Here is a 57671-nt window from a genome sequence, read left to right on the forward strand (position 1 = left end):
AGCCGGCGTCACCTGCGCCACCGCAACGCCGACGGAGATCATCATCAAAGGGATCGACCGTCAGCAAGTGGGCCAAGTGGCTGCTGAAGTTCGCGCTTACCGCTCCCCAGAGCCTTATAAAGGCAAGGGTGTTCGCTATGCGGACGAAGTGGTTAAGATCAAAGAAACCAAGAAGAAGTAACTAGGGGCTGACGATGGACAAGAAAGAATCACGTCTGCGCCGCGGACGCCAAACCCGGATCAAGATCGCGCAACAGAAAGTGAACCGCCTGTCGGTACACCGCACTAACCTGCATATCTACGCGAACCTGATCTCGCCGGATGCCAAAGTACTGGTATCGGCCTCCACGGCAGAAGTCGAAGTGCGCAACGAACTGGCTGGCAAATCGGGCAAGGGTGGCAACGCCGCCGCCGCCGCGATCGTCGGCAAGCGCGTCGCAGAGAAAGCACTGAAAGCAGGGATTACCGAAGTCGCGTTCGACCGCTCCGGTTTCCGTTACCACGGCCGTGTGAAGGCGCTGGCAGAAGCCGCGCGCGAAGCCGGTCTGAAGTTCTAAGGAACGATCATGGCAAAAATGCAAGCAAAAATGGCAAGCGACAAGCCGGATGACGGCATGCGCGAAAAAATGATCGCGATCAACCGCGTGACCAAAGTGGTCAAGGGTGGTCGTATCATGGGTTTCGCCGCGCTGACCGTGGTTGGTGACGGCGATGGCCGCATCGGCATGGGCAAGGGCAAGTCGAAAGAGGTACCGGTCGGTGTGCAAAAGGCAATGGAAGAAGCCCGTCGCAACCTGATCAAGGTCAACCTGAAAAACGGCACGCTGCAGCACACCGTCACCGGCCGTCACGGCGCATCGAAAGTGATGATGTCGCCTGCGAAACCGGGTACCGGCGTCATCGCCGGCGGCGCCATGCGCGCGATCTTCGAAGTAATGGGCGTGACCGACGTCGTGGCGAAATCCACCGGCTCGAGCAACCCGTACAACCTGGTCCGTGCAACGCTGGATGGTCTGGCAAAAATGAGTACTCCTGCTGAAATTGCTGCGAAACGCGGCAAGTCGGTAGAAGAAATCCTGGGCTAAGGTGAACGTTATGACAACCAAAACCGTCAAAGTACAATTGGTCAAGGGCTTGATCGGCACGCGTGAAGACCACCGTGCCACCGTCCGCGGTCTGGGCCTGCGTCGTGTCAACTCGGTCTCCGAGCTGCAAGACACCCCATCCGTGCGCGGCATGATCAACAAAGTATCGTACCTCGTTAAAGTAGTTGCGTAAGCCCCCGGGCTTACACACGGAGAAATCATGGAACTGAATACCATTCAACCAGCCGATGGCGCCAAGCACTACAAGCGTCGCGTCGGCCGCGGTATCGGCTCCGGTCTGGGTAAAACCTCGGGCCGTGGTCACAAGGGTCAAAAATCGCGTTCGGGCGGCTTCCACAAAGTCGGTTTCGAAGGCGGTCAGATGCCTCTGCAACGCCGTCTGCCTAAGCGCGGTTTCAAGTCGCTCAACGCCACCTTCAAAGCTGAAGTGCGCCTGTCCGACCTGAACAACCTGCCGGTCGGCGACGTCGACATCCTGGTGCTCAAGCAAGCCGGCGTATTGGCTGTGCTGGCCCGCGACGTGCGCGTCATTCTGTCCGGCGAGATCACCAAAGCGGTGAACCTCAAAGGCCTGAAAGTGACCGCTGGCGCGAAAGCGGCCATCGAAGCAGCCGGCGGCTCGGTAGCCTGAGTTGACCGCTAACAGCTTGATCGGAGCGAAAATTGGCGACTAATCCACAATTGGCTAAAAGTGCGGCAGCCGGGTTCCCTTGGAACCGGCTCTGGTTCTTGCTTGGTGCATTGGTGGTTTATCGTATCGGCGCTCACATCCCGGTTCCCGGGATCGATCCGGTACAATTGGCCGCGCTGTTCAAGTCGCAAGAGGGCGGCATCCTGGGCATGTTGAACATGTTCAGCGGTGGCGCTCTGGCGCGCTTCACAGTCTTTGCGCTGGGTATCACGCCTTACATCTCGGCCTCGATCATCATGCAACTGGTGTCGATCGTGTCGCCGCAGATGGAAGCGCTGAAGAAAGAGGGCGAATCGGGCCGTCGCAAGATCACCCAGTACACCCGGTATTTCACGGTCGTGCTGGCGCTGTTCCAAGCGTTGTCGATCGCCGTGGCGCTGGAGTCGCAGCCCGGTCTGGTGCTCGATCCCGGCTACGCGTTCCGCTTCGTGACCGTGGTCACCCTGCTGACCGGCACCATGTTCGTCATGTGGCTCGGCGAGCAGATCACCGAACGCGGCCTGGGCAACGGCATCTCGATCATCATCTTCGCGGGTATCGCGGCAGGTCTGCCGAGCGCGCTGGGCGGTTTGGGTGCCTCGGTGAGCAACGGTTCGATCGGCGCGTTCTCGGCGATCATCATCATGATCCTGGTGGTGGCGGTGACGTTCTTCGTGGTGTTTGTCGAGCGTGGCCAGCGCAAGATTCTGGTGAACTACGCCAAACGCCAGGTGGGCAACAAGATTTACGGTGGACAAACGTCGCACCTGCCATTGAAGTTGAACATGGCCGGCGTGATCCCACCGATTTTCGCTTCGTCGATTATCTTGTTCCCGGCAACGATCGTGGGCTGGTTCACGCAGGGCGCCGACACGGCCAACCCTGTCGTCCGGTTCCTGAAAGATTTGGCAGCATCGATGGGGCCAGGCGAGCCCATCCACGCACTGTTGTATGCCATTGCGATCGTGTTTTTCTGTTTCTTCTATACGGCGCTGGTCTTCAACAGCAAGGAAACAGCGGATAACTTGAAGAAGAGCGGGGCCTTTGTGCCAGGGATACGTCCCGGTGAGCAGACTGCCCGTTACATCGACAAGATCCTGACACGTTTGACACTGGCTGGCGCCATCTACATCACTTTGGTGTGTTTGTTGCCGGAATTCATGGTAGCCGAGTGGAAGGTACCGTTTTATTTTGGTGGTACTTCTCTGTTGATTATTGTGGTTGTGACCATGGATTTCATGGCCCAAGTACAAAACTACGTGATGTCGCAGCAATATGAATCGCTGCTGCGCAAAGCAAATTTCAAAGGCGGAATTCCGACGCGATAAGCGCGGTAAACATACCGAATGGCAAAAGACGACGTCATACAGATGCAGGGCGAGATTCTTGAGAATCTCCCTAATGCAACATTTCGAGTAAAGCTGGAAAACGGACACGTGGTGCTCGGGCATATTTCGGGTAAAATGCGGATGAACTATATCCGCATTCTTCCTGGCGACAAGGTGACGGTCGAACTGACACCTTACGATCTGAGCCGAGCACGCATCGTGTTCCGGACCAAGTAACTAACCAAAGAGAGAGCAAAATGAAAGTTAACGCCTCAGTCAAGCGGATCTGCCGCAACTGCAAGATCATCAAGCGCAAGGGCGTCGTTCGCGTAATCTGCGTCGAACCGCGTCACAAGCAGCGTCAAGGTTAATAACCGTTATTTATCGAGGAATAACGAATGGCACGTATTGCAGGGGTTAATATCCCAAATCATCAGCACACCGTTATCGGCCTGACGGCCATCTACGGTGTAGGCCGCCCACGCGCAAAGTTCATCTGCGCCGCGACGGGTATTGCGACCGATAAAAAGGTCAAGGATCTGGACGACAGCGAGCTGGAAAAGCTGCGCGATGAAGTAGCTAAATTCATCGTCGAAGGCGACCTGCGCCGCGAACTGTCCATGAACATCAAGCGTTTGATGGATCTGGGTTGCTACCGCGGCATGCGTCACCGTAAGGGCCTGCCGGTCCGCGGTCAGCGCACCCGCACCAATGCACGTACCCGCAAGGGCCCGCGCAAAGCCGCTCAATCGCTCAAGAAATAATCTAGGGAAATCACATGGCTAAGCAACAAAGCAGCGCAGCAGCAGCGCGCGTACGCAAGAAGGTCAAGAAGAACGTCGCCGAAGGTATCGCGCACGTTCACGCTTCCTTCAACAACACCATCATCACCATCACCGACCGCCAGGGCAACGCTCTGTCGTGGGCGACCTCCGGTGGTGCTGGCTTCAAGGGTTCGCGTAAATCGACCCCGTTCGCAGCGCAGGTTGCGGCTGAAGCGGCTGGTAAAGTCGCTGTTGAATGCGGCGTCAAGAACCTGGAAGTGCGTATCAAGGGCCCAGGTCCTGGTCGCGAATCCGCAGTGCGCGCACTGAACAACCTGGGCATCAAGATCACCGAGATCCAGGACGTTACCCCAGTACCGCACAACGGCTGCCGTCCTCCAAAACGTCGTCGTATCTAATAACGCGGTCGGCGGCGAAGTTCGCTTCGCCTCCTTCCCGTTGTCAGAAATCGCTGGAGCAGAAGGCCGGAAACGGTTATACTGCCCGGCTGTTGTCGCCTGTCGAACACATTCGGCGGGTTATTCGTATTTAAGCCACCGTCTGGCCCACCCTGAGGATCAGACTAGCGCCTAACCGCAATCCGGGAATTCCCGTCTGTGGCTGGGGCGTTATTATTTATAAAAAGGAAGCATCGTGGCACGTTATATCGGACCTAAAGCAAAACTCTCCCGCCGTGAAGGTACTGACCTGTTCCTGAAGAGCGCACGCCGCTCGCTCGACAGCAAGTGCAAACTGGACGTCAAACCAGGCCAGCACGGCGTCAAGTCGGGTGCCCGCACCTCGGACTACGGCAACCAATTGCGCGAAAAGCAAAAAGTCAAGCGTATGTACGGCGTGCTGGAACGCCAGTTCCGTCGCTACTTCGCCGAAGCGGACCGTCGCAAGGGTAACACCGGCGAAACCCTGCTGAAGCTGCTGGAAACCCGCCTGGACAACGTTGCATACCGCATGGGCTTCGGCTCGACCCGCGCCGAAGCGCGTCAGCTGGTATCGCACAAAGCGTTCACCGTGAACGGCCAAGTGGTCAACATCGCTTCGTACTCGGTCAAGGTCGGCGACGTCGTTGCCGTGCGCGAAAAGTCGAAGAAGCAAGTGCGTATCGTTGAAGCGCTGTCGCTGGCCGAACAAGTCGGCATGCCAAGCTGGGTGTCGGTCGATGCCAAGAAAATGGAAGGCACCTTCAAGTCCCTGCCAGAGCGTAACGAGATCGCCAACGACGTCAACGAATCGCTGATCGTCGAACTGTACTCGCGTTAATCGTAGTTCGTAGCAAAAAATGATGCCCACTCGATCGAGTGGGCGTTTTTACTAATGCCATCAGCCTTATCGGCCTAACGCGCCGAGGGTATTGAAAAGGACATTTCATGCAAAACAGTTTGTTGAAGCCACGTATTATCGATGTAGAGGCGCTCGGCGCCGGCCACGCTAAAGTAGTGATGGAGCCGTTCGAACGCGGCTATGGCCATACATTGGGTAATGCGCTGCGTCGCGTGCTGCTGTCGTCGATGGTCGGCTACGCGCCTACCGAAGTGACGATCGCCGGCGTCGTGCACGAATACTCGTCGCTCGACGGCGTGCAGGAAGACGTCGTCGACCTGCTGCTGAACCTCAAGGGCGTGGTCTTCAAAGTCCACAACCGTGACTCCGTCACCCTGACCCTGAAAAAGGAAGGCGAAGGCGCCATCCTGGCCTCGGACATCGATCTGCCACACGACGTGGAACTGATCAATCCGGACCACGTGATCGCCCACCTGACCGCCGGCGGCAAACTGGACATGCAGATCAAGGTTGAAAAAGGCCGTGGCTATGTGCCGGGCAACGTTCGCCGCCTGTCCGAAGACACCAACAAAACCATCGGCCGCATCATTCTGGATGCGTCGTTCTCGCCGGTGCGCCGCGTTTCCTACTTCGTCGAGTCCGCTCGCGTGGAACAGCGTACCGACCTGGACAAGCTGATCATCAACATCGAAACCAACGGCGTCATCTCGCCGGAAGAAGCGATCCGCCAGTCGGCGCGCGTGCTGGTCGACCAGTTGAACGTGTTCGCCGCCCTGGAAGGCACCGAAGCCGCCGCCGAAGCGCCATCGCGCGCGCCGCTGGTCGATCCGATCCTGCTGCGTCCAGTGGACGACCTGGAACTGACCGTGCGTTCGGCCAACTGCCTGAAAGCGGAAAACATCTACTACATCGGCGACCTGATCCAGCGTTCGGAAAACGAACTGCTCAAGACGCCGAACCTGGGCCGCAAGTCCCTGAACGAAATCAAGGAAGTCCTGGCTTCCCGCGGCCTGACCCTGGGCATGAAGCTGGAAAACTGGCCGCCTGCTGGTCTGGAGAAGTAACAACTTGGGTGACGGTGCTGGACATTGCGCAGCGATGTTCTGCTCCGTTACCAACTGACTAGATTGGGCGACGGTGCCGGACATCGCGTAGCGATGTTCTGCCCCGTTACCAACTGTTGAGCATTTTGCTGTACCCGCCCGCTACATGTTGTAGCGGGCGTATATCCCTAGAACCGGTCCGCGCCCGCCGTCACACGTGAGCGATCGAAGAACTCGGATTTAAACACCTGAAAGGAAGTACCATGCGTCACCGTCACGGCCTCCGTAAACTGAATCGTACCTCGTCCCACCGTCTGGCAATGCTGCGCAACATGACCGTTTCCCTGCTGCGTCATGAAGCCATCAAAACCACGCTGCCAAAAGCGAAAGAACTGCGTCGCGTGATCGAGCCGATCCTGACCCTGGGCAAGACCGATACCCTGGCAAACAAGCGTCTGGCATTCTCCCGTCTGCGCGATCGTGAAATGGTTCTGAAGCTGTTCGCAGAACTGGGCCCACGCTACGCAAACCGCAACGGCGGCTACCTGCGCATCCTGAAAATGGGTTTCCGTGTTGGCGACAACGCTCCAATGGCTTACGTCGAGCTGATGGACCGTCCAGAAGTCACCGACATCGACGCCGCTCCAACCGCTGAAGAGTAATCTTCGCTGTTGTTGTCGTTGTCTAGAAAAAGCCAGGCTTAGCCTGGCTTTTTTATTGGGCGACGGTTGATCGACTTTATTCCAGGCGCTTGTCGCCGGCCGCCTTGAACTCCGAGCCGGCGTTCCACGTCGGCGTCACGCCCCGCGCGATGTCCAGCCCCACCTGGAACAGCAGCTGGATATCCTGCACGCCGCCGCGGAAATCCCAATCGTCGCGGAAGTCGTCGGTCACCTGGTGGTAATCGTTCGAGAAGTAATAATCGACCTTCTCGCGCGCGTAGTTTTCCGGCTTGTCCAGATAGCGGCTGCGCGCCTTGGTGTACAGCACCGGCACGCCGGCGCGGGCGAACTCCAGCTGGTCGGCGCGGTAGAAGCTGCCCAGCTCGGGGCGCGAATCGCCGTCCATCACGCGGCCCTGGGTCTTGGCGTACTTGGCCAGCAAGGCGTCGATGCTCGAATGTCCCGACGTCACGTTCTCGATCTGTGCGGTCTTGCCCCAGGCGTTGATGCCGTCGATGTTGATGTTGGCGACCGTCTTCTTCAACGGATACAGCGGATGGGCGGCGTAGTACTTCGCGCCCAGCAGGCCGCGCTCCTCGGCGGTGGTCGCCAGGAACAGGATCGAGCGCTTCGGCGCCTGCGCCGGCGGCAGCGCCTTGTAGGCCTTGGCGATCTCCATCAGCGCGGCCACGCCGGAGGCGTTGTCGAGCGCGCCGTGATAGATCTGCCTGGTCCGTTCGCCGGGCAGGCGCGCGTCGATGCCCAGATGGTCCCAGTGGGCGCTGTAGATGACGAATTCATCCTTCAGCTTCGGATCGCTGCCCGGGATCATCGCCACCACGTTGTTGGAGTTGACGGTGCGCGCCGTGTTGTCGATCTTGAAGCTGGCCGTGCCCTTCAGGCTGACCGGACGGAAGCCCTTGGTCAGCGCCTGCCGTTTGAGCGTGTCGAAATCGTAGCCGGCGGCCGCCATCATCGCCTTCGCCTTGTCGAGCTGGATCCAGCCCGGCACCGCCGGCGCGTCCGGATCGGGGCCGTCGCGCAGCAGGCTGAAGTTCTCGCTGTTGCCGCCGCTGCGCACCACGTCCCACGGGTAGGCCGCCGGCTTGGTCTCGTGGATGATGATCGCCGCCGCCGCGCCCAGCTTGGCGGCGATTTCATACTTGTAGGTCCAGCGGCCGTAATAGGTCATCGCCTTGCCCTTGAACATGGCCGGGTCCAGTTCGGCCGGATTCTTCGGGTCGGGCACGGCCGGATCGTTGATCAGCATCAGGATCGTCTTGCCGCGCACGTCGACGCCCTTGTAGTCGTCCCAGCCGTATTCCGGCGCCTGCACGCCGTAGCCGACGAATACGATCTCGGACCGGTCGACGGCCACCCTGGCCGGCTGGCTGGTCGAATGGGCGACATAGTCTTCCGGGAAATCGAGCGCCACGGTCTTGCCGCCGATCGTGTAGCTGAACGACGGCGTCGGCGTCATGCCGCGCATCGGCACCGGCTGCACCCAGCCGCCGTTCGGATTGCCCGGTTTCAGCCCCAGCTTCCTGAATTCCTGCTCCAGATACGCCACCGTTTTCGCCTCGCCGGGCGAGCCCGGGGCGCGGCCCTCGAATTCGTCGGACGCCAACGTCTTGATGTGGGTCAGCAAATCATCGGCGGACACGGCGGCCAGCGCCTCGGCCGGCGCTTGCGCCAGGGTCGGGACGGCGGCCAGCGCCAAAGCGGAAAACAGCAAGGGGCGTAGCGTAGGCATCGGAGTGGGCTCCAGGTGGGCAAAGATTGAGTTTCGCACAAAACGGCGCCGCCGGTGAATTCGCCGCGCCCGGCCGCCTGCCACCCGGCCGGGCGCGGGCGGGAAAGCACGGCTCGGTGTACTATCGCGTTTGCTCCAACGACCATCACCGCTGATAGAAGGTTTTCATGTTTCGTTTCGCCCGTCTTTTTGCCACGCTGTTGTCCCTGATCGCCGTGCTGTCGACCGGCCACGCCCGCGCCCAGGACTTCCTCGATCCCGCAGCGGCGTTCAAGTTCTCCGCGCGCATGGTCGACGGCCACACCATCGCGGTCAACTTCCAGATCGCCGACGGCTACTACATGTACCGCGAACCGTTCAAGTTCAGCGCCGTCGGCGCCAGGCTCGGCACGCCACTGATCCCGGCCGGCAAAGTCCACTACGACGCCACCTTCGAAAAGGATGTCGAAACCTACCGCCAGAACGTCACGATCACGATACCGGTCGACGTCGACGGGCCGTTCACCTTGCTCGTCAGCGGCCAGGGTTGCTCCGAAAAAGGCCTGTGCTACTCGCCGCAGGATTACAAGGCGCAGCTGACCGGCAGCGGCTCGGTGCCGCTGCCGGCGGCGCCGGGCGCGAAGGGCGCGGCCACGGCCGCCGTCGCCACGACCGCGGCGACCGCAACGACGACGCCGGCGGCGGCCATCCCGGCCGCGGTCGGCGAAGGCAAGCCGGCCGCCGTCAGCCCCGGCGTCAACATCTACACCATCCCCAAGCCGACCGCCGAGGACATCGTGCCGCCGGCGCCGCCGGCGGCGGCCGTCGCGGCGGCGCCGGTCGGCGAATCGGGCCGGCTGGAAGCGGCGCTCAAGACCGGCAGCCTGCTGGTGATCCTGCCGCTGTTCGCCTTGCTCGGCCTGGGCCTGTCGTTCACGCCGTGCGTGCTGCCGATGGTGCCCATTCTGTCGTCGATCATCGTCGGCGAGGGCGACCGCGGCAACCGCAGCCGCGGCCTGCTGCTGTCTGTCACCTACGCGCTGGGCATGGCCATCGTCTACACCGCGCTCGGCGTGGCCGCCGGCCTGGCGGGCGAGGGCTTGTCCGCCGCGCTGCAAAACCCGTGGGTGCTGGGCACGTTCGCCGTGCTGATGGCGATTTTGTCGCTGTCGATGTTCGGCTACTACGACCTGCAAGTGCCGGCCGCGCTGCAATCGAAATTAAGCGGCGTCTCCAACCGCCAATCGTCGGGCAAGCTGGCCGGCGTATTCATCATGGGCGCGATCTCGGCGCTGATCGTCGGCCCGTGCGTGGCCGCGCCGCTGGCCGCCGCGCTGGTCTACATCAGCCAGACGCGCGACGTCGTCATCGGCGGCGCCGCGCTGTTCGCGATGGCGGTCGGCATGAGCGTGCCGCTGATTTTGGTCGGCGTCTCGGCCGGCGCCCTGCTGCCCAAGGCCGGCAAGTGGATGGATTCGGTCAAGCGCTTCTTCGGCGTGCTGATGCTGGCGATGGCGTGGTGGCTGGTATCGCCGGTGCTGCCGGCGGCGGTGCAGATGATGGGCTGGGCCGCGCTGCTGGTCGGCTACGGCATGTACCTGCTGCTCAATTCCGGCGCCTGGGTCGGCAAGACGTTGGGCGTGGTGGTTGCGGTGCTGGGGCTGACGCAACTGGTCGGCGTGGTCAGCGGCGGACGCGATCCGCTGGCGCCGCTGGCGCACCTGACCGGCACCCGGCATACGCCGCTGGCATTCCAGCGCATCAAGACCGTGGCGCAGCTGGACGCGGTGCTGGCGCAAACCGGCGGCAAGACCGCCATGCTGGATTTCTATGCGGATTGGTGCGTATCGTGCAAGGAGATGGAGAAGCTCACCTTCGTCGACGCCAAGGTGCGCGACAAGCTCGCCACCACCGTGCTGCTGCAGGTGGACGTGACGGCCAACGACGCCGACGACAAGGCGATGCTGAAGCGCTTCGGCTTGTTCGGACCGCCGGGCATCATCCTGTTCGACGGCAAGGGCCACGAAATACCGGGCTCGCGCGTGATCGGATACCAGAACGCCAGCCAGTTCCACACTTCCCTGTCCCGCGCGTTTCCATAACCCCGGTAACCCCGGGGTCAAGTCTGTCATTCGGACACAATCTCGGCCGTAACCCCGGGGTCAAGTCTGTCATTCGGACACAATCTCGGCCGTGAAACACCGGCGACTGTTCGGGCCGTGTCCGAATGACAGACTTGACCCCCGTGGGTGTTTGCGTCAGCCGTGGTGGCGCCAGCCGCCGTGCTGGCCGTGGCCGCCGCGCTTGCCGCCCATGCCGCGCTCGTCGAACACCTTCTTCTGCTCCGGCGTCAGCTGGCCGTAGAACGCCGTCAGCGCCGCCAGGTGCGTTTCCATCTTCGCTTCGCGCTGCTTGGTCATCTCGATCATCTTGCTTAAACGCTCAGGCGCCGTCAGCTTGGCGAACTCGCCGCGCTGCGGACGCGGCCCGTCCGGCATCGACGGCTTGATCGCCGCCTGGTAGCTGGCCCACGCCGATTCCTGCTGCGTCGTCAGCTTCAGCTGGTCGTGCAGCCTGGCCTGGCGCTTGGCGTACATCTCCGACATCTTGGCGCGGCGCTGCTCCATATTCGCGCTCTTGTCCGGGCCGGCGGCGGGCGCCGTGTCCTGGGCGTGCGCGGCGGCCATGCCCAGCACCGTAAAACCGATCAGTATGCTTTTGCGAAGTACGTTCATGGTCATTTCCTTTATCGATGAGTAGTTCAGTGATTCACGGTATCGCGGCGTTTTGTTGTCGCGCTTGAACCCATCTTCGCAGCCGAAGATTGCCGTGACGTTTCCCGTGCCATGGTGTTTGTATCCAGATGTTTCGCGTTGTTATCCGGTGCGCAGGCCGCCGCCGGGCCACCGCTTGTCCTTGTCCGCCATATACAAGACGATACAATTGGTGATTGGTCAGGCGCGTCCGAACTAAGGATAATTAAGGCATGGAACCCACATCTACTATTCTGATCGTCGACGACGATCGCGACATCCGTACCCTGCTGGCCGACTACCTGGAATCGAACAGCTACCGCGCGCTGTGCGCCGCCGACGGCGTGGCGATGTGGAAGATGCTCGACGAAGCCAAACCCGACCTGGTCGTGCTCGACCTCAACCTGCCCGGCGACGACGGCCTGACCCTGTGCCGCAAACTGCGCGCGCAGTCGACCCTGCCGGTGATCATGCTGACCGCGCGCGGCGAGCCGCTCGACCGCATCCTCGGCCTCGAGATGGGCGCCGACGACTACCTGCCCAAGCCGTTCGAACCGCGCGAGCTGCTGGCGCGCATCCGCAGCGTCCTGCGCCGCAGCAACGCCATGCCCAGCGGCGGCGGCGCCGACAAGGCGCAGCAGATGCGCTTTTCCAATTGGACCTTGGACCTGACCGCGCGCCACCTGCTCAATCCGGACGGCATCGTCATCATGCTGTCGGGCGCCGAGTTCCGCCTGCTCAAGGTGTTCCTCGAACATCCAAACCGCGTGCTCAACCGCGACCAGCTGCTGAACCTGACGCAGGGCCGCGACGCCGACCCGTTCGACCGCTCGATCGACATCCAGATCAGCCGCCTGCGGCAAAAGCTGGGCGAGGACGCGCGCGTGCCGCAAATCATCAAGACCGTGCGCAACGGCGGCTACGTGCTGGCCGGCCAGGTCACCGTGGAGCCGCACCCTTGAAAGCCTTCTTCGGCTCGATGACCGGCCGGGTCTTCACCGTCCTGCTGCTCGGCATCATCGCCTCGGCGGCGCTGACCCAGTGGCTGGCCGTCGGCGAGCGCACCCGCGCGTTCGAGCGCTACCGCGACTTCCACGCGATGGAGCGCGCCGAACAGTTGATCTCGACCGCCGAGGCGCTCAGCGAGCCGTCGCGCGCGACCTACCTGCGCATGGCCACGCGCGGCACCATCCTGCTGCAGCGCCCCGACCAACCGCTGGCCGACACCACCGGCCCGACCGAATTTTCGACCCGCTTGCAGCAGCGCCTCGGCCAGGGCATCCAGCTGATGCCGCTGAAGGAGCGTCCGGCGGCCTGCTACCAGCCGCGCCAGAGCTACATCTTCGCGCCGTCGCAGTGGGGCGGCGCCTGCGAGGCGATGCGGGTGCGCCTGCGCGACGGCGAACTGCTCAAGCTGTCGATCCTGCCGCCGCCGGAGAAGCCGGCCACCGAGTACAGCGAGATGCTGGCGCTGCTGCCTTTCCTGTTCAGCGTCGCGGTGCTGGCCTACCTGGTCACGCGCATGACGATGCGTCCGCTCAAGCTGCTGGCGCAGGCGGCCAAGGACCTGGGCAACGACATCAACCACCCGCCGGTCGTGCTCAGCGGCGCGGCCGAGATCCGCCAGGCCAGCGCCGCCTTCAACGCCATGCAGGCGCGCATCCGCCAGCACATCATGCAGCGCACGCAAATGCTGGCGGCCATCACCCACGACCTGCAAACCCCGCTCACGCGGCTGCGCCTGCGGCTGGAAAAGGTCGTCAACCCCGACCTGCAGCAGCGCCTGATCGACGACCTGTCGGCCATGCAGCAGATGGTCAAGGAGGGCCTGGACCTGGCGCGCAGCATGGACACCACCGAAACCATGCAGGCGCTCGACCTCGACTCGCTGCTCGACAGCGTCTGCAGCGACGCCACCGACAGCGGCCAGCCCGTCGAGCTCAACGGCAAGGCCGGCATGGCGCTAATGGGCCGGCCGCTGGCGATCCGCCGCTGCCTGGTCAACCTGATCGACAACGCCGTCAAATACGGCCACCACGCCAGCGTCACCGTCGAGCGCCTGGTGGGGGCGGCGCGCATCCGCATCCGCGACGGCGGCCCCGGCATCCCGGAGGATCAAATGGCGCGCGTGTTCGAGCCGTTCTACCGCATCGAGACGTCGCGCTCGCGCGAGTCCGGCGGCACCGGCCTGGGCCTGACGATCGCGCGCAACATCGCCGAGCAGCACGGCGCCAACGTGGTGCTGGCCAACCATGCCGACGGCGGGCTGGAAGTCACCCTGGTGGTGCCCGAGTTCTACGCCGTGCGGTGAGCGGCGCGCCACAAAGTAGCCGCGAAGCGCGGGTTTTGGTCAAAAATCATGCGACAATGCTTCGCCTTCATGCATCTAGGCAATATTCAGCAGTCATTCAGTAGTCATTCAGCAGTCCATTCACCAGTAAAACCCTGGCTTAAAAAATGAAAAAATCTTCGTTAGCATATGTGGTGGGCGCCATCGCGATCCTTGGCGGCGGCGTCTGGTACGCGACGCACGGCGGCGCCGGCCCGGCCCAGGCCGGCGCCCAGTCGAAGAACGGCAACGGCCCGCAGGGCCCGACCACCGTCAGCGTCGTCGCGCCGACGCGCCGCGACGTCGCCGTCGTGCTGCAAGCGAACGGCACGGTCACCCCGGTCAGCTCGGTCGACCTGCATCCGCAAACGACCAGCACCATCGCCAAGGTGCACATCAAGGAAGGGCAGTTCGTCACCTCCGGCGAGCTGATGTTCTCGCTCGACGACCGCAGCCAGCGCGCCAACGTGCAAAAGGCGCAGGCCCAGGTCGCGCGCGACCGCGCCACCCTGGCCGACGCCGAGCGCCAGTACCAGCGCGCGATGGATTTGCTGGAGCAGAAATTCGTCGCCCAGGGCGCCGTCGACACGCTCAAGAGCCAGGTCGAATCGGCCCGCGCGCTGCTCGAGGCCGACATCGCCGCCGCCCGCGCGGTCGGCGTCGACGCCAGCTACACCGCCATCCGCGCGCCGATGACGGGCCGGGTCGGCGCCATCAACGTCTATCCGGGCAGCCTGGTGCAGCTGGAGACGTCGCTGACCACCGTCACCCAGCTCGATCCGATCAACGTCGCCTTCACGCTGCCGGAGTCGGCGCTCGGCGCGCTGCTCGAGGCCAAGCAGCGCGGCGCGGTGCCGGTCAAGGTCACCCTGGGCGGCTCGGACAAGGAAATCAACGGCGTGCTCAGCTTCATCGACAACACCGTCGATCCGGTGGCCGGCGTCATCCGCGTCAAGGCGCAGTTCGACAACAAGGGCAGCAGCCTGTGGCCGGGCCAGTACGTCAACACCCAGCTGGTCTCGCACGTCATAAAAGACGCGACGGTGATCCCGCAAAACGCTATCATCAGCAACACGCGCGGCACCTTCGTCTACACGGTCGATAGCGACCAATCGGCCAAGGTGGTCAACATCAAACGGCTGCACTCGTTCGGCGACCATGCCGCCGTCTCCGGCTTGAGCGGCAGCGAGCAAATCATCGTCGACGGCAAGCAAAACCTGCGGCCGGGCGGCAAGGTGCGGATCGCCGGGGCCGACAAGCCGGCCGGGCCCGGCCTGGACAACGCGAAACAGAAGGGCTAAGCGATGAACCTTTCCGAGTTGTGCATACGGCGCCCCGTGATGGTGGTGCTGCTGTCGCTGACCCTGGTGCTGGCCGGCGTGCTGTCGTACTTCTACATCCCGGTCGCCGCGCTGCCCAGCTATAACACGCCGGTCATCAACGTCTCGGCCGACCTGCCGGGCGCCTCGCCCGACACCATGGCCTCGTCGGTCGCGCTGCCGCTGGAAAAGCAGTTCTCCACCATCGCCGGGCTGTCGCTGATCACCTCCACCAACACGCTGGGCAATTCCTCGCTGACCCTGGAATTCGATCCGAGCGTCAACGTCAACGAGGCGGCGGTCGACGTCCAGGCCGCGCTGCTGCGCGCCCAGCGCCAGTTGCCGGTCGAGATGACCGACCTGCCGTCGTACCGCAAGGTCAACCCGGCCGACGCGCCGGTGCTGTTCATGACGATGACGTCGCCGTCGATGACCCTGGCCGAGCTCAACGACTATGCCGAGAACCTGATCGCGCCCAGCCTGTCGACCTTGCCCGGCGTGGCGCAGGTCACCGTCAACGGCCAGAAGCGCTTCGCGGTGCGGGTGCGCGCCAAGTCGGACCTGATGAACGCGCGCGACCTCACGCTCGACGAATTGCAGCAGGCGATCCGCTCGGCCAACGCCAACACGCCGCTGGGCATCCTGGACGGCCCCAGCCAGACCCTGACCATCCAGGGCAACGCCCAGCTGATGAAGGCGTCCGAATTCGCCGAGCTGATCGTCGCCACCCGCAACGGCGAGCCGGTGCGCCTGAAGGACGTCGCCACCGTCGAGGACAGCTTCCAGTCGGTCAAGACCGCCGGCAGCTACAACGGCGAGCGCTCGATCGTGCTGCTGGTGCAGCGCCAGCCCGACGCCAACACCGTGCAGGTGGTCGACGGCGTGCGCGCGCTGCTGCCGCGCTTCAAGAACCAGGTGCCGGAATCGATCAGCATCAACCTCGTCAACGACCGCTCGGTGTCGATCCGCGAGGCCATCCACGACGTCAACCTGACCCTGCTGCTGACGATCTTCCTGGTCGTCATGGTGATCTTCCTGTTCCTGCGCCGCGCCGCCGCCACGTTCATCCCGGCGATCACGATGCCGATCTCGCTGCTGGGCGCGCTGGCCTTGCTGTATGCCTTCGGTTACAGCCTCGACAACGTTTCACTGTTGGGCATCACCCTGGCCGTCGGCCTGGTGGTCGACGACGCCATCGTGGTGCTGGAAAACATCGTGCGCCACATCGAGATGGGCAAGAAGCCGCTGCAGGCGTCGCTGATCGGCGCCAGGGAGATGGGCTTCACCATCATCTCGATCTCGGTCTCGCTGGTGGCCGTGTTCATCCCGATCTTCTTCATGCCGGGTGTGATCGGCTTGATGTTCCACGAATTCGCCGTGGTCGTCGCGCTGTCGGTGCTGGTGTCGGCGGCGGTGTCGCTGATGCTGGTGCCGATGCTGGCCAGCCGCCTGCTGCCGGCCGACACCATCGATCCCGAGCACGACAAGGGCAACTTCCTCGGCCGCTGGTTCGAGGCCGGTTTCACCCGGCTGCGCAACGGCTACGCCAGCACCCTGGACCTGGCGCTGCGCCACCGGCCGCTCGTGCTGCTGGCCGCGCTGGGCACCTTCGTGCTGACGGCGGTGCTGTACATGACGATCCCGAAGGGCTTCTTCCCGGAGGAGGACCTGGGCCAGATCCGCGTCAACACCGAGGCCTCCGAGGACATCTCGTCGGCCGCGCTGATGGCGCTGCAGGACCGGGTGGTGGCGGTGATCCGCGCCGACCCTAACGTGCAGGACGTGGTGTCCTTCGTCAGCGGCGGCAACAGCGGGCGCATGTTCCTGGTGCTCAAGCCGCGCGGCGAGCGGCAAAAGATGCCGCAGGTGCTAGACAGCCTGCGCAAGGCCACCAAGGCCGTGCCCGGCATCGCCGTGTATCTGAGCCCGGTGCAGAACCTGCAGCTGGGCGGACGCCCGTCCAAAAGCCGCTACCAGTACACCTTGCAATCGGTCAGCCCCGGCGCGCTCAACGACTGGGCGCAGAAATACCTGGACCAGATGCGCAACGACCCCGACTTCCGCGACGTCACCAGCGATTCGCAGAACAAGGGCTTGCAGGCGTCGCTGCGGATCGACCGCGACAAGGCCAACAACCTCGGCGTGGCGATCGGCGACATCCGCACCGCGCTGTACCTGGCCTTCGGCGAGCGCCAAGTGTCGACCATCTATTCGCCGGCCGCCAGCTACTACGTCATCCTCGAGGCGGCCGACGCCGACCGCCAGTTCGACAGCGCGCTGACCCGGATCTCGGTGCGCAACAAGACCGGCCAGCTGGTCAAGCTGTCGAGCATCGCCAGCGTCGAGCGCACCATCGGCCCGACCGCCGTCAACCACCAGGGCCAGCTGCAGGCGATCACGATCTCGTTCAACCTGGCGCCGGACGTGCCGCTGGGCACGGCCACCGCCAAGATCGACCGCATGGGCGTGGACATGAGCCTGCCGCCTTCGATCATCACCAACTACGGCGGCGACGCGGCGGTGTTCCAGAGCTCGCAGGGCAGCCAGCTGATCCTGATCCTGGCCGCCGTGGGCGTCATCTACGTGCTGCTGGGCGTGCTGTACGAAAGCTATATCCACCCGCTGACCATCCTGGCCGGCCTGCCGTCGGCGGCCGTGGGCGCCTTGCTGACCTTGCGCCTGTTCAACCTGGACCTGACGATGATCGCCATCATCGGCATCCTGATGCTGATCGGTATCGTCAAGAAGAACGCCATCATGATGATCGATTTCGCGCTGCACGTGCAGCGCAACGAGGGCCGCACGCCGGCCGAGGCGATCCGCGAGGCTTGCATCCTGCGCTTCCGGCCGATCATGATGACCACCCTGGCCGCGCTGATGGGCGCGCTGCCGATCGCGCTGGGCCTGGGCGCCGGCGCCGAACTGCGCCAGCCGCTGGGCCTGGCCGTGGTGGGCGGCCTGATCTTCTCGCAAGTGATCACGCTGTACATCACGCCGGTGATCTACCTGTTCCTCGACAAGTACAGCGGCACCGGCCCGATGAGCGACGCCGAGCTGGCCGGGGATGTGCCCGACTACGCCCCGGAAAGTGTCCACGCCGTACCACTGAAGGCCGTGAACATAGTCAAGCATTGACGGGTGACAAGTTAATTCGAGGATCGCTTATTTATCATAGGCAAGTTGGCTATGAAAAAAGAGGCGATCGAAAATGAAACGCTACAGTGTCACCATCGTGGGCATGGGGCCGCGCGGGCTCAGCGTGCTCGAACGCATCGCGGCGATCGCCGGCAGCCGCCAGCTGCTGCTCGACATCATTCTGATCGAGCCCGGCGAATGCGGTCCCGGCGTGCACACCACGCGCCAGCCGCGGCACTTGCTGATCAACACGGTGGCCAGCCAGGTCACCATGTTCCCCGCGCCGGGCGCGGTGCACCACGCGCCGCCGTGCGCCACGCCGACCTTGACGGCGTGGGCGCGGCAGAGCGGCTACCGCCGTTTCGGCGACAGCTATCACAGGATCGCCGGCGCCGGCGCCGACATCACCGAATCCGATTACCTGCCGCGCAGCATGCTGGGCGAATACCTGGCCTGGGCCTGCCAGCAGGTGGCGGCCGCGTTGCCGGCCGGCGTCACGCTCACCCACCACCGCCTGCGCGCCAACGACCTGTGGCAGCAGCAGGACGGGCGCACCGCGATCGAGCTTGAAAGCGGCTTCATCGTCCATAGCGACTTCGTGTTCCTGACCACCGGCCACGGCCGCAATCGGCCCAGCGACCAGGAGGCCGCGCTGGCCAAGTTCGCGCAGGACCACGCGCGCTACAACAGCCGCCTGTCGTTTGTGCGCCACATCTATCCGCTCGACAAACTCGAGCGCCTCGCCCCCGAGGCGCGGGTGGCGATCCAGGGCCTGGGCCTGAGCGCGCACGATGTGATCGCCGAGCTGACGGTCGGGCGCGGCGGCGCCTTCGTGCGCCAGCCGAACGGCGAGCCGAACGGCGAGCCGAACGGGCAGGGCGTGCTGCGCTATCAACGCTCCGGGCGCGAGCCGAAATTGACCTTGTGCTCGCGCAACTGCCTGCCCTACGCCGCGCGCGGCATCAACCAGAAAGGGCTCGACGGCCGCCACCATCCGCATTACTTCACGCCGGACGCGGTCGAGGCGCTGCGGCGCAAGGCGCTGGCCACGCGCGGCAGCCGCCAGCTCGATTTCGACCGCGAGCTGTTGCCGCTGCTCAAGCGTGAAATGGCCTGGGTCTACCGCCACACCCTGGCGCGCACCGCCGCGCTGCCGGCCAACGCCCGCGCCGACGGCGCCGCGCTGGTGCCGGACCCGCTCACCTTCGTGCCAAACGCCGACGACGAGGCGGCGATCGACGCGCTGCTGTTTCCGCTGCGCGAGCGCCAGTTCGACAACCTCGACGACTTCCGGGCCTTTTTCACCGACTGGCTGCAGGACGACCTGCAGGAAGCGCGGCTGGGCAATATCGACAGCCCGACCAAGGCCGCCACCGACGTGCTGCGCGACGTGCGCGCCACCTTGCAGGCCGCCATCGAGCATGGCGGCCTGACGCCGGCGTCGCACCGCAAGTTCCTCAACGTCTACCATCCGGCCATCAACCGCGCCGCCTTCGGCCCGCCGCTGCGCCGCAACGAGGAACTGCTGGCGCTGCTCGACGCCGGCGTCATCGACATTGTCTCCGGCCCCAACAGCGTGGTCGAGACCGACGAGGACGATTCGACCTATGTGCTGAGCACGAAGTTCGCCGCCGCCACCGAGCGGCGGCCGATCGACGCGCTGGTCGTCGCCCGGCTGGACGCCTTTTTCCCCGAGACGGACGAGTCCTTACTTATCCGTAATGTGTTAAAACGCGGCCTGGTGCGGCCGTATTACAACGGTGTGTTCCACCCCGGCGGCATCGACATCGACGAGGCCGGCCAGCCGCTCAACATCGACGGCGAACCGGCGCGCAACATCTGGGCGCTCGGCTATCCGGTCGAGGGTTGTCATTACTACACCCATGCGTTGCCGCGCCCGATGCTGCGCTCGCGCCAGGTGCTGGACGCCGACCGTTGCGTGACGGCCATGTTCGCCCAAATGGCCGATTCTCCGCGCCGCCACCCCGGCCATCGTTCCCCCGTACCGGCGCCGGCGCTGGCGCCGGTGCCCGTCAACGACACCCAACATGTCATTTTGTAAAGGCCTGGATACATACGGTAACACCCGTCAAGACGTGAAAATTGTAAAGTGGAACCTTGGGATACGCGCACCGATTTGAACGGCGCGGTATGATGGTCCTGAACAGATGTTTCCAAACCACCGGGACTCTGGCACTATGGCCGCATTTTCACGCACAAGGTTTGGTATCTTGCACCACGACTCCCATATACTTTCCGCAACCGGATATTGCGAAACCTGCGGGCAACCCCTGCCGCAGGCGGGGGAGCCGGTCGCCACGTGGGACCGCAAGGCCAAGAGCAACCGCATCGGCATCGGCATCTCGATCGGCCTGCACCTGCTGGCCGTGCTGTATTACTTTATCGCGCCGGCGCCGGAAAAGACCAAGACCTCGGCGCCGCCGAAGGGTGGCCAAATGGTCTACATCCAGCCGCAGCCGATCACGCCGACCAAGCCGACGCCCAAACCGACGCCCAAACCCAAGACCGAAGTGGCCAAGGCCAGCAAGCCGCCGCCGCCGCGCAAGCCGACCACCTCGCGCGAGACCCCGGCCGCCGTCAAGCCCAAGCTGGAAACCTATGTGCCGCCGGTGCAGGCGACGATGACGCCGCCGCCCGAGGCGGACATGTCGGAAATGATCGCCAAGCGCCGCGCCGCGCGCGAAGCGAACAATCCGCAGCCGGCCGCGCCGGCGCCGGAGGAGAGCGCCAACGACCGCGCCTTGCGCATCGCCAAGGCCAACATCGCCGGCGCCCAGGGCCGCTCGAGCGGCGTGGACAAGGACGACACCGGCGGCGTGTTCTCGGTCGACAAGCGCTCCAACAGCGCCGACGTCAAATTCCGCGGCTGGAACACCAACTTCAAGCGCAACTGGCTGCAGCAGATCCACGTCGAACAGGGCGGCGAGCGCGACATCGAAACGGCCGTGGTCAAGGAAATGATCAAGATCATCCGCAAGGAAAAGCCGGGCGACTTCGAATGGGAATCGCGCCGCCTGGGCAAAACCGTCCACATGAGCGCGCGCAAGGAAGATGAAAAGGAATTGACCGCGTTCCTGTTGAAAGAGATGTTCCCCGAATACCGGCCGTAGGGCGGCGGCGGGAAATCACCGCCCAGCCCCCGAAATTCGCCGCCCATCGCAAAATCCTGATAAGTTTGCAACTTTACCTTATAGTAAGGTTGCCACGGACCCCCGTCCGTTTCTTATCCGGAGAATGCGTTCCATGCTATCGATCAAACAGCTGAGCAAGACCTACGCCAACGGCGTCAAGGCGATCAACAACGTCACCCTGGACATCCCGAACGGCATGTTCGGCCTGCTCGGCCCCAACGGCGCCGGCAAGTCCTCGCTGATGCGCACCATCGCCACCTTGCAGGATCCGGATAGCGGCAGCATCGATTTCAACGGCCTCGACGTGCTGGCCCAGCCCGAGGCGCTGCGCCGCCAGCTCGGCTACCTGCCGCAGGACTTCGGCGTCTACCCGAAAGTGAGCGCCGAAACGCTGCTCAACCACTTCGCCGTCCTCAAGGGCCTGACCGCGCGCGGCGAGCGCAAGGAGGCGGTCGAGGCGCTGCTGCAGCAAACCAACCTGTGGGAAGCGCGCAAGCGCAACCTCGGCACCTATTCGGGCGGCATGCGCCAGCGCTTCGGCATCGCCCAGGCGCTGCTCGGCTCGCCCCGGCTGGTGATCGTCGACGAGCCGACCGCCGGCCTCGATCCGGACGAACGCAACCGCTTCCTCAACCTGCTGGCCAAGATCGGCGAGCAGGTGGTGGTGATCCTGTCGACCCACATCGTGGCCGACGTCACCGACCTGTGCCCGCGCATGGCCATCATCGTCAAGGGCGAGGTGCTCAGCCAGGGCGAACCGCTGGCGGCCATCGACACCATCAAGAGCAAGGTGTGGCGCCGCAGCGTCAGCGCCGAGGCGCTGCCGGAATACCAGCAGCGCTTCAACGTGCTGCACACGCGCCTGGTCGGCGGCAAGCCGCAGATCAACGTCTACGCCGACAGCCAGCCGGACGACGGTTTTATCGCCGTCGAGCCGGACCTGGAGGACGTCTACTTCCTGCACGTGCGCAACGCCGCCCGCGCCGCCGCGCCGGCCGCCGCCGCGCCGGTCGCCGCGCCGGTCGCGGCGTAAGGAGCCGCCATGTTGCTTGAATTCTTTAAATTCGACTTGCGCTACCAGCTGCGCCAACCGCTGCTGTGGGTCAGCGGCCTGATCCTGGCGCTGATGGCGTTCGGCGCCACCACCAGCGACGCCATCCAGGTCGGCGGCGCCATCGGCAACGTCCACCGCAACGCGCCGACGGTCGTGGCGCAGATCATGGGCACGTTCACGGTGATCTCGATGTTCATCGTCACCATCTTCATCGCCGGCACGGTGCTGCGCGACAGCGAGGTCGGCATCTCCGACATGCTGTTCGCCACGCCGATGCGCAAGTACCAATACCTGCTCGGCCGCTTCAGCGCCGGCCTGGTGGCCTGCCTGGCGATCTTCGTGCTGATCGCCATCGGCATGCTGCTCGGGCCGCTGATGCCGTGGGTGGACGAGGCCCGCGTCGGTCCGCTGCCGGGCGCGGCCTACCTGTGGAGCTTCGCCTTCTTCGTCATTCCCAACCTGCTGTTCGTCGGCGCGCTGCTGATGCTGCTGGCGGCCACCACCCGCTCGATGATGCTGGTCTATGTCGGCGTGCTGGGCTTCTTCGTGCTGTGGGCCGTCGCCGGCGCCTTCACGCGCGACATCAACAACGAATGGATCGCCGTGCTGGTCGATCCGTTCGGCGTGCGCGCCTTCGGCCGCGCCACCCGCTACTTCTCGGCGGCCGAGGCCAACGCCGGCCTGCCGCCGTTCACCGGCTACCTGCTGGCCAACCGCCTGCTGTGGCTGGGCGTGGCGGCGGTCTTCTTCATCGCCACCCTGGTCCTGTTCAAGCCGCAGCGGGTCGGCACCGGGCGCCGCCTGTTCGGCAAGGCCAAGCCGGCCGCCGTGGCGCCGCCGGCGCCGCCGGCCGTGGCGCTGCCGCGCATCGCGCCGCGCTTCGATGCCTCCACCGGCTGGCTGCAGTGCTGGCACATCCTCGCCTTCGACGCCAGGGCCGTGTTCAAGAGCGTGCCCTTCCTGGTGATGCTGCTGTTCGGCGTGCTCAACTTCATCGGCGCCGCCACCCAGGCCGACAGCATGCTGGGCACCGACGTCTACCCGGTCACGCACCTGATGTTGCAGACCCTGAGCGGCACCTTCAACTTCATGCTGATCATCGTGCTGACCTTCTACGCCGGCGAACTGATCTTTAAGGAGCGCCAGGCCCGGATCGCCGACGTCGGCGACGCCATGCCGGTGCCCGACTGGGCGCCGCTGGTGGCCAAATGCGTCGCGCTGGTGGGCGTCATCTTCGGCTTCCTGCTGACCGGCGCGGTGGCGGCGGCCGGCTTCCAGCTGTTCAAGGGCGGCGCGCCGATCGAGGTCGGCCTGTACGTCAAGGGCGTGCTGCTGGAGTCGGCCTTCTTCGTGCTGATGGGACTGTTCGCGCTGGCGCTGCAAGTGCTCACCAATAACAAATTCATCGGCTACCTGCTGGTGATCCTGCTGATGGTGTCGCAGATCGTGCTGGGCGTGATGCACTTCAACCACAACCTGTACAACTTCGGCGCGCTGCCGGGCCTGCGCTATTCGGACATGAACGGCTACGGCCACTTCCTCAAGGGCTGGTCGTGGTACGCCTTGTACTGGAGCTTGTTCACGGTGTCGGCGCTGATCCTGGCGCAAGCGTTCTGGGTGCGCGGCCTGGCGCGGCCGTGGCGCGCCCGCCTGCGCCTTGCCGGCGCGCGCTTGAAGGGCGGCGCCGGCGTGGCGCTGGCGCTCGGCGTGGCCGGCTTCATCGGCACCGGCGCCTGGATCTTCTACAACACCAACGTGCTCAACGAATATGTGCCGTCGGACCTCGCCATGGACCGCCAGGCGGACTACGAAAAGAACTACCGCAAATACAAGGACTTGCCGCAGCCGCGCATCACCGACGTGCGCGCCGATGTCGACATCTATCCGGCCGAGCGCCGGGTGGCGATCCATGGCCGCTATCTGCTGGAAAACAAAACCGGCCTGCCGCTGACCGAACTACGCCTGCAGGTCAATCCGGACCTCGAAACCCGCTACGCCAACCTGCCGCCGCACCAGGTCGTGCTGGACGATAAGATCGCCGGCTTCAAGGTCATCAAGCTGGCGCAGCCGATCGCGCCGGGCGCGCGTGTCGACCTCGGCTTCACCGTCGATGTCCGCCACCAGGGCTTCACCAACAGCGGCGCGCCCGACAGCGTCAACCTGAACGGCACCTTCTTCAACAACAGCGAGTTCTTCCCGCACTTCGGCTACCGCGACGATTACGAGCTGAAGGACCGCAACGAGCGCCGCAAGCGCGGCCTGGGCGAACCGAACCGCATGGCCAAGCTGGAGGACGAAAAGGCGCGCGCCTACCACGCCTTCGGCGGCGAGTCGGACTGGATCAATTTCGAGACCACGGTCTCGACCAGCGGCGACCAGATCGCCATCGCGCCGGGCTACCTGCAGAAGACCTGGGAGCAGGGCGGGCGCCGCTACTTCCACTACAAGATGGACCGGCCGATGGTCAACTTCTTCGCCTACCTGTCGGCGCGCTGGAGCGTCAGGAAGGGCGAATGGCGCGGCCTGCCGATCGAGGTTTACTACGACAGCAAGCACGCCTACAACGTCGACCGCATGATCACGTCGACGCAAAAGTCGCTCGACTACTTCGACGCCAACTACACGCCGTACCAGCACAAGCAGGCGCGCATCCTCGAGTTCCCGAACTACCGGGGCTTCGCGCAATCGTTCGCCAACACGATCCCGTATTCGGAATCGATAGGCTTCATCGCCGACCTGCGCGACAAGGACGACATCGACTACGTCTACTACGTCACCGCGCACGAGATGGCGCACCAATGGTGGGGCCACCAGGTGACGGGCGCCAACGTCCAGGGCTCGACGATGCTGATCGAATCGCTGGCGCAATACTCGGCGCTGATGGTGATGGAAAAGGAATACGGCCGCGACAAGCTGCGCCGCTTCCTGCGCTTCGAGCTGGACAGCTATCTGCGCGACCGTGGCGGCGAGCTGATCGAAGAACAGCCGCTGTTCCGCGTCGAAAACCAGCAATACATCCACTACCGCAAGGGCAGTCTGGTGTTCTACCGCCTGCGCGACGAGATCGGCGAGGACGCCCTCAACCGCGCGCTCAAGCGCTTCCTGCAAGACAAAGCCTACCAGCAGGCGCCGTACACCACCAGCCGCGAGTTGCTCGGTTACATACGCGCCGAAGCGCCGCCGGAAAAGCAGGCGCTGATCACCGACCTGTTCGAGAAGATCGTCTTCTACGACAACCGCGTGACGGACGCGAAGGCGAAGAAACGCGCCGACGGCCGCTGGGACGTGACGATGACCTTGCATCTGGCAAAGATGGAAGCGGACGGCAAGGGCAAGGAGACGCCGCGCGCCTACGACGAGCCGGTCGAGATCGCCGTATTCGCCCGCGCGCCGGGCGCCAAGGAGAGCGAGGAACGGGTGCTGTTCACGGAGAAGCGGCTGCTGGCCGGCGGCGATCCGGTGGTCACGGTCACGGTCAAGGAGCAACCGTTCGACGTCGGCGTCGACCCGTACAACAAGATGATCGACCGGGTCTCGCGCGACAACCGCAAAGAGGTGGTTATCGAGTAAGTCCGGCCTGACGCCGGCTTGGCCGGTTCAGGCGGCCAGGGCGGCACGGGACGGGTGGCAGACGGCGTCGTTGGCGCCGGCGCCGCGGATGGCGGACCCGACCCCGGAGCTTACAAAAAATGACAAGTTAAGGAATTGACAAAATATGGCGGTGCCGGGATACTTCCCGGCATGATCGAGCTCAGCAACATCCGCAAGACCTACCGCCAGGGCGGTAACGAGATCCACGCGCTGGACGGCATCGACTTGCGCGTGGCGCCCGGCGAGTTCGTCGCCATCATGGGGCCGTCCGGTTCGGGCAAGTCGACCTTGCTCAACGTGCTGGGCGCGCTGGACCGGCCCGACACCGGCCGCTATCGCCTGGCCCAGGACGAGATCAGCGCCCTCGACGACGACGCCGCCTCCGATGTGCGCAACCGCCGCATCGGCTTCGTGTTCCAGTCCTTCCATTTGTTGCCGCGCTTGACGGTGCTGGAGAACGTGCTGCTGCCGCAGCGCTATGCGCGTCACGCCGACACCGGCGCCGCCGAGCGCGCCGTCGCGCTGCTCGAACGCATCGGCCTGGGCCAGCGCATCGGCCACTTGCCCGGCCAGTTGTCCGGCGGCCAGTTGCAGCGCGCCGCCATCGCCCGCGCGCTGTTGAACCGGCCGGCCCTGCTGCTCGCCGACGAGCCGACCGGCAACCTCGATTCGCGCAGCGCGGCCGACGTGCTCGAACTGCTGCGCGAATTGCACGCCGGCGGCCAGACGCTGGTGCTGGTGACCCACGATCCGGCCATCGCCGCCGGCGCGCAGCGCACCATCCACTTGCGCGACGGCCGCATCGCCGAAGGCGGGGCGTGAAACACGCGACCGTGGCGCTGTCGGGCGTGGCGTTGCTGGCGCTGGCCGGCGCCGCCCTGCCGGGCCCCGATGGCGGCGGCGCCGCCGCTTCCGCGCCCGCCACCAAGGCCGACGCCACCACCGCCACCACCGCCGCCACCACCATCGCCACTACCACCGCCACCACCAGCGCGCCGCGCCGCCCCGTTCTGCTGACCGGCGAAGTGGAGGCGCTGGACTCGCAAACCATCACCGTGCCGCCGTCGAACTCGGCGCCGCTGACCCTGCGCAATTTCGTTGCCGAGGGCACCCACGTCAAACCCGGCGACGTGGTGCTGCGCATCGAGACCGATGGCGCCGCCAACATCGACCGGCTCGAAACCGAACTCGAACAGGCACGCGCGCGTGCCGAGAAGGAAACCGCCACCTTGGAAGTGGCGGCCGTCGAGGCCGAGAAGGCGCTGGTCACCGCGCAGGCCGCGCTGGCCAAGGCCAAGGTCGAGGCGGCGCTGCCCAAGACGCAAATCTCGGTGCTGGACTACGATCGCCACCAGGCGGCGCTCGGCAGCACCACGCGCGACCTGGCGATCAAGCGCGACGCCGACGCCAGCGCGCGCGAGGCGGTCGCCCGGCGCCGCGAGGACGGCAAGCTGGAGGTCCAGAAGCTGCGGATCAACCTGGCGTTCCAGCTCGCCCAGCTGGCGCAATCGGAAGTGCGCGCCACGCGCGACGGCGTGGTGGTGCACGGCTACAGCCCGTGGATGGGCCAGCGCTTCGAGGAGGGTTCGTCGGCATGGCCGGGCAACGCCGCCGGCACGGTGTTGGGCAACGGCGAGATGGCCGTCACCGCCTGGGCGCTGGAGGCGGACCGCCCCTACCTGTCCGAGGGGCAATCGGTGAGCCTGCGCTTCGACGCCTTGCCGGCCACCGCCACCGCCGCCGTCACCGGCAAGGTCAAGTCCATCACCAGCGCGCCGGAAGCGCGCGCGAGCTGGGGCCTGGGCCGCTACTTCCGCATCAAGATCGCGCTGCCGCACGGGCACGGCCTGCCGCTGGTGGCGGGCATGAGCGCCTTGGTCGAACCGTACGCGGCCAAGGCGTCCCCGCCGGCCCCCGCGCCCGGGAACGAGGCGCTCACCGTCGAGGGCGAGATCGCCTCGCGCGGCGCGCTGCCGGTGTCGCCGCCGAGCATCCCCCACATCTGGCAATACAAGCTGGCGCAGATCGCGCCGGAAGGCACCATGGTCGAGGCCGGGCAGCAGATCGCCCAGTTCGAATCGAACGACGTCACCACCCGGCTGATCGCGCAGCAGGGCACGCTCAACGAAAAACTGCGCGCGCTCGACAAGCTCAAGCTCGACCAGACCGAGGCCGACCGCGCGGGCGAACTGGCCGTGGCGGAGGCGCACAGCAACGCCGACAAGGCCGACCGCAAAGCCACCATGCCGAAGGAACTGATACGCCGCGTCGACTACGACAAACTGGTGATCGAGCGCGGCGAGAAAAACCAGCTGGCCAAGCTGGCGCTGACCCAGCACCAGGCGCAAATGCGCGCCCGCCACGCCGAGCGCGCCGGGTTGCAGGCCGAGATCGCGCAGCAGCAGACCCAGATCGCCGCGCTGGCCAAGGGCCAGGCGGCGCTGAAGGTGGTGGCGCCGCGCCGGGGGCTGGTGGTCTACCGCACCGGTTTCGACGGCCAGAAATTCAGCGCCGGCAGCCAGGTGTGGGTGGGGTTGACGGTGGCCACGTTGGCCGACCCGGAGCGGCTGTACATCGCCGCCAACGTGCCGGAGGCGCAATCGTCGCGGGTGCGCGTGGGGCAGGCGGCGCGTGTGACCATACCCGGCAGCAACCAGACGCTGAACGCGCGCGTGGTCGGTCTGGGACGCGCGTTCCACGGCAAATCGACCGCCCAGCCGACCATCGTGCGCGATGTCGAATTGCAGTTCGACGGCGCCACCAGCGGACTTAAACCGGGCGCGGCGGTGCAAGCGGTGCTGGTCGCCGACGCCGCCCGTCCGGCGGAGCGCAAGCGATGAAGCGCGCCACGCGCACGCCGCAGGCGATGGCGCTGGCGATCGCGATCGCATTCGGCATCGCGTCTGGCGCGTCGCTGAGCGGCTGCGGCGGCGACGCGATGTCATCCGGCGCCGCCGCCGAGACATTGGCGCCGCGTGCATGGCTGGAGACCCTGGCCGTCGACGGCGAGATCAAGGCCGCCGCCAGCACGCCGCTCAACGTGCCGGGCAACAACTGGAGCCAGCGCATGCTGATCGACATGGTGGCCGACGGCAGCAGCGTGGAACAGGGCCAGGTCGTGGCGCGCTTCGACTCGCCGCAATCGCGCATGGAGTTGTCGCAGGCCGAGCTGGAACTGCTGCGCAAGACCCTGGCCGAGCAAGCCAGCGCCAGCGCCGCCCAGGTCGAGCGCGACAAACTGGCCGGCGACCGCGCCAAGGTCGAGGACGACCTGGGCCTGAGCCGGCGCTATGCCAGCGTCGACCTGAGCATCTTCCCCCGCAACGACATCCTGGACGCGCTGGCCGATGTCGGCTTCCTGACCACCAAGCGCACCTACCTTGAGTGGAAGGGCGGGCAGGCGCAGGCGCGCACGGCCGCGCAGGACGCGGTGCTGCATTCGCAGCGCGACAGCGTGCTGCGGACCGCCGCCCAGCAACGCGACAGCCTGGCCGCGCTGGAACTGGTGGCGCCGCACGACGGCGTGTTCCTGCTGACGGCCAAGTGGGACGGCACCAAGGCCGAGATCGGCTCGACGCAGGTGGCGGGCCAGGAGTTCGGCTCGCTGCCCGACCTGAACCAGCTAGTGGCCCATTTCAGCGTCGCCGAGGGCCAGGTCTTCGGCCTGAAGGCGGGGTTGCCGGTGCGGGTGCGGCTGGCCGGCACCGGCACCGAGCTCGCGCTCAAGGTGACGCGCGTCGGCAGCAACGCCAGCACCACGTCGCAGGAGTCGCCGGTCAAATACAGCGACTTCGACGCCGCCATCGACACCGCCACCGCGCGCCGGCTCGGCCTCAAACCCGGCCAGGCGTTGCGCGGCACGGTGGAATTGGTGGCGCGGCCGGCCGCGCTGACGGTGCCCAACATCGCGCTGGTGCAGGACGGCGCCGGCTACGTCGTCTACACCGAGGAAGCCGGCAAACAGATCCGGCACAAGGTCGAACTGGGACAACGCGGCCCGGTGCGCAGCGAACTGAAAAGCGGCGTCGCCGCCGGCGCGCGCATCGTGCTGCTGCCGCCGGCGTCAACGGAGAAATCATGAATCTGGCGTTGATACGCGAAGCGGTCACCGAGCTGCAACGCCGCAAGCTGCGCACCGGGCTGACGTTGCTGGGCATGGTGTTCGGCGTGGCCGCCATCGTCGCCATGCTGGCCGTGGGCGAGGGCAGCAAGCGCGAGGCGCTGCGCCTGGTGGCCGAGCTGGGGCTGGACAATGTGCTCATCGAAAGCAAGGCCATCGATCCCGAGCAGCTCAAGGACATCCGCACCCGTTCGCTGGGGCTGTCGGCGGCCGATGGCGCGGCGGCGTTGTCGGTGGTGCCGGGCGCGGTGTCGGTGTCGATGAAGAAGGAAATCAAGGTCGACCAGCTGGTGCTGGGCCAGCGCGTGGTGCCGGCGCGCGCCTACGCGGTCTCGCCGGCCTACGCCGGGCACGGCGGCCTGCGGCTGGCGGCCGGGCGCTGGCTGACGCCGGCCGATGGCGCCACCGTGGCGCCGGTGTGCGTGCTCGGCGCCCGCCTCGCGCGCAGCTTGTTCGGCAATGAAGCCGCGCTGGGCCGCCACCTCAAGCTCAACCACGTATGGCTGGAGGTGGTGGGCGTGCTGGAGGACCGCGCGCAGAGCAAGTCCGACTTCGAAGGCGTCAAGCTGGGGCTCGACGACGAGCGCCTGTTCGTCGCTTGGGAGACGGGCAGGGCGCGCTTCAATTTCAAGCGCATCGAGGACGAGGTCGACGGCATCAGCGTGCGGCTCGACGGCAAGGTCGCGCCGGACCAGGCCGCGCGCGTGCTGCAGGCGCTGATCACCAGGCGCCACGGCGGCGCCGACGACACCAACCTGATCGTGCCGATGGGCCTGTATCGTCAGAACCAGCAGACGCAGCGCATCTTCGCCATCGTCATGAGTTCGATCGCGGCGGTATCGCTGCTGGTGGGCGGCATCGGCATCATGAACATCATGCTGGCCAACGTGCTCGAGCGGCGCCGCGAGGTGGGGCTGAAGCGGGCGCTGGGCGCGCGCCGGCGCGACGTGGTCGAGCAGTTCTTGGCCGAGGCGCTGGTGATCGCCGTCAGCGGCGCGTTGCTCGGCGTGCTGCTGGGCGCGGTGGCGGCCTACAGCATCGCCGCCTTGGCCGGCTGGTCGGTCGCATGGTCGCCGTTCAGCCTGGTCGCGGCGGTACTGCTGTGCGTAGCGGTGGGCCTGGCCTTCGGCGTGTTCCCCGCGCGCCAAGCGGCCGCGCTGGACCCGATCGCCGCGCTGCGCAGCGACGGCTAAAAACACGGGGTCAGTGCCGACATTCGGACATTTTGGAACTGTCGGCACGCTAAAAAGTTCCGCATTTTTGTCATTTGTCCGAATGTCGGCACTGACCCCGGGGTTTAGTACGGCATCATTTGCGCTGGCGGCGCCGTGCGGCAATGCGCAGCGACAGCGCCGAGACCAGGAAGTAAAACGCGCCGAAGCCCGCGTAGCCGGCGACCGTGGCGATCGAAGGCTCAGCGGTCAGCCGGGCCTGGGAGATGAAGAACGCGCCGGCAAGCGCCGATTGCGCGCCGCTCAGTATCATCGCCCATTGCGCGCCGTGGGATTTCCAGCGGCGCGCCGCCGTGCCGAGCTGGAGTAACCCCGACAAAATGGCCCAGGCGCCGAATACCGCCAACACCCGGTGCATATCGGGCAGGCCTACCGCGATCGCCACCGCGACGGCAAGGCTGACGAAGACATTGATCAGCTGGGTACGGTTACGCGCCAGTCCGCCGCTGCGCTTGCCATCGATGAAGTTGGCCAGCGCGTCCCAAGCCGGATAGCCGATCAGCAGCAGCGCGCTCACGCTGTCCGAACCTTTGCCGATCGTCAGCGCCGCGATCAGCCATAACGCCGAAAAAGCCGCGCGGACGGCGTAGTAACGCTCCAGCCAGCTGTCCTGCTCGATCGGGGAGGCGGTATTTATTTGTTGAGACATATATTTTCCGTTCAGATGCTACCTACTAGTTGGTAGGTTTGTGGGTTAAAAAAAACCGATCTCGAAGCACTCTCATGCCTGCGGGACCGATGACGTTACTGAGACCGCGATAAATAACGCGCCAGCTGGGCGCTGGCTACAGTGCCGAACATCGCCCCGTCGCCATAGGCGCGCGCCGACAGCATGGCGCCGTGCACCGTCGCCATGAAGATCTCCGCCTCGACCTCGGGCGGGTAAGCCGTATGGATTGTTCCTTGCCGCATCCCCTCCGCGAGCACCGAGGCCATCCAGCCCGACAGGAAGCGGAAGTGGGCGCGCACCTCGATCGACACCTCGTCCGGCAAGATCGGCAACTCTCCCGCCAGCAGGGCGCACACGCAGAACGGCGCGCTCAGATCCTCGATGCACTTCGACCAGTGCTGGATATATGCGCGCAACTGCTCGAGCGGATCGGCAACGGCTTGCCGGAGACGGGTCAGCCCTTCCTCCGTGGCCACACGGTGTTGCACCACCAGCGCCTTGACCAGGTCCACCTTGTTAGGGAAGTGGTGATGGATGCTGGCCTTGCGGATGCCCACCACCGCGGCGATATCGGCGTAACTGAAGCTGTTGTAGCCCCCTACGATGATCAAGCCCCGTGCGCAGGCGACGATTTCTTCGGCGGTGTTGGATGATCTCATCATGCGACGATACTACCTTCTAGTAGGTAGGCTGTCAAGCATTGCTTGCCGATCGGATGGGACGAGGCGGCCGCGCCCCGGCTGTCGCCGTCGGCGAGGCGTCCGCCCTGGTGTCTATGTCGTCATGCTCATGGCGCCGGCCGCCGGCGCTGGCGTTACTTGGCGGCCTTGAGCAGGCGCGCCACGTCCAGCGCGAAGTAGGTCAGCACGGCGTCGGCGCCGGCGCGCTTGAACGCCAGCATCGATTCCATCATCACCTTGTCGTGATCGAGCCAGCCGTTTTGCGCGGCCGCCTTGATCATCGCGTATTCGCCGCTGACCTGGTAGGCGAACGTCGGCACCTTGAACTCGTCCTTCACGCGGCGCACGATGTCCAGGTACGGCATGCCCGGCTTGACCATCACCATGTCGGCGCCCTCGGCCAGGTCCAGGCCCACTTCGCGCAAGGCCTCGTCGGAATTGGCCGGGTCCATCTGGTAGGTGTTCTTGTCGCCTTTGCCGAGGTTCTTGGCCGAGCCGACCGCGTCGCGGAACGGGCCGTAGAACGCCGACGCGTACTTGGCCGAGTACGCCATGATGCGCGTGTGGATGTGGCCGTGCGCCTCGAGCGCGGCGCGGATCGCGCCGATGCGCCCGTCCATCATGTCCGACGGCGCCACCACGTCGACGCCGGCGTCCGCGTGGCACAGCGCCTGGCGGATCAGCATGTCGGTGGTGATGTCGTTGATGACGTAGCCGTTGTCGTCGATCAGGCCGTCCTGGCCGTGGCTGGTGTACGGGTCGAGCGCGATGTCGGTCAGGATGCCCAGCTCCGGGAACGCTTGCTTCAACGCGCGCACGGCGCGCGGCACCAGGCCTTCCGGATTGGCCGCCTCGACGCCGTCCGGCGTCTTCCTGGCCACGTCGATGACCGGGAACAGCGCCAGCACCGGCACGCCCAGGCTCACGCATTCCTCGGCGACCTTCAGCAGCAAGTCGACCGAGACCCGCTCCACGCCCGGCATCGACAGCACCGGCTCGCGCTGGTGCGTGCCTTCGAGGATGAACACGGGGTAAATCAGGTCCGACGCGCTGACCGCGTTCTCGCGCATCAGCGCGCGGGAGAACGGGTCGCGGCGCATGCGGCGCATGCGGATGCCGGGGAACTGGGCGGAGGCGTGGGGCGTGTGCATCGTAAAAACCTTTTAAAGCTGGATTATTTGGTGTCGTCCGGTTCGACGTCGTCTTCCATCTCGATCAGCTCGACCTGGGCCGCCGCTTGCTCGTCGGTGACGCCGGCCAGTTCCAGGATCTTGTCGTTGGCTTCGTCGATGCCGATGCGCTTGAGCGCGGAGAACAGTTGCACGGTGAACGGGAAGCCTTCGCCGTCCTCGTCGACGTAGCTGTCGAGCTTGGCCTTGGCCTGGCGCAGCACGTTGACCGATTCGTTGCGGTTCAACTTGTCAACCTTGGTCAGAATGCAATGGATCGGCTTGCCGGTCGGGGCGAACCATTCGAGCATCTGGATGTCGAGGTCGGTGAACGGGCGGCGCGAGTCCATGATCAGGATCAGCGCGGCCAGCTGTTCGCGGCGCTGCACGTAGTCGCCCAGCAGGCGCTGCCAGTGCAGCTTGGCCGAGCCGGACACTTCCGCGTAGCCATAGCCGGGCAAGTCGACCAGCAGGCATTCGATCTCCTCGACGATGGTCGGGTCCTTGCGGTGCTGGGCGACGTGCGCGCCGCCGATCGAAAAGTAGTTGATGTGCTGGGTGCGGCCGGGGGTCTTGGAGGCGAACGCCAGGCCTTTCTGGTTGCACAGGATGTTGATGGCGGTCGATTTGCCGGCGTTGGAGCGACCTGCAAAAGCGATTTCCGGCACCGTGGTATCGGGCAGGTCACGCAATTGGTTGACGGTCGTAAAGAAGCGGGCTTGCCAGAGTTTGGACATGGGATGGGGAAAAATGCAACAAAAGGGAGCAAATATGCTGGAAAGCTATTGTACAATGAGTGGTTACGAAGTGTTGCCATGCATATTTCGTGCTAGCGTGGGCGACAGTTTCAAAAAAACTTTTTAGACTCGTCTCAGGGTGCTTGAATGAATCGTGTGTTTTCACCATTTGTAAAATCCTTGCTCATCGCTCTGCTGGCAGTGTCCGCCTCCGTCTGCGCCGAAGAGAAAAAGCCCGCGCCAGCCGCCCCTGCACCGAAAATCGACGCGGCCAAAGGCGGCGCCCTGTACACCGACGGCGACAACGCGCGCGGCCTGCCGGCGTGCGTTTCGTGCCACGGCGCCAACGGCAACTCGACCATCGCCATCAATCCGAAACTGTCGGCCCAGCACGAGGGCTATATTTACAAGCAGCTGGTGAACTTTACGACGCCGGAGCGGAATCAACCGGTGATGACGACCTACGCCAAGATGCTGACGGACGAGGAAAAACACAACATCTCGGCCTGGCTGAGCACCCAGGCCACCAAGCCTGGCGCGGCCAAGAACAAGGACACGATCGAACTGGGCAAGAAGATCTACCGTGGCGGCATCGCCGACAAGAACGTGCCGGCCTGCGCCAGCTGTCACGGCGCCAGCGGCGGCGGCATCCCGGTTCAGTATCCGCGCATCGCCGGCCAGCACCAGGATTACACGGTGGCGCAATTGGGCCTGTTCAAGTCCGGCGCCCGCAAGAACAGCGCGCAGATGGCCACCATCGCGCAGCGCATGTCCGACGAGGAAATGAAGGCCGTCGCCGATTACGTCGCCGGCTTGAAGTAAGCGCGTGTCCGCCGCCCCGCGAGGGCAAGGCGCCGCGAACGGACCAAGGGCAGCAGCGCAAGCGGGCTGCCCTTTTTGTTGGTGGCCGGTGATACGCGGATGATACACTTGTTAGCTGCATCCTTTATTGAGACGTCCCACGCATGAGTAGCCCCAGCACCACCGGTATCGAACTGAAGACACGCCGTCCGATCGTCGGCGAGATCGTTGAACTGATTTCCTCGATGCGCTTCGCCATCGCGCTGCTGGCGATGATCGCCATCGCCGCCGTCATCGGCACCGTGATGAAGCAAAACGAGGCGACCTCGAATTACATCAACCAGTTCGGACAGTTCTGGTACGAGGTGTTCGACAAGGTCGGCTTGTATTCCGTGTACTCGGCGTGGTGGTTCCTGCTGCTGATGGGCATGCTGGTGACGTCGACCTCGCTGTGCATCGCGCGCAATGCGCCGAAGATGGTCAAGGACATGCGCAGCTGGCGCGAGAACGTGCGCGAGCAGTCGCTGCTGAACTTCCACCACAAGATGCAGTGGCGCGCGCCGCTGTCCCGCGCCGCGCTGGCGCAGCAGACCGCCGCCCGCCTGGCCGACGCCGGCTACAAGGTCAAGCTGGTGGACAAGGACCACGGCACCTTGCTGGCGGCCAAGCAGGGCGCGGCCAACAAGTTCGGCTATATCTTCGCGCACTCGGCCATCGTTATCATCTGCGTCGGCGCGCTGTTCGATTCGGACATGCCGATCCGCTTCCAGGAATGGTTCCTCGGCAAGACGCCGTTCGGCGGCAGCGGCCTGATTTCGGCGGTGCCCCAGCAGCACCGGCTGGGCACGGCCAATCCCACCTTCCGCGGCAACACGCTGATCCCCGAGGGGGGATCGAGCGACAGCGCGCTGCTGCAGCGCGCCGACGGCGTGCTGATCCAGGAATTGCCGGTGACGATCAACCTGAAGAAATTCACCATCGATTTTTACAGCACCGGCATGCCCAAGCTGTTCGCCAGCGAGGTCGAGGTCAAGGACCACGCCAGCGGCGAGGTGGTCAAGGCGGTCATCGAAGTCAACAAGCCGTTGCTGTACAAGGGCCTGGCGATTTACCAGTCCAGCTTTGAGGATGGCGGCAGCAAACTGAAGCTGACCGGCTTCCCGATGACCGGCGCCGGCACCACGCCGTTCGCCATCGCCGGCGAGGTGGGCGGTAACACGCCGCTGGGCGAGGAGTACACGGTCGAGTGGTCCGGCTTCCGCCCGTTCAACGTCGAGAACCTGGCCAGCCAGGACGCGCGCGCCGTCACGCAGGGCAAGAGCCTGCAGGAACAGTTCGCGCAGGGCCTCGACAAGCACACCGGCTCGGCCGGGCGCAGCGCCAACAACAAGGATTTGAAGAACGTCGGCCCGAGCGTGCAATACAAGCTGCGCGACAAGACCGGCCAGGCGCGCGAATTCCAGAACTACATGCAGCCGGTCACCGTTGACGGCGCCACGGTGTTCCTGGCCGGCGTGCGCTCGAATCCGTCGGACCCGTTCAGCTTCCTGCGCATTCCGTCGGACGACGCCCATACCGTCAACGAATGGATGCGCCTGCGCGCGGCGCTGACCGATCCGGCGCTGCGCGCCGCCGCCGCCAGGCGCTACGCCGAGCGCGCCGCGCCGAAGGGGCCGAACGCTGAAACCTTGCGCGCGCAGATCGAGGCGTCGGCGCAGAAAAGCCTGGCGCTGTTCGCCGGCGACGGCAAGGCCGCCGGCTTCCTGTCGATTTCGCAGTTCCTGGAAAAGGTGCCGGAAGCGGGCCGCCAGAAGACCGCCGAGGTGTTCATGAAGATCCTCAACGGCAGCCTGTGGGAGCTGTGGCAGGCCGCGCGCGCCAAGTCCGGCCTGCCGGAGGTGAGCGCCGACGAGAACCACGGCCGCTGGCTGCTGCTGGCCACCAACGCGCTGTCGGACGCCTTCTTCTACGGCGCGCCGGTGTATCTGCAGCTCGACGAGTTCGTCGAGGTCAAGGCGTCGGTGTTCCAGGTGACGCGCTCGCCGGGCAAGAACGTGGTCTACCTCGGTTGCGCGCTGCTGGTGCTGGGCGTGTTCTCGATGTTCTACATCCGCGAGCGGCGCCTGTGGGTGTGGATCAAGGATGGGGCCGGCGGCGACGGCGCGGAGGCCTTGATGGCCATGAGCACCCAGCGCAAGACGCTCGATTTCGAGCGCGAATATGAAACTTTGAAAGAAAAGCTGCCACAATCAGCGTGATGGCAACACTGCGCGGCAAACCAGCGGTACCGGAGAACACGATGGAACTTACCAAAACTCAGCAAACCTATATTCAGGCGCCAGGCTATTTCAAACGATTGACGACCATCGACTGGGTCTTCGCGGCGGCGCTGCTGGCCGGCTCGGTATTCGGGCTGAACCGCTACGGCCACTTCATGGACATCTACGAAAAGGCGATTCTGCTGCTGGCCGCGCCGACGTTCGCCGCGCTCGGCTGGCACTGGAAGCCGGTGCGCTGGCTGATGCCGCTGGTGGCGCTGTTGTCGCTGTGGGCGATCTCGATGTACGACGGCCAGCTCGACATGGGCAGCACCAGGTTCTGGCTGCGCTACATGCTGTCGAGCCAGTCGGCGATCCTGTGGATGAGCGTGATGTTCTGCCTGTCCACCTTGTTTTACTGGATCGGCTTCGCCGGCCGTTCCGATGCGATCTCCAGCCTCGGCTCCAAGCTGAGCTGGGCCGCCGTCGTGCTGGGCTGGACCGGCATGATGGTGCGCTGGTACGAGTCCTACCTGATCGGCGCCGACGTCGGCCACATCCCGGTGTCGAACCTGTACGAAGTGTTCATCCTGTTCTCGCTGATCACGGCGATGTTCTACCTGTACTTCGAGCAGCGCTACGCCACCCGCCAGATGGGACCGTTCGTGCTGTTGATCATCAGCGCCGCTATCGGTTTCCTGTTCTGGTACACCACGTCGCGCGACGCCGCCGAGATCCAGCCGCTGCTGCCGGCGCTGCAAAGCTGGTGGATGAAAATCCACGTGCCGGCCAACTTCATCGGCTACGGCAACTTCGCGCTGGCGGCGATGGTCGCGGCCGCGTACTTGCTCAAGACCTCGGGCTACCTGAAGGACCGCCTGCCGTCGGAGGAGGTGCTCGACGACGTCATGTACAAGGCCATCTCGGCCGGCTTCGCCTTCTTCACGATCGCCACCATCCTCGGCGCGCTGTGGGCGGCCGAGGCGTGGGGCGGCTACTGGTCGTGGGACCCGAAGGAGACCTGGGCGCTGATCGTCTGGCTCAACTACGCCGCCTGGCTGCACATGCGCCTGATGACGGGCCTGCGCGGCCGTCCGGCGGCGTGGTGGGCGCTGGTGGGGCTGCTGGTGACCACGTTCGCCTTCCTGGGCGTCAACATGTTCCTGTCCGGCCTGCATTCCTACGGCAAGCTGTAACATTGCATGGCTGGCAATAAAATGTAATCGCAATGTAATCGCAATGTAATCGGGATCTTGCTTCGATTGGTGTAATGTTCAGGCTATTGGTAACCGCGTCCGAACCTTGCACCTTTCTGGAGTCAACATGCTGATCAAGCGTAGCCCCAACGGCATCGACCTGCCGTTTTCGTCGGAAATCACGCCGCGCGAACTGTACGAGTCGCGCCGCGGCTTCATGAAGCAGATCGCCCTCGGCGCGGTCGGCAGCGCCGCGCTGCTGGAAATGGCCAACCGCGAAGCGTTCGCGCAGGGTGCGAACCCCAAGCTGGCCGCCAAGCTCAACCCGGCGTACTCGGCGCTCGACAAGCAGACGCCGTACAAGGACGCCACCAGCTACAACAACTTCTACGAGTTCGGCACCGACAAGAGCGACCCGGCGCAAAACGCCGGCACCCTGAAGACCCGGCCGTGGACCGTCACCATCGAAGGCGAGGTCAAGAAGCCGATGACGCTCGACATCGACGCGCTGATGAAGCTGGCGCCGTTGGAAGAGCGCGTCTACCGCCTGCGCTGCGTGGAAGGCTGGTCGATGGTGATCCCGTGGATCGGCTATTCGTTCTCCGAGATCATCAAAAAGGTCGAGCCGACCGGCAACGCCAAATACGTCGAATTCATCACCCTGGCCGACAAGAAGCAGATGCCCGGCGTCGGCAGCCGCGTGCTCGACTGGCCATACACCGAGGGACTGCGCATCGACGAGGCCAACCACCCGCTGGCGCTGCTGACCCTGGGCATGTATGGCGAAAACCTGGCCAACCAGAACGGCGCGCCGGTGCGCATGGTGCTGCCGTGGAAGTACGGCTTCAAGTCGGGCAAGTCGATCGTCAAGATCCGCTTCGTCAAGGACCAGCCGCGCACGTCGTGGAACATCTCGGCGCCGCGCGAGTACGGCTTCTACTCCAACGTCAATCCGGAAGTCGACCACCCGCGCTGGTCGCAGGCGTCCGAGCGCCGCATCGGCGAGGATGGCTTCCTGGCGCGCAAGCGCAAGACCTTGATGTTCAACGGTTATAACGATGTCGCGCCGCTGTATGCCGGCATGGATTTGAAGAAGTTCTTCTAGCCATGGCTTTTAATCCGACCGCGCAGCAGGCCAGCCTGATCAAGGCCGCCGTCTTCGTGCTGGCGCTGGTGCCCTTGCTGCGCATGGTCTACCTGACGCTGACCGGGCAACTGGTCGAGCCGCTCGAATTCATCACGCGCGGCACCGGCGACTGGACCTTGTACTTCCTGTGCTTCACCCTGGCGGTGACGCCGCTGCGGCGGCTGACCAAGTGGAACTGGCTGATCAAGCTGCGGCGCATGCTGGGGCTGTACATGTTCTTCTATGGTTTTCTGCACTTCATGACCTTCCTGTGGTTCGATCACTTCTTCGACTTCGCGGAGATGTGGAAGGACGTGCTCAAGCGGCCATTCATCACGGTCGGCTTCATCGCCTTCGTGCTGCTGATCCCGTTGGCGGTAACGAGCACCAACGCCATGGTCAAGCGCCTGGGCGGCAAGCGCTGGCAATGGCTGCACCGGCTGATCTACGTGATCGCGCCGCTGGCGATCCTGCACTTCTGGTGGATGAAAGCCGGCAAGCACAACTTCACCGAGCCGATCATCTACGGCACCATCCTTGGCGTGCTGCTGCTGATGCGGGTGTACTGGGCGCGCGTCAAGGCCAACGCGGCGTAGGCGTGCGTCGGCCGCTTGCGCGCGCCCAATGGCGGCGCATTCGGCCCTCGTTACAATCGTCGGATGGCGAGCAACGACGACACCGCGTACAAGCAACTGTTCGCGCATCCGGAAATGGTGCGCGACTTGCTGCTTGGCTTCGTTCCCGGCACATGGGTGCGGCAACTGGACCTCGCCAGCTTCGAACGGGTCAGCGGCAGCTATGTCGGTGACGGCGGCCAACAGCGGCACAGCGATATGGTGTGGAAAGTGCGCCTGTCCGGCGAGTGAATCTACGTCTACCTGGTGCTCGAATTCCAATCACGCAGCGATCCGTGGATGGCGTTACGCATGCAGGTCTGCGTCGGCTTGCTGTACCAGGACCTGGTAAAACGGCATGAGTTGCCACAGCCTTTTCAACTGCCACCAGTGTTTCCAGTTGTGCTGTATAACGGCAAGCAGCCATGGTCGGCATGCACCAGCTTGGCTGATTTGATCATTCCATTGCCGGAGGATTTGCAACCGCTGCAAGCGGCGCAGCGCTACGTTCTCGTTGATCAATGGAGAATGAAAAACGATCTGTTCGCAGGTTTCGATAATTATGCGGCGATCGCGTTGGGCCGCGAATCGTTTGCGCCGCAGGGGGCAGCAGCGTATTATTGATTTGACTGACGCCAGTAGGGAGGTTGAAGCGATGAGCGTTCCAATTTTCTACAGTCTCGACGATGCGTTGCGGTATGAAGCGCTGCTCGATGGCCACCGTGAGCGTCTGAAAAAGGTGCTAGTCAAACGTTTCGGGCCCTTGTCGGCGCGGTTGAGCAGGCGCATCACATATGCAGAAATGGACGATCTGGACCGTTGGTCCGACCGCTTGTTCGACGCCAAAACTGTACGTGAAATCTTTGCCGACAAGCAGTCCGCTTGACCTTGGCAGTATCGACGGCCGCCAGCCCGGCGAACCGGACAAGCGGCCACGCGCGTTATGCCAATGCCCGGTACCTGAAGTCACGCAGCACGACACTGCCGCTACCCGCGCTGTATATCCCCACCTTCAAGCTCAGGAATCCGCCGAACACATTGTGATGGATGCCGGACACCTCCATGCGCAGCCCGTGCAACACCCACGTCTTGCCGCCGTCGTGCGAGTAGCGGAACGTGACGACATGATCGTCATTGGTCATGCGCACCCGCACCGACGAGGTCGCACGGTTGGCGCGCATCCACGATTGCTCTTCCGCATATTCGAACGTCTTGATCAGCTCCGGCGTGAACCCCAGCCCGACGAACGCCTTGTGGTTGTAGAACAGCAGTAGCCCGCCTTCGGCCTGGCCGTTCAGCTCCAAGGCCAGTTCGGCCTCGTAGTTGCGGTCGCCCACGGTGCAGGTGAGCGGTTTGCTATCCGCCGGCGAGGCGCCCCGGCCGGCGATCCGCAATCCCTGCGCGGTGTACTGCGCCCGCTGCATCTCGTCCGGCGCCGGATCGTGGAAGGCCCACTGCGCGCCGAAGCGGTTGTGTTTGAAATCGTCGGACAGCGCCCGACCCGCCGGCCCGGCCTTGCCGCCTTTCGGCTTGGCCAGCGGTTTGGACAGATCGCCGCCGAGCGCGCGGAACCAGCCGTCGTCGGTCCACTCCATCGGTTCGAGCAGCGTTTGGCGCCCCAGCGTGCGGTAGCCGTTCTCGTAGCCGTGGTACACCATCCACCAGTCGCCGGCCGGCCCCTCGACCAGGGTCGCGTGGCCGCGCGACCACCACGGCTCGGACGTGCCCAGGCTGCGCACCAGCGGGTTGTGCGGACAGTGCTCCCACGGCCCGTGGATCGAGGTCGACCGCGCAGCGATGACCATGTGGCCGGTCACCGGTCCGGCCGTGCCGCCGACGGCGGTCACCAGGTAGAACCACTTGCCGCGCCTCAGCAGCTTGGGGCCTTCCGGCGCGAAATTCTCCACCACCCAATCGTCCGGATAGCGCCACGGCTGGTACGCTTGCTCGAGCGGGCCATCGGTGGCCAGCCCGTCGTCGGTCAGGCGGATTTTGCGGATGCCGTTGACGAACAGGTAGCGCTTGCCGTCCTCGCCGACGATGTGGCCGGGGTCGATGCAACCGCCGATCTTCAGGTCGACCGGTTCGCTCCACGGGCCTTCGATGCGGTCGGCCCAGATCGCGTAGATCGACCAGGCGTTGCCATCGGGCGCGGCCGGGATGTAGATGAAATATTTGCCGTTGTGCTTGCACAGGTCGACCGCCCAGATCGTGCCCAGCGGTTTCGACAGCGCGGGACCGACCGGCCGCCAGTTCACCAGGTCGGTCGAGTGCCAGATCACCAGCCCCGGGTACGAGTAGAACGACGAGTAGGTGAGATAGTAATCCTTGCCGTCCTTGAGGACGGTCGGATCGGGATGGTCGCCGGAGATGATCGGGTTGATATAGGTGCCGTCGCCTTGGTCGGCCTGGCGTTGGCCTTCGACGCCCCGGCGCCACTGGCGCGGCGCGGCGGTGGCGGGGGCGCATTCGGCCGCCGGCGCGATGCCGGGCGCGATGCCGAGGCCGGCGCCGGCCAACAGGGTTTTGAACGCGTCTCTGCGCGATTGATTGGTCACTTGCGGTCTCCAGTGAAAATGCCGAGGGTTGGCGGGGCCTTGTGGCCGAGCCCGTGTCCGAATGTCAGACTTGACCCCGGGTTATTTGGCGGGGCCTTGCGGCCGAGCCCGTGTCCGAATGTCAGACTTGACCCCGGGGTTATTTGCCGGCGGTGAGCTTGAGCAGGTAGACGTCGTTTTCGCGCAGCGGCAGCGACAGGCTGGCGCGGCCGTCGGCGCCGACCCGCACCGTGCGCCGCTCGGACGGCTTGCCGGTGGCTTCGGCTTTCAGCGCCTCCACTTGCGGCCGGGTCAGCTGCTTGGGCGAGCCCAGGCCGATGAAGGCGGTGTAGGCGTCGTTTTTCCGGTAGCCGACTTGCGCGATGCTGACGTTGTAGACGCCTTGTTTCAGGCCTTGCAGTTTGACGTCGACCTTGCCCTTGTTCTTGGGCGGCAAATCCTGGACGAAGTATTGCTGGTTGTTGACGTCTTTCGGCAGCGTGTGCGTGTAATCCCACAGCAGCACCTGGACCTCGCCCTTGGCGTTGACCGTCGCCAGCGAGTGCGCGTCTTTGTTCTTCAGCTCGGTGTCGGACAGCTGGTTGAGGAACTGGTAGGCGAAGTAGGCCGGTTTCTTGATGCCTTGCGTGTTCATCAGGCCGAAACCGCCGTGGAAGGCTTCGAAGCGCGGACCCGGCTCTTCGAAAATGTCGGTGAAGACCCAGTACGACATCGATTGCGCGGCGTTGCCGACCTGCTTGAGCTTTTGCAGGATGTAGGCGGCCTGGTGGTAGCTGTCGTGCGTCGGATCGGCCGGCGTGTACGACGAGCTCCATTCGGTGTAGTGCAGCTCCAGCTTCGGCATCGCCGAGGCGCCGATCTCCTTGCGGTTGCGCAGCACGTCGCCGCTGATCGCCGCGTCGTCCTTGAGCAGCACGGTGCCCTTGGTGCCGAATTCGTCCAGGAAGCCCTCGCCGACGCCGTAGGTGTGGGTGCTGACGAAGTCGAGCGGGACGTTGTTTTGCTTGCAGTAGGCGATCATCTCCGGGATCCAGGCCGCGCCGGCGGTGGCCGGACCGCCGACCTTGTAGCCCGCGTCGACGCTCTTGACGCCGCGCGCGGCGTGCGCGTACAGCTTGAAATACTCGGCTTGCGTGCCGGCCCAGAACCCGTCGAGGTTGGGCTCGTTCCAGACTTCGAAGTACCAGCTGGCCACTTCGGCGCGGCCGTAGCGCTCGGTCCAGTGCCTGGTCAGCGCCTGCACCAGCTTTTCCCAGCGCTCGTAGCTGCGCGGCGGCGTGACGTTGCCCTTCCACCAGAAGATGGTTTTGTCGCCGCTGGCCATGGCCGACGGCATGAAACCGAGTTCGACAAACGGTTTGACGTCGATGCTGATCAGATAATCGAACAGCGCGTCGATATATTGGAAGTTATATTCGTCATTTCCCTTGGCGTCGGTTTTATACACGCCCATGTCGTCGGTCAGCAAACCGTGCATGCGGATATATTTAAAGCCGGCGTCGCGTTTTATTTCGGCCAGTTGCTGCTGCCAATCCGCCCGCAGCCCCTCGTTGGCGCGGCCGGCGCCGATCGCGAAATTAAAGGTTTTATTTAATTTGCCCTGGACCTGGGTGACATTCAGATCGACGACGCGATCTTGTGCGGTTCCATGAAGTGGCAATGCCAGGGCTGCGCTGAGCAGCATCGCTGCGAGTGGATTAAAACTCATTCGTTTCGGCTTTCGAAAGGTGGACGGACACCGCGCGGCGGCAACGCGGCATGACCACCGAGCGTAGCGCGGGCAGGCGCGCGGCGCCAGCGCCGCGAGGGGAAATTGCTATGGCAATGCAGATTTTGCTACGAATTTCACAGCTGGTGTTAGCGCTAACCGCGACGGCCGGCTAAGCCGCCGGCGGGCGCTCGCACACGGTCCGGAAGGCTTTCGGCGTACAGCCGTACTCCTCTTTGAACAGTTTGTTGAAATACGAGACGTTGCTATAGCCGACCGAATAGGCGATTTCGGCCACCGTCGCCGTTTCTTTTTCCGCCAGCAGGCGTGCCGCTTCGGTCAGCCGCAGTTTATTTAAATAGCCGCTGAAGGTGTGGCCGAATTCGGATTTTAAAATGTCGTTGATTTTATTCCGGTTGACGCCGGTCTCGTTGACGATTTTTTCCAGGTCCAGTTCCGCGTTGGCGTAACCGTTGGCGATAAAGCGCAGGATCGCCGCCTTTTCCTTATCCCGGTGCGGTTCGATCGATAACTGCTGATACGCCACCAGCGGCAAATCCTTGCGCAGCTTTTCCTTGACGTCGGCGATCAGCGCGCGGGTGTGGCGGCGGAACGTCCACAGGCCGAAGCATGGCCAGGAAAGGCCCAGCAGCACCGCCAGCGCCGCCAGGTAGCGGTAGTCGCGGCCGGTCAGCACCAGGCTGTCGATCTCGACCCGGGAGTCGACGTTCTTCGGGCTCTGGAAGGTGCTGCCGATGGAGATCTTCGGCACCTGGTCGAGCTTATAGGCCTGGTGCGACAGGTCCAGCTTGAACATGTCGAACCACCATTGCGGGGTTTCCAGCCGCGTCAGGTCGAGCTCGACGGACGCGCCGTTCCGGCCGCACGAGAAAAACGCCGACGGCGCGCGGTAGGTCAGCCAGTCGCCGCGCCGCGAGACTTTTTTCTCCAGGGTCGAGGCGGTCAGGCTCAGGGTGTTGGCCGGCGCGCACCTGGCCACCAGGGTCACCGACGTGTAGCGCGACAAATCCACGTGCGCCGGCGTGCCGGCGCGGTCGGTGAAGAACAGGCCGACGGCGGCGAACGGATAGGCGCTGCCGGGCGAGAGCGTGAAATTGAAGGCCAGCCGCCGCTGGTCGGCGTCGATGCGGGCCAGCGACTGCGGCAGGTCGGAGTCGGGTTGGACGCGCCAGGGCAGGGCGCTGTCGCGCACGGGCAGCAGCGGGGCGCTCAGATAGCTCAGGCTCAGGCAGACGTAGCCGGCCAGCACGCTCGCCGCCAGCAGCGCCAGGAAACCGTACAGCGTCTTTTTATAGAATTCCTGCATCGATGGGCGGGCGCGGAGGTATCCGCGGATTCATAGATCAGGAAGCCGCCGGCCTGGCGGCGGGCGGCTTCGGTTGGCGCAGGTCGGCTTACTTGACCAGCGGGCGATCAGCGGGCGATCAGCGATTCAAGCGCGAACAGGTCGGCCGGCTGTTCGCGCCGGCGCACTTCGTGGCAGACGGTGCCGTCGACGATGATCTCGGCGGCGCGGCCGCGCGTGTTGTAGTTCGACGCCATCGTCATGCCGTAGGCGCCGGCCGTGTGCATCACCAGCAGGTCGCCGGCGGCAACCGCCAGTTGGCGGTCGCGCGCCAGCCAGTCGCCGGACTCGCAGATCGGGCCGACCACGTCGTAGGTCTGGGCGTCGGCGCCGCCGCGCACCACCGGCTGCATGTCCATCCAGGCCTGGTACAGCGCCGGACGGGCCATGTCGTTCATGGCCGCGTCGACCACGCAGAAGTTTTTCTCTTCGCCGTGCTTGAGGAATTCGACCCGGGTCAGCAGCACGCCGGTGTCGCCGACGATCGAGCGGCCCGGCTCGAAGATCACCTTGATGGCACGGCCGTCGTGGCGCGCGGCGCGCCAGGCGTCGATCTTGGCGAACAGGCGGCCCAGGTAGTCGCCCACCGGCACCGGCGCGGCCTCGCCGGCCTCGCGGTAGTCGATGCCGATGCCGCCGCCGATGTCGACGTGGTGCAGCACGATGCCCTCGTCGCCCAGTTGGTCGATCAGCTCGATCAAGCGGTCGAGCGCCTCGAGCAGCGGCGCGTCGTCCAGCAGCTGCGAGCCGATGTGGCAGTCGATGCCGGCCACTTCCAGGTGCGGCAGCGTGGCGGCGGTGCGGTAGGTGGCCAGCGCGTCGTCGAAGGCGACGCCGAACTTGCTCGCCTTGAGGCCGGTGGCGATGTACGGATGGGTCTTGGCGTCGACGTTGGGGTTCACGCGCAGCGAGATGCGCGCGGTCTTGCCCATCGCGCCGGCCACTTCGTTGAGGCGGTGCAGCTCGGGGATCGATTCGACGTTGAAGCACAGGATGTCGTGCGACAGCGCCAGGCGCATCTCGTCGGCGCTCTTGCCCACGCCGGAGAAGATCACCTTGCGCGGGTCGCCGCCGGCGGCCAGCACGCGCAGCAGCTCGCCGCCGGAGACGATGTCGAAACCGGCGCCCTGGCGCGCCAGCAAGTCCAGGATGGCCAGGTTGGAGTTGGCCTTCATGGCGTAGCAGACCAGCGCGTCGCGCCCGGCGCAGGCGTCGGCGTAGGAGGCGAAGTTGGCCAGCAGCGCCGCCTTCGAGTACACATAGGTCGGCGTGCCGAACTGTTCGGCGATGGCGCTCAGCGCCACGCCTTCGGCGTGCAGCACGCCGTCTTGATACGAAAATTGCGACATAGTAATTATTGTTGGGGTGCTGGGAGGGTGGACGGAACCGGGGACGGCGTCACGGGAACCGGCGTGGCCGGCGTGCCGGGCAAGGTATCGGTTGGCGCGACGGTCGCGGGGGTGCCGGCGGGCGTTACCTTCGCTTCGCCGCTCTTGGCTGGCTTGGCGCTCGGTTTGGGCAGGTACAGCGGGCCGGTTTGGCCGCAGCCGCCCAATAATACGGTCAGACCCAGGGTGGTGGCGCCGATAAACAAACGGAAAGTGGACTTCACGATAAAATCATGGATTGACTATAGATATTGGAGTGTAGCATGGGCGAATCGGAATTCCTGGCGCAGGCCGAAGCCACCCTCGACGCGATCGAGGCGGCCTTGGACCAATTGAACGACGACGACATGGTCGACGTCGAGTGCAGCCGCAGCGGCAACGTGCTGGAAATCGAGTTCCTCGACAACGGTTCCAAGGTCATCGTCAACAGCCAGGCGGCGATGCGGGAGTTGTGGGTGGCGGCGCGCTCGGGCGGCTTCCACTACCGCCAGCAGGACGGCAAGTGGCGCAACACCCGCGACGGCTCGGAGCTGTTCGCGGCGCTGTCGGAGATCGTCAGCGCCCAGGGCGGCGCGCCGGTCCGGCTGGGCTGACCGGCGTTCCCGGGGCGGCCGGGATATTGCGGCGTGGTAAAATTGTCAGCTAGTTACTCAACCAGCGCCTCAATGAATCACGCCCTATCCCTGGCCCCGTCTTCGGCGGCCGATTTGTCCACCTCCCCCGCAGCCACCGGCCACCCGAAATACCGTCCCGACATTGATGGCTTGCGCGCCGTCGCGGTCTTGTGCGTGGTCATCTTCCATGCATTCCCGGCCGCGCTCAAGGGCGGCTTCATCGGCGTCGATATTTTCTTCGTGATTTCCGGCTTCCTGATCACGTCCATCATCGTCGGCGGCCTCGATCGCGGCAGCTTCAGCTTCGCCGATTTCTATGGCCGTCGCGTGCGCCGCATCTTCCCGGTGCTGGCGATGGTGCTCGCCGTCAGCTATGCGCTGGGCTGGTTCGTCATGCTCGGCGACGAATACCGCCAGTTGGGCAAGCACATCGCCGGGGGCGCCGGCTTCGTCGCCAACTTCATGCTGTGGGGCGAAAGCGGCTATTTCGGCAGCGCCGCCCACACCAAGCCGCTGTTGCATCTGTGGTCGCTCGGGGTCGAGGAGCAGTTCTACATCGTCTGGCCGGCGCTGTTGTGGTTGGCCGCGCGCCGCGGCTGGCCGCTGCTGACGCTGACCCTCTTGCTGGCGCTGGTGTCGTTCGGACTCAACGTGGCCTCGGTCCACGGCGAGGCGGTACGCGCCTTTTATTCGCCGCAGACGCGGTTCTGGCAAATGTTGACCGGTTCGGCGTTGGCCTGCATGACGTTGCGCGGCCACGGCCTGCTGGGCCGCTTCCAGCCGGCGCTGATGCGGGGCGTCGCGTGGCGCAACCTGCAGGCGTGGACGGGGGCGGCGCTGATCGTCGTCGGTTTGCTGCGGATCACCGAGGCGCGCGCCTTCCCGGGCTGGTGGGCGCTGCTGCCGACGCTCGGCGCGGCCCTGCTCATCGCTGCGGGGGGCCAGGCCTGGATCAACCGCGTGGTGCTCGGCAACCGCGCGCTGGTCGCCATCGGTCTGATCAGCTTTCCCCTGTATCTGTGGCACTGGCCGCTGCTGGTGTTCATCCGCCTGGTCGAACGCGCGCCGACGTCGCCGTGGTTGCGCGCCGGCGCCATGGTCCTGGCGGGACTGCTCGCCTGGCTCAGCTACAGGCTGTTGGAAAAGCCTGTCCGTTCCGGCGGCAACACGGGCCGCAAGAACGCGCTGCTGGTGGCCATCATGGCGCTGCTGGGCGGCATCGGCGCGGCCACCTGGCATGCCGACGGCTTCCCATCCCGCGTCAAGGGACGCGAGCAATACGCCGATTACTTTGAAAACAACCCGGCCCAGTGGCGTTTCTTCCAGCGCATCGGCCTGCCCGAAAAATTCCACGTCGAGTGCCAGTTCTTCGACATCGAGCGTTATCGCAGCGGCAACGTGACGTCGGTGCCGCGCGCATCGATCCCGGCCGGCTGCTACCAGCGCGATCCGGCCAAGCCAAAGGCGGTGCTGCTGTGGGGCGATTCTCATGCAGAACATTTGTCCTACGGCATACGCCGCAACCTGCCGGCCGAATGGCAGGTGTTGCAGGTGGCATCGTCGGGCTGCAATCCGAGCGTGGCGGCGGCGGCGCCGTCGCGCACCGACCAATGTCAGCAGAGCAACTGGTTCGCGCTGCAGACCGTGGCGCAGGCGCATCCGGACGTGGTGGTGGTCGGCCAAAACGCCGGCCACACGCTGGAGGGCTTCCAGCGCATCGCCGAACGGCTCAAGGGCATGGGCGTCAAGAAGGTGGTGTTTGTCGGCCCGACCCCGCACTGGAGCGAGAATCTGCCCAACCTGATGATGACGCAGCTATGGATGACCAAGCCGCGCCGCACGCTGGTCGGCGTCGACCATGCCGTCGCCGACCACAACGCCGCGCTGCAGGCGGGATTCCCCGCGAGCGACAGCATGGCCTATGTCAATCTGATCGGCTTCCTGTGCAACCGGGCGGGCTGCACGACCTATCTCGGAGACGATCCCATGACGGGGATCACCAGCTACGACTACGGGCATTTCATGCCGGCGACCTCCGATCTGGTCGGCAAGAAGCTGCTGGTCGAGGCCATCACCGGCGCCCAGCCGCGCTGACGGCGCCCGGGCGCGTCAGAACAACTCGTTCTTGACGGCGTCCTTGGCCTTTTCCTCGGCCGGCGTGCCCTGCGCCGCGCCGTCGATGTTGTGCACGCCGGTGCCCGGCGGGTTCTCCGCGTAGTAGTACTCGTCGCCCACCAGCATCACCCCTTCCGGCACGGCCCGCTCCTCGATCGGGATGTTCTTCAGCGCCTTTTGCATGAAGTTGATCCAGATCGGCAGCGCCAGGCCGCCGCCGGTCTCGCGGTTGCCCAGGTTCTTCGGCTGGTCGTAGCCGATCCAGGCGATGCCCACCAGCTTGGGCTGGTAGCCGGCGAACCAGGCGTCGATCGAATCGTTGGTGGTGCCGGTCTTGCCGGAGATGTCGGGCCGCTTGAGCGACAGCGCCTTGGTGGCCGTGCCGAAGCGCACCACGTCCTTGAGCATGCTGTCCATCAGGAAGGCGTTGCGCTCGTCGATGACGCGGTTCTTCTCGTCGCCGGCGCGGTCCGGATTGGCCTGCGACAGGATCTTGCCGTCGGCGTCGGTCACCTTGGAGATCAGGTAGGGGCTGACCTTGTAGCCGCCGTTGGCGAACACCGAGTAGGCGCCGGCCATCTGCAGCGGCGTGACGTTGCCCGCGCCCAGCGCCAGGGTCAGGTACGGCGGGTTCTTGTCGGCGTCGAAGCCGAAGCGGGTGGTGTATTCCTGGCCGTACTTGGCGCCGATCTTGTGCAGGATGCGGATCGAGATCATGTTCTTGGACTTGGTCAGGCCGCGCCGCATCGTCATCGGCCCCTCGTACTTGCCGTCGTAGTTCTTCGGCTCCCACGCCTGGCCGCCGGTCTGGCCGGCGTCGAACGAGATCGGCGCGTCGTTGATGATGGTCGACGGCGACAGGCCGCGCTCGAGCGAGGCCGAGTAGATGAACGGTTTGAACGACGAGCCCGGCTGGCGCCAGGCCTGGGTCACGTGGTTGAACTTGTTGCGGTTGTAGTCGAAGCCGCCGACCATGGCCTTGATGGCGCCGTCCTCGGTGCTGGCGGCAACGAACGCCGACTCGATCTGCGGCATTTGCGTCACTTCCCAGTCCTTGCCTTCCTGCATGACGCGGATCACCGCGCCACGGCGGATGCGCTTGTTCGGCGGCGCCTTCTCGGACAGCCACGAGCGGCCCATCTCCAGGCCGGCGCCGGCGATCTTGATCTCTTCGCCCGAGGCGGTGACGGCGACGATTTGCTGCGGCGTGGCCTTGAGCACCATGGCGGCGACGATGTCGTCGCTGTCCGGGTGGTCGGCCAGCTCGGTCTCGATGACGTCGTCGGCCTCCTCCTTGCTGGCCGGGATATCGACGTAGGCCTCCGGGCCGCGGTAGGCGTGGCGGCGCTCGTAGTCCATGACGCCCTTGCGCAGCGCCAGGTAGGCGGCGTCCTGGTCGGCCTTGGTGATGGTGGTGAACACGTTCAGGCCGCGCGTGTAGGTGTCTTCCTTGAACTGTTCATAGACCAGCTGGCGTGCCATTTCGGCAACGTATTCGGCATGCACGCCGAACTCGCTGCTGTCGGTCTTGACCTTCAGCGGCTCGGCCTTGGCGGTCTCGAACTGGGCGTCCGTGATATAGCCCAATACGTGCATGCGCTGCAGGATGTACTGTTGGCGGGTTTTGGCGCGTTTCGGGTTGACCACCGGATTGTAGGCCGACGGCGCCTTCGGCAGGCCGGCCAGCATGGCCGCTTCGGCCACGGTGATGTCGCGCAGGTTCTTGCCGAAGTAGATTTGCGCGGCCGACGAGAAGCCGTAGGCGCGCTGGCCCAGGTAGATCTGGTTCATGTAGACCTCGAGGATCTGGTCCTTGGTCAGGTTCTTTTCGATCTTCCACGCCAGCAGCACCTCGTAGGCCTTGCGCTTGAGCGTCTGTTCGCTCGACAGGAAGAAGTTGCGGGCCACCTGTTGCGTGATGGTCGAGGCGCCCTGCTTGGCGCCGCCGGTAGCGTTGTGCACGGCCGCGCGCAGGATGCCGGTGTAGTCGATGCCGCCGTGCTGGTAGAAGCGGTCGTCCTCGATCGCCAGCACGGCCTTTTTCATCACGTCCGGGATGTCCTTGATGCGCACCAGGTTGCGGCGCTCTTCGCCGAACTCGCCGATCAGCACGTTGTCGGCCGAGAAGATGCGCAGCGGCATCTTGGGGCGGTAGTCGGTCAGCGTGTCCAGTTCCGGCAGGTTGGGGTAGGCCATCGCCAGGCCGAACACGACCAGCAGCACCGCGCCCACGCCCAGGCCGAGCACCGACAGGCCGGCCATCAGCAGGATGCGCGACGGCCGCGACGACGGTTTGCCCGGTTTTTTGCCCGCGCCCTTCGCGGACTTGTCGGAGGAGGGGGGCGGTGCCGAATTGGAGGAAGCCATGCAGTGCGATCTTTCTGTTATGAGTGCGAAGCATTATAAGCGAGCGCCAACCCCTGCGGCGCGCCGTGCCCGGCGCCAGAAATACTTTCCAGTGACCAACAAAACAACGGAGTTGCCTTTGCTGCCACGCGGTCAAGAATAAGTGTGGCGAAACCCTCACACTGTAACAATCGTGCACAGCAGAAATATCTTTACACTTATATAGGCACGATTTAAGGTGGGAGCTCGCTTAGGCCGATGCAGGCGTGATTCAGCTTTTAGCCCGGCTTTCAGCCCAGCTGTTTAGCGCAGCCGATAAGCCGACATCCAGGCGCCGGAGACACTCGCATGATCGATTTCAAGATGCTGTTGGGGCAGGGCAGTCCGCCGCTGATGGGCCTGGACATCAGCACCTCCAGCGTGCGCGTGGTGGAGCTGGCCCAGGGCGCCAAGGGCGAAGTGCGCCTCGAGCGCTACGCCGCCGAGCCGCTGCCGCGCGGCGCCGTGGTCGACGGCAACATCGAGAACATGGACCAGGTGGTCGAGGTGGTGCGGCGCGTCTGGAAGAAAAGCGGCAGCCGCGCCAGGCTGGCCGCGCTGGGCATGCCGCCGGCGTCGGTCATCACCAAGAAAATCATCTTGCCGGCCGGCCTGTCGGAGGACCAGCTTGAGGTGCAGGTCGAATCCGAGGCCAGCCAGTACATTCCGTTCGCGCTCGACGAGGTCAGCCTCGATTTCGACGTCATCGGCGCGGCCGCCAACTCGCCCGAGGACATCGAGGTCATGCTGGCCGCCTCGCGCCGCGAAAAGGTCGAGGACCGGGTCGCCATCGCCGAGGCGTCGGGCCTGAAGGCGACCGTGATGGACATCGAATCGTACGCCGCCCGCGCCGCGCTCGACCGCATCACCGCGCAGCTGCCCGGGGCCGGCGCCGGCCAGGTGGTGGCGCTGTTCCAGATCGGCGCCCAGGTCACCCATATCTCCGTCATGCTCGACGGCGCCACCGTCTACGAGCGCGAGCAACCGTTCGGCGGCAATTCGCTGACCCAGGACATCGTGCGCGCCTACGGCATGGCCTTCGACGAGGCCGAGGCGCGCAAGAAAAGCGGCGACCTGCCCGACAACTACGCGCCCGAGCTGCTGACCCCGTTCCTCGAGAGCGCGGCGATGGAGGTCACGCGGGCGATCCAGTTCTTCTACACGTCGACTCCCTACACCCGGGTCGACCAGCTGTTCCTGGCCGGCGGCTGCGCCGTCATCCCCGGCCTGCTCGAGCTGGTCGCCGGGCGCACCCGCATCGCCAGCGCCGTGATCTCGCCGTTCAAGGGCATGCAGCTGGGGGCGTCGGTGCGCGAGGCGCAACTGCGCGCCGACGCCCCGGCCTACCTGGTCGCCTGCGGCCTGGCGCTGCGGAGGTTCGGCTGATGATACGCATCAACCTGCTGCCGCACCGCGAGGAAAAGCGCAAGCAGAAGAAGTCCGCCTTCTTCGCGCTGCTGGCGCTGGGCGGCGTCATCGGCGCCGGCGTGGTGCTGCTGGTGGGTGGCTACAACGCCCGCGCGATCTCGATCCAGGCCGAGCGCAACCAGGTGCTGAAGACCGCGATTGGCGGGCTCGACAAGAAAATCGCCGAGATCGCCACGCTGAAGCAGGAGATCGAGGCGCTCAAGGCGCGCCAGCAGGCGGTCGAGGATTTGCAGGGCGACCGCAACCAGCCGGTCTACCTGCTCGACGAGCTGGTCAGGCAGACCCCGCCCGGCGTCTACCTGAAGAGTTTCAAGCAGGAGGGACAGAAGGTGTCCGTGCTCGGCTATGCGCAATCGCAGGAGCGCGTGTCCGAACTGTTGCGCAACCTGGCCGGCGTGTCGCCGTGGCTGGAGCGCCCGGACTTGATCGAGGTCAAGTCGACCGCGCTCGGCCAGGGCAAGACCAGCAAGAAAGTGGTGGAATTCAACTTGATGGTGTATATCAAGCGGCCGCGCGACAAGGACGGTCCGCCCGGCGGCAAGGGCGGCGTCAAGCCGGCCCCGGCGGGCAACACGGCCGGCGCGACGGCGGCGCTGGGCCCACCGGCCGGCCCGACGGCCGGCCTGCCGCCGGCCCAGCCCCGGGAGCGATGACGATGGCGACAGCGATGGCGACAACCAAGCTCGACCTGAACCAGCTCGGCGCGCGGCTGGCCGGCCAGTTCCGCAACCTCAACGACCGCCATCCCGGCCAGTGGCCGCTGGCGCCGCGCCTGCTGTGCGCGGTCGGCGTGGCGGCGGCGGTGATGGTGGCCGGTTACTTCGGCTACTGGAGCTCGCAGTTCGAGGAGCAGGAGGCCGGCGCCCTGGCCGAGCTCAAGCTGCGCGACGAATACCGCTTCAAGACCGGCCAGGCGATCAACCTGGAGGCGCTGCGGGCGCAGAAGGTGCAGGTCGACCAGTATGTCGAGCGGCTGCAGAAGCAGCTGCCGAGCAAGGCCGAAATGGCCGCGTTGCTGACCGACATCAACCAGGCCGGCGCCGGACGCGGGCTGCAGTTCGAGCTGTTCAAGCCGGCCCAGGTGGTGGTCAAGGATTACTACGCGGAGTTGCCGATCGATATCAAGGTGACCGGCAGCTACCACGACATCGGCGCCTTCGCCGGCGACATGGCCAACCTGTCGCGCATCGTCACGCTCAACAACATGGCGCTGGCCACCGGCAAGGACGGCGTGCTGACGCTGGAGGCGGTGGCCAAGACGTTCCGCTACCTCGATCCGGAAGAGGTGCAGGCGCAGCGCAAGGCGGCGGCCGACAAGAAAAAGGCGGCGAAGAAATCATGAGCCCACGGAAACCGTTCCCCGCGTGGCTGCTGGCGGCGGCGCTGCCGCTGCTGTCGGCCTGCGGCGACGACGATACCCAGCAGGTGCGCGCGTGGATGCGCGAGGTCGACGCCCAGACCAAGGTGAAGGTGCCGCCGCTGGCCGAACCGAAGACCTTCATCCCGTTCGCCTACGCCCAGAAGGACCAGGTCGATCCGTTCAACCCGAACAAGTTGCTCGCCGAGCTGGCCAAGCTGGACGCGCGCGCCGGCGGCGGCCTGCGCCCTGACGTCGAGCGGCGCAAGGAATTGCTGGAGAGTTATCCGCTCGACACCGTCAAGATGGTCGGCACCATCGAAAAGAACGGCGTCATCCACGCCGTGCTGCAGATCGACCGTTCGGTGCACCAGGTCGTCAAGGGCCAGCACATCGGACAGAACTACGGCCGCATCACCGGCATCACCGAGGACGCGGTCAGCATCAGGGAAATCGTCCAGGACGCCACCGGCGACTGGGTCGAACGCACGTCGAAGCTGGAACTGCAGGAAAGCAAGGAGAATATCAAATGACCGCTCGAACCACGGCCCGCCCCGCGCCGGCCGCCTGCCGGGCGCCCCTCCGGGCCCTGCCGCTGATGCCGGCCCTGATCCTGGCGCTGATCCTGGCCTTGGCCGCGCAGCCGCAAGGCGCCAGCGCCCAGCCCGCCACCGCACCCGCCACCACCACCACCACCACCACCACCACCGCCGGCGCCAACGCCATCGAGTCGATCAGCGCCCACCAGCAGGGCGCCAACGTCATCGTCAGGATCGCGCTGCAGACCGCGCCCGACAAACTCCCCATCGGCTTCGCCATCAGCAATCCCCCCCGCGTCGCGCTCGATCTCGGCGCCACCGTCAACGGCACCGGCAAGACCACGCAAGAGTTCAACGTCGGCGACCTGCGCAGTGTCAACGTGGTGCAGGCGGGCGCGCGTTCGCGCCTGGTGTTCAACCTCAAGCGCAGCCTGAACTACGCCACCGCCATCGACGGCAAGGCCATCATCCTCACCATCGACGGTTCCGGCGGCGTGGCCACCGCGGTCGACGCCCGCGGCCTGCCGGTCGCCATCGCCCCGGTGGCGGCGCCGGCCCGCCAAATGCTGCGCGACCTCGATTTCCGCCGCGGCGCCAACGGCGAGGGCCGCGTGGTGGTCGACCTGCCCAACAACCAGGTGGCGGTCGACGTGCGCCAGACGCCGACCGGCGTGGTGGTCGACTTCCTCAAGACCGGGCTGCCGGAGACCCTGCGCCGCCGGCTCGACGTCGGCGACTTCGGCACGCCGGTGGCGCTGGTGACCAGCGTGCCGCAGGGCGACAACACGCGCGTGACGGTCGAGGCGCGCGGCCTGTGGGAGCAAACCGTGTACCAGAGCGACACCCAGCTGGTGATCGACATCAAGCCGATCAAGGAGGACCCGAACAAGCTGACCCAGGGTTCGCAGGGCTATCGCGGCGAGAAGCTCTCGTTCAACTTCCAGAACGTCGAGGTGCGCGCGGCGCTGCAGGCGATCGCCGACATCTCCGGCCTGAACATCATCACCAGCGACAGCGTCAGCGGCAACCTGACGTTGCGCCTGAAGGAGGTGCCGTGGGACCAGGCGCTCGACGTGGTGCTGCAGGCCAAGGGCCTGGACATGCGCAAGAACGGCAACGTGCTGTGGATCGCGCCCAAGGAGGAGTTGCTGACCAAGGAAAAGCTGGAACTGGAGCAACGCGCCCAGATCGCCGACCTCGAGCCGCTCAAGTCGGAGATCTTCCAGCTGAACTACCAGAAGGCCGAGGCCTTCAAGACCGTCTTCGGGCTCGAGGGCGGCGACGCCAAGAACCGCATCCTGTCCAAGCGCGGCAGCGCCATCATCGAGCCGCGCACCAACCAGCTGTTCGTCACCGACATCGCCGCCAAGCTCGAGGACGTGCGCCGGCTCATCGCCAAGACCGACATCGCCACCAAGCAGGTGCTGATCGAGGCGCGCATCGTCGAGGCCAGCGACACCTTCACGCGCAACCTCGGCGCCAAGCTCGGCTTCGCCGACATGCGCACCATCCGCGGCGGCGACGCCGGCTACCAGATCGGCAACGGCAGCACCCGCATCGGCATCGGCGGCAACATGAACGGCATCGGCCAGACCACCGGCCAGGTCAGGGTCACCGACGGCACCTTCGACAACACCCAGTTCGTCAACCTGCCGGCGGCCAACATCAACGGC

The 57671-nt window shown here is 65.0% G+C and carries 51 protein-coding genes and 1 pseudogene (2 of these 52 cut by a window edge); 40 read left to right on the forward strand and 12 right to left on the reverse strand.

Annotated elements, in window-relative coordinates; genetic code table 11:
• The 13 genes from rplF to rplQ all read left to right on the forward strand — a co-directional run.
• Positions 1-181, forward strand: the final stretch of a protein-coding gene (gene rplF / locus BMX85_RS26450) for a 50S ribosomal protein L6 (RefSeq protein WP_090325882.1). Its footprint begins 353 nt before the window's first position; only the last 181 of its 534 coding nucleotides appear in the window; its start codon lies beyond the left edge, outside the window; it ends in the stop codon at positions 179-181.
• Positions 182-194: 13 nt separating this feature from the next.
• Positions 195-557, forward strand: coding sequence for a 50S ribosomal protein L18 (gene rplR, locus BMX85_RS26455; protein ID WP_090325886.1), 363 nt, complete (start codon positions 195-197; stop codon positions 555-557).
• Between the two features lie 9 nt (positions 558-566).
• Positions 567-1085, forward strand: a complete 519-nt coding sequence (gene rpsE / locus BMX85_RS26460; RefSeq protein WP_026334874.1) for a 30S ribosomal protein S5 — start codon at positions 567-569, stop codon at positions 1083-1085.
• A gap of 10 nt (positions 1086-1095) precedes the next feature.
• Complete coding sequence (gene rpmD / locus BMX85_RS26465) at positions 1096-1278, forward strand: 50S ribosomal protein L30 (protein ID WP_090325890.1); 183 nt, start codon at positions 1096-1098, stop codon at positions 1276-1278.
• 27 nt (positions 1279-1305) lie between these two features.
• A complete protein-coding gene (gene rplO / locus BMX85_RS26470) occupies positions 1306-1737 on the forward strand; it encodes a 50S ribosomal protein L15 (protein ID WP_090325894.1) in 432 nt (143 codons plus the stop codon).
• 32 nt (positions 1738-1769) lie between these two features.
• Positions 1770-3104, forward strand: a complete 1335-nt coding sequence (gene secY, locus BMX85_RS26475; RefSeq protein ID WP_090325898.1) for a preprotein translocase subunit SecY — start codon at positions 1770-1772, stop codon at positions 3102-3104.
• An 18-nt stretch (positions 3105-3122) separates the two neighbouring features.
• Complete coding sequence (infA, locus tag BMX85_RS26480) at positions 3123-3341, forward strand: translation initiation factor IF-1 (RefSeq protein ID WP_005663428.1); 219 nt, start codon at positions 3123-3125, stop codon at positions 3339-3341.
• A gap of 20 nt (positions 3342-3361) precedes the next feature.
• Positions 3362-3475 carry a 50S ribosomal protein L36 gene (gene rpmJ / locus BMX85_RS26485; RefSeq protein WP_005663407.1) on the forward strand — a complete coding sequence of 38 codons (114 nt, stop codon included), beginning with the start codon at positions 3362-3364 and terminating at the stop codon, positions 3473-3475.
• A gap of 27 nt (positions 3476-3502) precedes the next feature.
• Entirely contained in the window at positions 3503-3868 is a 366-nt protein-coding gene (rpsM, locus tag BMX85_RS26490; RefSeq protein ID WP_019923475.1) for a 30S ribosomal protein S13, read from the forward strand.
• 14 nt (positions 3869-3882) lie between these two features.
• Complete coding sequence (gene rpsK / locus BMX85_RS26495) at positions 3883-4287, forward strand: 30S ribosomal protein S11 (protein WP_008444339.1); 405 nt, start codon at positions 3883-3885, stop codon at positions 4285-4287.
• Positions 4288-4522: 235 nt separating this feature from the next.
• Positions 4523-5146 (forward strand): 30S ribosomal protein S4, encoded by a 624-nt coding sequence (rpsD, locus tag BMX85_RS26500; RefSeq protein ID WP_090325903.1) that lies wholly within the window; start codon positions 4523-4525, stop codon positions 5144-5146.
• Between the two features lie 107 nt (positions 5147-5253).
• On the forward strand, positions 5254-6231 hold the full coding sequence (locus tag BMX85_RS26505; RefSeq protein ID WP_008444343.1) for a DNA-directed RNA polymerase subunit alpha: 978 nt from the start codon (positions 5254-5256) through the stop codon (positions 6229-6231).
• Between the two features lie 242 nt (positions 6232-6473).
• Positions 6474-6872 (forward strand): 50S ribosomal protein L17, encoded by a 399-nt coding sequence (gene rplQ, locus BMX85_RS26510; protein ID WP_090325907.1) that lies wholly within the window; start codon positions 6474-6476, stop codon positions 6870-6872.
• Positions 6873-6948: 76 nt separating this feature from the next.
• Here rplQ and BMX85_RS26515 read toward each other — a convergent pair whose 3' ends face one another.
• Positions 6949-8625, reverse strand: coding sequence for a M28 family peptidase (locus BMX85_RS26515; protein WP_090325913.1), 1677 nt, complete (start codon positions 8623-8625; stop codon positions 6949-6951).
• 167 nt (positions 8626-8792) lie between these two features.
• Here BMX85_RS26515 and dsbD point away from each other — a divergent pair, with 167 nt between their 5' ends.
• On the forward strand, positions 8793-10706 hold the full coding sequence (gene dsbD, locus BMX85_RS26520; protein ID WP_090325917.1) for a protein-disulfide reductase DsbD: 1914 nt from the start codon (positions 8793-8795) through the stop codon (positions 10704-10706).
• Positions 10707-10862: 156 nt separating this feature from the next.
• Here the strand turns inward: dsbD and BMX85_RS26525 are convergent, their stop codons facing one another.
• Positions 10863-11339, reverse strand: coding sequence for a Spy/CpxP family protein refolding chaperone (locus BMX85_RS26525; RefSeq protein ID WP_090326135.1), 477 nt, complete (start codon positions 11337-11339; stop codon positions 10863-10865).
• A gap of 251 nt (positions 11340-11590) precedes the next feature.
• On the opposite strand from BMX85_RS26525, the gene BMX85_RS26530 reads away from it, so the two are divergent.
• The 12 genes from BMX85_RS26530 to BMX85_RS26585 all read left to right on the forward strand — a co-directional run bounded on the left by BMX85_RS26530 (position 11591) and on the right by BMX85_RS26585 (position 31250).
• Positions 11591-12319, forward strand: a complete 729-nt coding sequence (locus BMX85_RS26530; protein WP_090325920.1) for a response regulator — start codon at positions 11591-11593, stop codon at positions 12317-12319.
• Positions 12316-13668, forward strand: coding sequence for an ATP-binding protein (locus tag BMX85_RS26535; protein WP_090325926.1), 1353 nt, complete (start codon positions 12316-12318; stop codon positions 13666-13668). Before BMX85_RS26530 ends, BMX85_RS26535 begins: the two co-directional genes overlap by 4 nt.
• Before the next feature lie 146 nt (positions 13669-13814).
• On the forward strand, positions 13815-14987 hold the full coding sequence (locus tag BMX85_RS26540; RefSeq protein WP_090325928.1) for an efflux RND transporter periplasmic adaptor subunit: 1173 nt from the start codon (positions 13815-13817) through the stop codon (positions 14985-14987).
• 3 nt (positions 14988-14990) lie between these two features.
• Positions 14991-18140, forward strand: a complete 3150-nt coding sequence (locus tag BMX85_RS26545) for an efflux RND transporter permease subunit (protein WP_090325931.1) — start codon at positions 14991-14993, stop codon at positions 18138-18140.
• 73 nt (positions 18141-18213) lie between these two features.
• The gene (locus BMX85_RS26550) at positions 18214-20202 is read left to right on the forward strand and encodes an FAD/NAD(P)-binding protein (RefSeq protein ID WP_090325934.1); all 1989 of its coding nucleotides are present in this window, start codon (positions 18214-18216) and stop codon (positions 20200-20202) included.
• A 169-nt stretch (positions 20203-20371) separates the two neighbouring features.
• Entirely contained in the window at positions 20372-21271 is a 900-nt protein-coding gene (locus BMX85_RS26555) for a hypothetical protein (protein ID WP_090325937.1), read from the forward strand.
• 133 nt (positions 21272-21404) lie between these two features.
• On the forward strand, positions 21405-22325 hold the full coding sequence (locus BMX85_RS26560) for an ABC transporter ATP-binding protein (RefSeq protein ID WP_090325940.1): 921 nt from the start codon (positions 21405-21407) through the stop codon (positions 22323-22325).
• Positions 22326-22334: 9 nt separating this feature from the next.
• Positions 22335-25916 carry a M1 family aminopeptidase gene (locus BMX85_RS26565; protein ID WP_090325943.1) on the forward strand — a complete coding sequence of 1194 codons (3582 nt, stop codon included), beginning with the start codon at positions 22335-22337 and terminating at the stop codon, positions 25914-25916.
• Positions 25917-26087: 171 nt separating this feature from the next.
• Complete coding sequence (locus BMX85_RS26570) at positions 26088-26759, forward strand: ABC transporter ATP-binding protein (RefSeq protein ID WP_090325946.1); 672 nt, start codon at positions 26088-26090, stop codon at positions 26757-26759.
• Positions 26756-28777 (forward strand): HlyD family secretion protein, encoded by a 2022-nt coding sequence (locus BMX85_RS26575; protein WP_090325949.1) that lies wholly within the window; start codon positions 26756-26758, stop codon positions 28775-28777. Before BMX85_RS26570 ends, BMX85_RS26575 begins: the two co-directional genes overlap by 4 nt.
• Entirely contained in the window at positions 28774-30018 is a 1245-nt protein-coding gene (locus tag BMX85_RS26580) for an efflux RND transporter periplasmic adaptor subunit (protein ID WP_229210679.1), read from the forward strand. The genes BMX85_RS26575 and BMX85_RS26580 overlap by 4 nt, the downstream gene beginning before the upstream one ends.
• Positions 30015-31250, forward strand: coding sequence for an ABC transporter permease (locus BMX85_RS26585; RefSeq protein ID WP_090325952.1), 1236 nt, complete (start codon positions 30015-30017; stop codon positions 31248-31250). Before BMX85_RS26580 ends, BMX85_RS26585 begins: the two co-directional genes overlap by 4 nt.
• Positions 31251-31365: 115 nt before the next feature.
• Here BMX85_RS26585 and BMX85_RS26590 read toward each other — a convergent pair whose 3' ends face one another.
• From BMX85_RS26590 to yihA, 4 genes are all read right to left on the reverse strand, one after another.
• On the reverse strand, positions 31366-31938 hold the full coding sequence (locus BMX85_RS26590; protein WP_090325954.1) for a hypothetical protein: 573 nt from the start codon (positions 31936-31938) through the stop codon (positions 31366-31368).
• Between the two features lie 95 nt (positions 31939-32033).
• Positions 32034-32621, reverse strand: coding sequence for a TetR/AcrR family transcriptional regulator (locus tag BMX85_RS26595; RefSeq protein WP_090325957.1), 588 nt, complete (start codon positions 32619-32621; stop codon positions 32034-32036).
• 152 nt (positions 32622-32773) lie between these two features.
• Positions 32774-33790: a porphobilinogen synthase gene (gene hemB / locus BMX85_RS26600; RefSeq protein WP_090325960.1), complete on the reverse strand. Its 1017-nt coding sequence runs from the start codon at positions 33788-33790 to the stop codon at positions 32774-32776.
• A 23-nt stretch (positions 33791-33813) separates the two neighbouring features.
• The gene (yihA, locus tag BMX85_RS26605; protein WP_090325963.1) at positions 33814-34545 is read right to left on the reverse strand and encodes a ribosome biogenesis GTP-binding protein YihA/YsxC; all 732 of its coding nucleotides are present in this window, start codon (positions 34543-34545) and stop codon (positions 33814-33816) included.
• A gap of 147 nt (positions 34546-34692) precedes the next feature.
• Between yihA and BMX85_RS26610 the strand changes: the two genes are divergently transcribed.
• The 7 genes and pseudogenes from BMX85_RS26610 (at position 34693) to BMX85_RS31175 (ending at position 41426) form a co-directional block, all read left to right on the forward strand.
• Positions 34693-35367 carry a c-type cytochrome gene (locus BMX85_RS26610; protein WP_090325966.1) on the forward strand — a complete coding sequence of 225 codons (675 nt, stop codon included), beginning with the start codon at positions 34693-34695 and terminating at the stop codon, positions 35365-35367.
• A 143-nt stretch (positions 35368-35510) separates the two neighbouring features.
• Positions 35511-37604 carry a cytochrome c biogenesis protein ResB gene (locus BMX85_RS26615; protein WP_090325969.1) on the forward strand — a complete coding sequence of 698 codons (2094 nt, stop codon included), beginning with the start codon at positions 35511-35513 and terminating at the stop codon, positions 37602-37604.
• 41 nt (positions 37605-37645) lie between these two features.
• Positions 37646-38800, forward strand: a complete 1155-nt coding sequence (gene ccsB / locus BMX85_RS26620; protein WP_090326145.1) for a c-type cytochrome biogenesis protein CcsB — start codon at positions 37646-37648, stop codon at positions 38798-38800.
• A gap of 127 nt (positions 38801-38927) precedes the next feature.
• Positions 38928-39905: a protein-methionine-sulfoxide reductase catalytic subunit MsrP gene (gene msrP / locus BMX85_RS26625; protein WP_090325972.1), complete on the forward strand. Its 978-nt coding sequence runs from the start codon at positions 38928-38930 to the stop codon at positions 39903-39905.
• Between the two features lie 2 nt (positions 39906-39907).
• On the forward strand, positions 39908-40522 hold the full coding sequence (locus BMX85_RS26630) for a protein-methionine-sulfoxide reductase heme-binding subunit MsrQ (RefSeq protein ID WP_090325975.1): 615 nt from the start codon (positions 39908-39910) through the stop codon (positions 40520-40522).
• A gap of 114 nt (positions 40523-40636) precedes the next feature.
• Positions 40637-41164: pseudogene (locus tag BMX85_RS31170) on the forward strand (Rpn family recombination-promoting nuclease/putative transposase).
• A gap of 31 nt (positions 41165-41195) precedes the next feature.
• On the forward strand, positions 41196-41426 hold the full coding sequence (locus tag BMX85_RS31175) for a hypothetical protein (protein WP_229210680.1): 231 nt from the start codon (positions 41196-41198) through the stop codon (positions 41424-41426).
• Between the two features lie 55 nt (positions 41427-41481).
• Here BMX85_RS31175 and BMX85_RS26640 read toward each other — a convergent pair whose 3' ends face one another.
• From BMX85_RS26640 to BMX85_RS31610, 5 genes are all read right to left on the reverse strand, one after another.
• Positions 41482-43098, reverse strand: a complete 1617-nt coding sequence (locus tag BMX85_RS26640; protein ID WP_090325979.1) for a family 43 glycosylhydrolase — start codon at positions 43096-43098, stop codon at positions 41482-41484.
• 139 nt (positions 43099-43237) lie between these two features.
• The gene (locus BMX85_RS26645) at positions 43238-44806 is read right to left on the reverse strand and encodes a GH39 family glycosyl hydrolase (RefSeq protein ID WP_090325982.1); all 1569 of its coding nucleotides are present in this window, start codon (positions 44804-44806) and stop codon (positions 43238-43240) included.
• A gap of 172 nt (positions 44807-44978) precedes the next feature.
• Complete coding sequence (locus tag BMX85_RS26650) at positions 44979-46133, reverse strand: helix-turn-helix domain-containing protein (protein WP_090325984.1); 1155 nt, start codon at positions 46131-46133, stop codon at positions 44979-44981.
• 107 nt (positions 46134-46240) lie between these two features.
• Complete coding sequence (gene lysA / locus BMX85_RS26655) at positions 46241-47521, reverse strand: diaminopimelate decarboxylase (RefSeq protein ID WP_090325987.1); 1281 nt, start codon at positions 47519-47521, stop codon at positions 46241-46243.
• 5 nt (positions 47522-47526) lie between these two features.
• Positions 47527-47784 (reverse strand): LPS translocon maturation chaperone LptM, encoded by a 258-nt coding sequence (locus BMX85_RS31610; RefSeq protein ID WP_143068076.1) that lies wholly within the window; start codon positions 47782-47784, stop codon positions 47527-47529.
• Between the two features lie 39 nt (positions 47785-47823).
• On the opposite strand from BMX85_RS31610, the gene cyaY reads away from it, so the two are divergent.
• Both cyaY and BMX85_RS26665 read left to right on the forward strand, forming a co-directional pair.
• Positions 47824-48153 (forward strand): iron donor protein CyaY, encoded by a 330-nt coding sequence (gene cyaY, locus BMX85_RS26660; protein ID WP_090325990.1) that lies wholly within the window; start codon positions 47824-47826, stop codon positions 48151-48153.
• A gap of 114 nt (positions 48154-48267) precedes the next feature.
• Positions 48268-50268 carry an acyltransferase family protein gene (locus BMX85_RS26665; RefSeq protein WP_229210681.1) on the forward strand — a complete coding sequence of 667 codons (2001 nt, stop codon included), beginning with the start codon at positions 48268-48270 and terminating at the stop codon, positions 50266-50268.
• A gap of 15 nt (positions 50269-50283) precedes the next feature.
• Here the strand turns inward: BMX85_RS26665 and BMX85_RS26670 are convergent, their stop codons facing one another.
• Positions 50284-52656, reverse strand: coding sequence for a penicillin-binding protein 1A (locus BMX85_RS26670; protein WP_373924193.1), 2373 nt, complete (start codon positions 52654-52656; stop codon positions 50284-50286).
• Positions 52657-52983: 327 nt separating this feature from the next.
• Here BMX85_RS26670 and BMX85_RS26675 point away from each other — a divergent pair, with 327 nt between their 5' ends.
• The 5 genes in view from BMX85_RS26675 to pilQ are tightly spaced (at most 14 nt apart) and all read left to right on the forward strand, a layout consistent with a single transcriptional unit that may run on beyond the window.
• Positions 52984-54060, forward strand: a complete 1077-nt coding sequence (locus tag BMX85_RS26675; RefSeq protein ID WP_090325996.1) for a pilus assembly protein PilM — start codon at positions 52984-52986, stop codon at positions 54058-54060.
• Positions 54060-54755 (forward strand): PilN domain-containing protein, encoded by a 696-nt coding sequence (locus tag BMX85_RS26680; protein ID WP_090325999.1) that lies wholly within the window; start codon positions 54060-54062, stop codon positions 54753-54755. Before BMX85_RS26675 ends, BMX85_RS26680 begins: the two co-directional genes overlap by 1 nt.
• A gap of 14 nt (positions 54756-54769) precedes the next feature.
• Positions 54770-55444 carry a type IV pilus inner membrane component PilO gene (locus BMX85_RS26685; protein ID WP_229210682.1) on the forward strand — a complete coding sequence of 225 codons (675 nt, stop codon included), beginning with the start codon at positions 54770-54772 and terminating at the stop codon, positions 55442-55444.
• Positions 55441-55992 (forward strand): pilus assembly protein PilP, encoded by a 552-nt coding sequence (locus BMX85_RS26690; protein ID WP_090326004.1) that lies wholly within the window; start codon positions 55441-55443, stop codon positions 55990-55992. Before BMX85_RS26685 ends, BMX85_RS26690 begins: the two co-directional genes overlap by 4 nt.
• On the forward strand, positions 55989-57671 hold the 5' portion of the coding sequence (gene pilQ, locus BMX85_RS26695; protein ID WP_229210683.1) for a type IV pilus secretin PilQ. 561 nt of this gene lie beyond the right edge of the window; the window shows 1683 of its 2244 coding nt (coding positions 1-1683); it begins with the start codon at positions 55989-55991; the stop codon falls past the right edge of the window. The genes BMX85_RS26690 and pilQ overlap by 4 nt, the downstream gene beginning before the upstream one ends.

The organism is Duganella sp. CF517, from assembly GCF_900110275.1.
Lineage (GTDB): Bacteria > Pseudomonadota > Gammaproteobacteria > Burkholderiales > Burkholderiaceae_D > Rugamonas.

What these genes read in the sequence shown, in the direction of transcription:
- rplR (WP_090325886.1), top strand. Translation starts at nt 195, where the DNA reads ATGGACAAGAAAGAATCACGTCTGCGCCGCGGACGCCAAACCCGGATC.
- rpsE (WP_026334874.1), top strand. Translation starts at nt 567, where the DNA reads ATGGCAAAAATGCAAGCAAAAATGGCAAGCGACAAGCCGGATGACGGC.
- rpmD (WP_090325890.1), top strand. Translation starts at nt 1,096, where the DNA reads ATGACAACCAAAACCGTCAAAGTACAATTGGTCAAGGGCTTGATCGGC.
- rplO (WP_090325894.1), top strand. Translation starts at nt 1,306, where the DNA reads ATGGAACTGAATACCATTCAACCAGCCGATGGCGCCAAGCACTACAAG.
- infA (WP_005663428.1), top strand. Translation starts at nt 3,123, where the DNA reads ATGGCAAAAGACGACGTCATACAGATGCAGGGCGAGATTCTTGAGAAT.
- rpmJ (WP_005663407.1), top strand. Translation starts at nt 3,362, where the DNA reads ATGAAAGTTAACGCCTCAGTCAAGCGGATCTGCCGCAACTGCAAGATC.
- rpsM (WP_019923475.1), top strand. Translation starts at nt 3,503, where the DNA reads ATGGCACGTATTGCAGGGGTTAATATCCCAAATCATCAGCACACCGTT.
- rpsK (WP_008444339.1), top strand. Translation starts at nt 3,883, where the DNA reads ATGGCTAAGCAACAAAGCAGCGCAGCAGCAGCGCGCGTACGCAAGAAG.
- BMX85_RS26505 (WP_008444343.1), top strand. Translation starts at nt 5,254, where the DNA reads ATGCAAAACAGTTTGTTGAAGCCACGTATTATCGATGTAGAGGCGCTC.
- rplQ (WP_090325907.1), top strand. Translation starts at nt 6,474, where the DNA reads ATGCGTCACCGTCACGGCCTCCGTAAACTGAATCGTACCTCGTCCCAC.
- BMX85_RS26515 (WP_090325913.1), bottom strand. Translation starts at nt 8,625, where the DNA reads ATGCCTACGCTACGCCCCTTGCTGTTTTCCGCTTTGGCGCTGGCCGCC.
- dsbD (WP_090325917.1), top strand. Translation starts at nt 8,793, where the DNA reads ATGTTTCGTTTCGCCCGTCTTTTTGCCACGCTGTTGTCCCTGATCGCC.
- BMX85_RS26525 (WP_090326135.1), bottom strand. Translation starts at nt 11,339, where the DNA reads ATGAACGTACTTCGCAAAAGCATACTGATCGGTTTTACGGTGCTGGGC.
- BMX85_RS26530 (WP_090325920.1), top strand. Translation starts at nt 11,591, where the DNA reads ATGGAACCCACATCTACTATTCTGATCGTCGACGACGATCGCGACATC.
- BMX85_RS26540 (WP_090325928.1), top strand. Translation starts at nt 13,815, where the DNA reads ATGAAAAAATCTTCGTTAGCATATGTGGTGGGCGCCATCGCGATCCTT.
- BMX85_RS26545 (WP_090325931.1), top strand. Translation starts at nt 14,991, where the DNA reads ATGAACCTTTCCGAGTTGTGCATACGGCGCCCCGTGATGGTGGTGCTG.
- BMX85_RS26550 (WP_090325934.1), top strand. Translation starts at nt 18,214, where the DNA reads ATGAAACGCTACAGTGTCACCATCGTGGGCATGGGGCCGCGCGGGCTC.
- BMX85_RS26560 (WP_090325940.1), top strand. Translation starts at nt 21,405, where the DNA reads ATGCTATCGATCAAACAGCTGAGCAAGACCTACGCCAACGGCGTCAAG.
- BMX85_RS26565 (WP_090325943.1), top strand. Translation starts at nt 22,335, where the DNA reads ATGTTGCTTGAATTCTTTAAATTCGACTTGCGCTACCAGCTGCGCCAA.
- BMX85_RS26570 (WP_090325946.1), top strand. Translation starts at nt 26,088, where the DNA reads ATGATCGAGCTCAGCAACATCCGCAAGACCTACCGCCAGGGCGGTAAC.
- BMX85_RS26580 (WP_229210679.1), top strand. Translation starts at nt 28,774, where the DNA reads ATGAAGCGCGCCACGCGCACGCCGCAGGCGATGGCGCTGGCGATCGCG.
- BMX85_RS26585 (WP_090325952.1), top strand. Translation starts at nt 30,015, where the DNA reads ATGAATCTGGCGTTGATACGCGAAGCGGTCACCGAGCTGCAACGCCGC.
- BMX85_RS26590 (WP_090325954.1), bottom strand. Translation starts at nt 31,938, where the DNA reads ATGTCTCAACAAATAAATACCGCCTCCCCGATCGAGCAGGACAGCTGG.
- BMX85_RS26595 (WP_090325957.1), bottom strand. Translation starts at nt 32,621, where the DNA reads ATGATGAGATCATCCAACACCGCCGAAGAAATCGTCGCCTGCGCACGG.
- hemB (WP_090325960.1), bottom strand. Translation starts at nt 33,790, where the DNA reads ATGCACACGCCCCACGCCTCCGCCCAGTTCCCCGGCATCCGCATGCGC.
- yihA (WP_090325963.1), bottom strand. Translation starts at nt 34,545, where the DNA reads ATGTCCAAACTCTGGCAAGCCCGCTTCTTTACGACCGTCAACCAATTG.
- BMX85_RS26610 (WP_090325966.1), top strand. Translation starts at nt 34,693, where the DNA reads ATGAATCGTGTGTTTTCACCATTTGTAAAATCCTTGCTCATCGCTCTG.
- BMX85_RS26615 (WP_090325969.1), top strand. Translation starts at nt 35,511, where the DNA reads ATGAGTAGCCCCAGCACCACCGGTATCGAACTGAAGACACGCCGTCCG.
- ccsB (WP_090326145.1), top strand. Translation starts at nt 37,646, where the DNA reads ATGGAACTTACCAAAACTCAGCAAACCTATATTCAGGCGCCAGGCTAT.
- msrP (WP_090325972.1), top strand. Translation starts at nt 38,928, where the DNA reads ATGCTGATCAAGCGTAGCCCCAACGGCATCGACCTGCCGTTTTCGTCG.
- BMX85_RS26630 (WP_090325975.1), top strand. Translation starts at nt 39,908, where the DNA reads ATGGCTTTTAATCCGACCGCGCAGCAGGCCAGCCTGATCAAGGCCGCC.
- BMX85_RS31175 (WP_229210680.1), top strand. Translation starts at nt 41,196, where the DNA reads ATGAGCGTTCCAATTTTCTACAGTCTCGACGATGCGTTGCGGTATGAA.
- BMX85_RS26645 (WP_090325982.1), bottom strand. Translation starts at nt 44,806, where the DNA reads ATGAGTTTTAATCCACTCGCAGCGATGCTGCTCAGCGCAGCCCTGGCA.
- BMX85_RS26650 (WP_090325984.1), bottom strand. Translation starts at nt 46,133, where the DNA reads ATGCAGGAATTCTATAAAAAGACGCTGTACGGTTTCCTGGCGCTGCTG.
- lysA (WP_090325987.1), bottom strand. Translation starts at nt 47,521, where the DNA reads ATGTCGCAATTTTCGTATCAAGACGGCGTGCTGCACGCCGAAGGCGTG.
- cyaY (WP_090325990.1), top strand. Translation starts at nt 47,824, where the DNA reads ATGGGCGAATCGGAATTCCTGGCGCAGGCCGAAGCCACCCTCGACGCG.
- BMX85_RS26670 (WP_373924193.1), bottom strand. Translation starts at nt 52,656, where the DNA reads ATGGCTTCCTCCAATTCGGCACCGCCCCCCTCCTCCGACAAGTCCGCG.
- BMX85_RS26675 (WP_090325996.1), top strand. Translation starts at nt 52,984, where the DNA reads ATGATCGATTTCAAGATGCTGTTGGGGCAGGGCAGTCCGCCGCTGATG.
- BMX85_RS26680 (WP_090325999.1), top strand. Translation starts at nt 54,060, where the DNA reads ATGATACGCATCAACCTGCTGCCGCACCGCGAGGAAAAGCGCAAGCAG.
- BMX85_RS26685 (WP_229210682.1), top strand. Translation starts at nt 54,770, where the DNA reads ATGGCGACAACCAAGCTCGACCTGAACCAGCTCGGCGCGCGGCTGGCC.
- BMX85_RS26690 (WP_090326004.1), top strand. Translation starts at nt 55,441, where the DNA reads ATGAGCCCACGGAAACCGTTCCCCGCGTGGCTGCTGGCGGCGGCGCTG.